Annotated in this window: 48 protein-coding genes and 2 tRNA genes (2 of these 50 cut by a window edge); 28 read left to right on the top strand and 22 right to left on the bottom strand. The window is 42.1% G+C overall.

Annotation, left to right across the window (positions count from 1 at the left end):
* The 4 genes from guaB to recJ all read left to right on the top strand — a co-directional run.
* Positions 1–1,290, top strand: partial view of an IMP dehydrogenase gene (guaB, locus tag FTU13_RS08845; protein WP_078190562.1) — the 3' portion only. 177 nt of this gene lie to the left of the window's left edge; only the last 1,290 of its 1,467 coding nucleotides appear in the window; its start codon lies beyond the left edge, outside the window; the stop codon is at positions 1,288–1,290.
* Between the two features lie 118 nt (positions 1,291–1,408).
* Positions 1,409–2,740, top strand: coding sequence for a phosphoglucosamine mutase (gene glmM, locus FTU13_RS08840; RefSeq protein WP_180127411.1), 1,332 nt, complete (start codon positions 1,409–1,411; stop codon positions 2,738–2,740).
* 18 nt (positions 2,741–2,758) lie between these two features.
* Positions 2,759–3,415 carry a pyridoxamine 5'-phosphate oxidase gene (gene pdxH, locus FTU13_RS08835; RefSeq protein WP_180127409.1) on the top strand — a complete coding sequence of 219 codons (657 nt, stop codon included), beginning with the start codon at positions 2,759–2,761 and terminating at the stop codon, positions 3,413–3,415.
* Positions 3,416–5,119: a single-stranded-DNA-specific exonuclease RecJ gene (recJ, locus tag FTU13_RS08830; protein ID WP_180127407.1), complete on the top strand. Its 1,704-nt coding sequence runs from the start codon at positions 3,416–3,418 to the stop codon at positions 5,117–5,119.
* Positions 5,120–5,191: 72 nt separating this feature from the next.
* On the opposite strand, the gene FTU13_RS08825 is transcribed toward recJ, so the two are convergent.
* Both FTU13_RS08825 and FTU13_RS08820 read right to left on the bottom strand, forming a co-directional pair.
* A complete protein-coding gene (locus tag FTU13_RS08825) occupies positions 5,192–5,977 on the bottom strand; it encodes a putative porin (protein ID WP_180024614.1) in 786 nt (261 codons plus the stop codon).
* 324 nt (positions 5,978–6,301) lie between these two features.
* Positions 6,302–7,120, bottom strand: a complete 819-nt coding sequence (locus FTU13_RS08820) for a putative porin (RefSeq protein WP_180127405.1) — start codon at positions 7,118–7,120, stop codon at positions 6,302–6,304.
* A 181-nt stretch (positions 7,121–7,301) separates the two neighbouring features.
* Here FTU13_RS08820 and prfB point away from each other — a divergent pair.
* The 5 genes from prfB (at position 7,302) to FTU13_RS08795 (ending at position 12,283) form a co-directional block, all read left to right on the top strand.
* Positions 7,302–8,397, top strand: a protein-coding gene (gene prfB / locus FTU13_RS08815; RefSeq protein ID WP_180127403.1) for a peptide chain release factor 2 whose coding sequence is annotated in 2 segments (ribosomal slippage) — positions 7,302–7,373 and positions 7,375–8,397 — 1,095 coding nt in all. Because the reading frame shifts where the segments join, the coding sequence is not laid out codon by codon here.
* Between the two features lie 154 nt (positions 8,398–8,551).
* Positions 8,552–8,851, top strand: a complete 300-nt coding sequence (locus tag FTU13_RS08810; RefSeq protein WP_078190555.1) for a helix-turn-helix transcriptional regulator — start codon at positions 8,552–8,554, stop codon at positions 8,849–8,851.
* 37 nt (positions 8,852–8,888) lie between these two features.
* Positions 8,889–9,977, top strand: coding sequence for an alkene reductase (locus FTU13_RS08805; protein ID WP_180084429.1), 1,089 nt, complete (start codon positions 8,889–8,891; stop codon positions 9,975–9,977).
* Positions 9,978–10,064: 87 nt separating this feature from the next.
* Positions 10,065–11,345, top strand: coding sequence for a 3-deoxy-D-manno-octulosonic acid transferase (locus FTU13_RS08800; RefSeq protein ID WP_180127401.1), 1,281 nt, complete (start codon positions 10,065–10,067; stop codon positions 11,343–11,345).
* 227 nt (positions 11,346–11,572) lie between these two features.
* Entirely contained in the window at positions 11,573–12,283 is a 711-nt protein-coding gene (locus FTU13_RS08795) for a 16S rRNA (uracil(1498)-N(3))-methyltransferase (protein ID WP_180127399.1), read from the top strand.
* Here the strand turns inward: FTU13_RS08795 and FTU13_RS08790 are convergent.
* Both FTU13_RS08790 and FTU13_RS08785 read right to left on the bottom strand, forming a co-directional pair.
* Positions 12,269–13,240 carry a mechanosensitive ion channel family protein gene (locus tag FTU13_RS08790; RefSeq protein ID WP_078193200.1) on the bottom strand — a complete coding sequence of 324 codons (972 nt, stop codon included), beginning with the start codon at positions 13,238–13,240 and terminating at the stop codon, positions 12,269–12,271. The two genes, FTU13_RS08795 and FTU13_RS08790, sit on opposite strands and share 15 nt — an antisense overlap.
* 123 nt (positions 13,241–13,363) lie before the next feature.
* Positions 13,364–13,942 (bottom strand): DUF805 domain-containing protein, encoded by a 579-nt coding sequence (locus FTU13_RS08785; RefSeq protein WP_180127397.1) that lies wholly within the window; start codon positions 13,940–13,942, stop codon positions 13,364–13,366.
* 284 nt (positions 13,943–14,226) lie between these two features.
* On the opposite strand from FTU13_RS08785, the gene acs reads away from it, so the two are divergent.
* Both acs and FTU13_RS08775 read left to right on the top strand, forming a co-directional pair.
* On the top strand, positions 14,227–16,170 hold the full coding sequence (acs, locus tag FTU13_RS08780) for an acetate--CoA ligase (protein ID WP_180127395.1): 1,944 nt from the start codon (positions 14,227–14,229) through the stop codon (positions 16,168–16,170).
* 305 nt (positions 16,171–16,475) lie between these two features.
* On the top strand, positions 16,476–17,654 hold the full coding sequence (locus FTU13_RS08775; RefSeq protein ID WP_180127393.1) for an acyl-CoA dehydrogenase family protein: 1,179 nt from the start codon (positions 16,476–16,478) through the stop codon (positions 17,652–17,654).
* Between the two features lie 71 nt (positions 17,655–17,725).
* Here the strand turns inward: FTU13_RS08775 and FTU13_RS08770 are convergent, their stop codons facing one another.
* From FTU13_RS08770 to msuE, 4 genes are all read right to left on the bottom strand, one after another.
* Positions 17,726–18,340 (bottom strand): riboflavin synthase subunit alpha, encoded by a 615-nt coding sequence (locus tag FTU13_RS08770; protein ID WP_180088755.1) that lies wholly within the window; start codon positions 18,338–18,340, stop codon positions 17,726–17,728.
* Positions 18,341–18,464: 124 nt separating this feature from the next.
* Complete coding sequence (locus FTU13_RS08765; protein ID WP_180127391.1) at positions 18,465–19,883, bottom strand: deoxyribodipyrimidine photo-lyase; 1,419 nt, start codon at positions 19,881–19,883, stop codon at positions 18,465–18,467.
* Between the two features lie 496 nt (positions 19,884–20,379).
* On the bottom strand, positions 20,380–21,486 hold the full coding sequence (sfnG, locus tag FTU13_RS08760) for a dimethylsulfone monooxygenase SfnG (RefSeq protein WP_180127389.1): 1,107 nt from the start codon (positions 21,484–21,486) through the stop codon (positions 20,380–20,382).
* Between the two features lie 39 nt (positions 21,487–21,525).
* Positions 21,526–22,257 carry an FMN reductase gene (msuE, locus tag FTU13_RS08755; RefSeq protein WP_078190544.1) on the bottom strand — a complete coding sequence of 244 codons (732 nt, stop codon included), beginning with the start codon at positions 22,255–22,257 and terminating at the stop codon, positions 21,526–21,528.
* Positions 22,258–22,631: 374 nt separating this feature from the next.
* Between msuE and FTU13_RS08750 the strand changes: the two genes are divergently transcribed.
* Positions 22,632–23,282, top strand: a complete 651-nt coding sequence (locus FTU13_RS08750) for a response regulator transcription factor (RefSeq protein ID WP_078190543.1) — start codon at positions 22,632–22,634, stop codon at positions 23,280–23,282.
* Positions 23,283–23,451: 169 nt separating this feature from the next.
* On the opposite strand, the gene FTU13_RS08745 is transcribed toward FTU13_RS08750, so the two are convergent.
* Together FTU13_RS08745 and FTU13_RS08740 are read right to left on the bottom strand one after the other, a co-directional pair.
* Positions 23,452–24,219 (bottom strand): hypothetical protein, encoded by a 768-nt coding sequence (locus FTU13_RS08745; protein WP_180127388.1) that lies wholly within the window; start codon positions 24,217–24,219, stop codon positions 23,452–23,454.
* Positions 24,220–24,648: 429 nt separating this feature from the next.
* Complete coding sequence (locus FTU13_RS08740) at positions 24,649–28,137, bottom strand: PAS domain-containing hybrid sensor histidine kinase/response regulator (protein WP_078193193.1); 3,489 nt, start codon at positions 28,135–28,137, stop codon at positions 24,649–24,651.
* A gap of 181 nt (positions 28,138–28,318) precedes the next feature.
* On the opposite strand from FTU13_RS08740, the gene FTU13_RS08735 reads away from it, so the two are divergent.
* Entirely contained in the window at positions 28,319–28,651 is a 333-nt protein-coding gene (locus tag FTU13_RS08735; protein ID WP_180127386.1) for a DUF485 domain-containing protein, read from the top strand.
* A gap of 1 nt (position 28,652) precedes the next feature.
* Entirely contained in the window at positions 28,653–30,368 is a 1,716-nt protein-coding gene (locus FTU13_RS08730; protein ID WP_180127384.1) for a cation acetate symporter, read from the top strand.
* 89 nt (positions 30,369–30,457) lie between these two features.
* Here the strand turns inward: FTU13_RS08730 and FTU13_RS08725 are convergent, their stop codons facing one another.
* Positions 30,458–30,832, bottom strand: coding sequence for a hypothetical protein (locus FTU13_RS08725; protein WP_180127382.1), 375 nt, complete (start codon positions 30,830–30,832; stop codon positions 30,458–30,460).
* Between the two features lie 251 nt (positions 30,833–31,083).
* Here FTU13_RS08725 and FTU13_RS08720 point away from each other — a divergent pair, with 251 nt between their 5' ends.
* Positions 31,084–31,779 carry an ion channel gene (locus FTU13_RS08720; protein ID WP_180008803.1) on the top strand — a complete coding sequence of 232 codons (696 nt, stop codon included), beginning with the start codon at positions 31,084–31,086 and terminating at the stop codon, positions 31,777–31,779.
* Between the two features lie 58 nt (positions 31,780–31,837).
* Here FTU13_RS08720 and omp33-36 read toward each other — a convergent pair whose 3' ends face one another.
* On the bottom strand, positions 31,838–32,740 hold the full coding sequence (gene omp33-36 / locus FTU13_RS08715; RefSeq protein ID WP_180127380.1) for a porin Omp33-36: 903 nt from the start codon (positions 32,738–32,740) through the stop codon (positions 31,838–31,840).
* A gap of 1,096 nt (positions 32,741–33,836) precedes the next feature.
* On the opposite strand from omp33-36, the gene FTU13_RS08710 reads away from it, so the two are divergent.
* On the top strand, positions 33,837–35,543 hold the full coding sequence (locus FTU13_RS08710; protein ID WP_180127378.1) for a GGDEF domain-containing protein: 1,707 nt from the start codon (positions 33,837–33,839) through the stop codon (positions 35,541–35,543).
* Positions 35,544–35,584: 41 nt separating this feature from the next.
* Here FTU13_RS08710 and FTU13_RS08705 read toward each other — a convergent pair whose 3' ends face one another.
* A complete protein-coding gene (locus FTU13_RS08705) occupies positions 35,585–36,394 on the bottom strand; it encodes a toxin-antitoxin system YwqK family antitoxin (protein WP_180127376.1) in 810 nt (269 codons plus the stop codon).
* 200 nt (positions 36,395–36,594) lie between these two features.
* On the opposite strand from FTU13_RS08705, the gene blaOXA reads away from it, so the two are divergent.
* A complete protein-coding gene (gene blaOXA, locus FTU13_RS08700) occupies positions 36,595–37,446 on the top strand; it encodes a class D beta-lactamase (protein WP_373423836.1) in 852 nt (283 codons plus the stop codon).
* Between the two features lie 413 nt (positions 37,447–37,859).
* Here blaOXA and FTU13_RS08695 read toward each other — a convergent pair whose 3' ends face one another.
* Both FTU13_RS08695 and uvrA read right to left on the bottom strand, forming a co-directional pair.
* A complete protein-coding gene (locus FTU13_RS08695; protein ID WP_180127374.1) occupies positions 37,860–38,399 on the bottom strand; it encodes a hypothetical protein in 540 nt (179 codons plus the stop codon).
* A 32-nt stretch (positions 38,400–38,431) separates the two neighbouring features.
* Complete coding sequence (gene uvrA, locus FTU13_RS08690) at positions 38,432–41,263, bottom strand: excinuclease ABC subunit UvrA (RefSeq protein WP_180088773.1); 2,832 nt, start codon at positions 41,261–41,263, stop codon at positions 38,432–38,434.
* 179 nt (positions 41,264–41,442) lie between these two features.
* Here uvrA and FTU13_RS08685 point away from each other — a divergent pair, with 179 nt between their 5' ends.
* The 3 genes from FTU13_RS08685 (at position 41,443) to FTU13_RS08675 (ending at position 43,211) form a co-directional block, all read left to right on the top strand.
* Complete coding sequence (locus FTU13_RS08685; protein WP_180127372.1) at positions 41,443–41,826, top strand: hypothetical protein; 384 nt, start codon at positions 41,443–41,445, stop codon at positions 41,824–41,826.
* Between the two features lie 134 nt (positions 41,827–41,960).
* Positions 41,961–42,299, top strand: coding sequence for a GlpM family protein (locus tag FTU13_RS08680; protein ID WP_180127370.1), 339 nt, complete (start codon positions 41,961–41,963; stop codon positions 42,297–42,299).
* 189 nt (positions 42,300–42,488) lie between these two features.
* Entirely contained in the window at positions 42,489–43,211 is a 723-nt protein-coding gene (locus tag FTU13_RS08675; protein WP_180127368.1) for a hypothetical protein, read from the top strand.
* Positions 43,212–43,322: 111 nt separating this feature from the next.
* On the opposite strand, the gene tenA is transcribed toward FTU13_RS08675, so the two are convergent.
* The gene (gene tenA, locus FTU13_RS08670; protein WP_180127366.1) at positions 43,323–43,988 is read right to left on the bottom strand and encodes a thiaminase II; all 666 of its coding nucleotides are present in this window, start codon (positions 43,986–43,988) and stop codon (positions 43,323–43,325) included.
* A 207-nt stretch (positions 43,989–44,195) separates the two neighbouring features.
* Between tenA and FTU13_RS08665 the strand changes: the two genes are divergently transcribed.
* The 4 genes from FTU13_RS08665 to ahpC all read left to right on the top strand — a co-directional run bounded on the left by FTU13_RS08665 (position 44,196) and on the right by ahpC (position 48,287).
* Positions 44,196–45,281 carry a DUF475 domain-containing protein gene (locus FTU13_RS08665; protein ID WP_078193178.1) on the top strand — a complete coding sequence of 362 codons (1,086 nt, stop codon included), beginning with the start codon at positions 44,196–44,198 and terminating at the stop codon, positions 45,279–45,281.
* A 155-nt stretch (positions 45,282–45,436) separates the two neighbouring features.
* Positions 45,437–46,801: an MFS transporter gene (locus FTU13_RS08660; protein WP_111884498.1), complete on the top strand. Its 1,365-nt coding sequence runs from the start codon at positions 45,437–45,439 to the stop codon at positions 46,799–46,801.
* A gap of 51 nt (positions 46,802–46,852) precedes the next feature.
* A complete protein-coding gene (gene ssb, locus FTU13_RS08655) occupies positions 46,853–47,440 on the top strand; it encodes a single-stranded DNA-binding protein (RefSeq protein WP_078193176.1) in 588 nt (195 codons plus the stop codon).
* Between the two features lie 283 nt (positions 47,441–47,723).
* Positions 47,724–48,287: an alkyl hydroperoxide reductase subunit C gene (ahpC, locus tag FTU13_RS08650; protein ID WP_078190520.1), complete on the top strand. Its 564-nt coding sequence runs from the start codon at positions 47,724–47,726 to the stop codon at positions 48,285–48,287.
* Between the two features lie 67 nt (positions 48,288–48,354).
* Here the strand turns inward: ahpC and FTU13_RS08645 are convergent, their stop codons facing one another.
* Both FTU13_RS08645 and ycaC read right to left on the bottom strand, forming a co-directional pair.
* On the bottom strand, positions 48,355–49,278 hold the full coding sequence (locus FTU13_RS08645; protein ID WP_180025069.1) for a LysR substrate-binding domain-containing protein: 924 nt from the start codon (positions 49,276–49,278) through the stop codon (positions 48,355–48,357).
* Positions 49,279–49,385: 107 nt separating this feature from the next.
* Entirely contained in the window at positions 49,386–50,012 is a 627-nt protein-coding gene (ycaC, locus tag FTU13_RS08640; RefSeq protein WP_078193174.1) for an isochorismate family cysteine hydrolase YcaC, read from the bottom strand.
* 328 nt (positions 50,013–50,340) lie between these two features.
* Between ycaC and FTU13_RS08635 the strand changes: the two genes are divergently transcribed.
* The 3 genes from FTU13_RS08635 to FTU13_RS08625 all read left to right on the top strand — a co-directional run bounded on the left by FTU13_RS08635 (position 50,341) and on the right by FTU13_RS08625 (position 53,777).
* Entirely contained in the window at positions 50,341–51,219 is an 879-nt protein-coding gene (locus FTU13_RS08635; RefSeq protein ID WP_078190517.1) for a pirin family protein, read from the top strand.
* Between the two features lie 430 nt (positions 51,220–51,649).
* The gene (locus FTU13_RS08630; protein ID WP_180025071.1) at positions 51,650–52,948 is read left to right on the top strand and encodes an FAD-dependent oxidoreductase; all 1,299 of its coding nucleotides are present in this window, start codon (positions 51,650–51,652) and stop codon (positions 52,946–52,948) included.
* 1 nt (position 52,949) lies between these two features.
* On the top strand, positions 52,950–53,777 hold the full coding sequence (locus FTU13_RS08625) for a cyclopropane-fatty-acyl-phospholipid synthase family protein (RefSeq protein WP_180127364.1): 828 nt from the start codon (positions 52,950–52,952) through the stop codon (positions 53,775–53,777).
* A gap of 51 nt (positions 53,778–53,828) precedes the next feature.
* On the opposite strand, the gene FTU13_RS08620 is transcribed toward FTU13_RS08625, so the two are convergent.
* The 3 genes from FTU13_RS08620 to FTU13_RS08610 form a co-directional block, all read right to left on the bottom strand.
* Positions 53,829–53,904: transfer RNA gene (locus tag FTU13_RS08620), tRNA-Thr, on the bottom strand.
* A gap of 189 nt (positions 53,905–54,093) precedes the next feature.
* Positions 54,094–54,321 carry a hypothetical protein gene (locus FTU13_RS08615; protein ID WP_078190515.1) on the bottom strand — a complete coding sequence of 76 codons (228 nt, stop codon included), beginning with the start codon at positions 54,319–54,321 and terminating at the stop codon, positions 54,094–54,096.
* A gap of 428 nt (positions 54,322–54,749) precedes the next feature.
* Positions 54,750–54,840 (bottom strand) — tRNA-Ser (locus FTU13_RS08610).
* Between the two features lie 122 nt (positions 54,841–54,962).
* On the opposite strand from FTU13_RS08610, the gene FTU13_RS08605 reads away from it, so the two are divergent.
* Positions 54,963–56,843: a potassium transporter Kup gene (locus FTU13_RS08605; protein WP_180161105.1), complete on the top strand. Its 1,881-nt coding sequence runs from the start codon at positions 54,963–54,965 to the stop codon at positions 56,841–56,843.
* 202 nt (positions 56,844–57,045) lie between these two features.
* Here the strand turns inward: FTU13_RS08605 and FTU13_RS08600 are convergent, their stop codons facing one another.
* Positions 57,046–57,671, bottom strand: the 3' portion of a protein-coding gene (locus tag FTU13_RS08600; RefSeq protein WP_180127345.1) for a hypothetical protein. 91 nt of this gene lie beyond the right edge of the window; the window shows 626 of its 717 coding nt (coding positions 92–717); its start codon lies beyond the right edge, outside the window — the gene reads right to left on this strand; the stop codon is at positions 57,046–57,048.

Raw genomic sequence — 57,671 nt, 5'->3', positions numbered from 1 at the left:
GCAATGGCGCAAAACGGTGGTATCGGTATCCTGCATAAAAACATGGATATTGCTGCACAAGCTGCAGAAGTTCGCCGCGTGAAAAAATTTGAAGCAGGTATGGTGAAAGACCCAATTACCGTTACACCAGAAACGACTGTACGTGAGCTGATTGCTTTAACTCAAGCAAATAACATCAGCGGTGTACCAGTGGTGAAAGACGGTCAAGTGGTGGGTATTGTTACTGGTCGTGACACTCGTTTTGAAACCAATCTTGAGCAACCTGTTAGTAACATCATGACAGGTCATGATCGTTTGGTGACTGTTCGTGAAAACGAATCAAAAGAAAACATCCAAGCATTACTTCAAAAGCACCGTATTGAAAAAGTCCTTGTTGTAAATGACAACAACGAACTGAAAGGTTTAATCACGGTTACTGATTTCCGTAAAGCTGAAAACTATCCAAACAGCTGCAAAGATGACTTAGGTCGTTTACGCGTTGGTGCTGCAGTTGGTACAGGTGCAGAAACACCAAGCCGTGTAGAAGCATTGGTGGAAGCGGGTGTTGATGCGATTGTTGTTGATACAGCACATGGTCACTCTGCAGGTGTAATTGAACGTGTACGTTGGGTAAAAGCCAACTATCCACAAGTTCAAGTGATTGGCGGTAACATCGCGACTGGTGATGCAGCACTTGCATTATTAGATGCTGGCGCAGATGCAGTGAAAGTGGGTATTGGCCCAGGTTCAATCTGTACTACACGTATTGTGGCTGGTATTGGTATGCCGCAAATCTCTGCGATTGACAGCGTTGCCAATGCACTAAAAGATCAAATTCCATTGATTGCAGACGGTGGTATCCGTTTCTCTGGTGATATGGCAAAAGCGATTGGTGCAGGCGCGAGTACCATTATGGTAGGTTCATTAATGGCTGGTACAGAAGAAGCACCGGGCGAAGTTGAATTCTTCCAAGGTCGTTACTACAAAGCGTATCGTGGTATGGGTTCATTGGGTGCGATGGCAGGTGCTACAGGTTCTGCTGACCGTTATTTCCAAGACTCAAAAGCAGGCGCTGAAAAACTTGTACCAGAAGGTATTGAGGGTCGCGTACCTTACAAAGGCCCAATGGGTAACATCGTTCATCAAATGATGGGTGGTTTACGTTCATCTATGGGGTATACCGGTTCTGCGGTGATCGATGACTTACGTAAAAATGCACAGTTTGTCAAAATTACTGCGGCAGGTATGTCTGAATCTCACGTACATGACGTGACTATTACTAAAGAAGCACCAAACTACCGTGTTGGTTGATATTTAGTAGCTTTTAGCCGAAAAGGCCGTCATTAATATGACGGCCTTTTTGTTTTTGGTGTAAAGTATTTGCAGTAAAAAGTGATGATTAAGATCACCATTAAGAAGTGAGTACAACATGAGTTATTTTGGTACAGATGGCATTCGTGGCAAATTCGGTGAATTGCCTATTACCCCTGAATTTGCATTAAAACTAGGATTTGCCGCAGGTAAAGTATTAAAACAATACAGTAAAAAAGCAAAGCCCATCGTTGTACTAGGTAAAGATACCCGATTATCGGGCTATATTTTAGAGTCAGCATTACAAGCCGGTTTAAACGCAGCAGGTGTTTATGTTCATTTGTTGGGTCCATTACCTACACCCGCAATTGCCCATTTAACCCGTGCATTACATGCCAGCTTAGGCATCGTGATCTCGGCGTCGCATAATCCGTATTTTGACAATGGTATTAAATTCTTCTCGAGCGAAGGTAAAAAATTGCCGGATGAAATTCAAGAAGCCATTAACAAAGAACTTGAAAATGACTTGGTGATTGAAGACCCTGCAAACTTAGGTAAAAGTGTGCGTGTAAAAGATGCCAATGGTCGTTATATCGAGTTTTGTAAATCAACCTTCCCGTACCATTTTGACCTGACAGGCTTAAAAATTGTGGTGGACTGTGCCAATGGTGCAGCCTATAGCGTCGGTCCGTCGGTATATCGTGAACTCGGTGCAAAAGTGATTGCACTGTTTAACGAACCGGATGGTTTAAACATCAATAAAGACTGTGGTTCGACACATCCTGAGTTTTTACAAAAAGCAGTGGTTGAACATCAGGCAGATTTAGGGATCGCTTTTGATGGTGATGCCGACCGCGTGATTATGGTCGATAAAAACGGTCAGCAAATTACTGGTGACCATATTCTCTATATTTTAGCCACTCAAGCGAGTCAAAAACCTGCGGGTATCGTGGGTACGGTAATGAGCAATATGGCGCTTGAAATTGCTTTAGATCAAGCCAAAGTGCCGTTGCTTCGTGCCAAAGTTGGTGACCGCTATGTTCTACAAGGCCTAGAAGAAAAAGGCTGGGTAACGGGCGGTGAACCATCAGGTCATATCTTGACTTTGGACAAGAGCACCACAGGTGATGCGATCATTGCTTCACTTCAGGTATTAACGGTGATGGTTGAGCAAGGTAAAGCTTTGCATGAATTGGTGGAAGGGTTTGAGTTATTACCAAATGTCTTGGTGAATGTTCGCTTGGCTGCGATGTTTGATCCCTACGCCGTACCTGCACTGGTGAACGAGTTTGAAAAAGCTGAAGCTCAGCTTAAAGGGCGTGGTCGCATCTTGATTCGTAAATCAGGCACAGAGCCGGTCATTCGTGTCATGGTTGAAGGTAATGACCTTGAAGAAGTCACCGCATTGGCAAATCATTTGGCCGATGCTGTTCGTGCCAATGCAGCTTAAATCAAGAGGGGAAATTGCATGAATGATGTGATTAAGGACTTAAGTGAACTGCGTTTAACTTATCAAAAAGGTGAGTTGCATGAAGATCAGGTGAACCGTGATCCACATGAGCAGTTTTTATTATGGTTTAACCATGCCTTAGAAGCACAATTGCATGAACCTTATGCTATGTCTTTGGCTACGGCAAATGCCCAATGTCGTCCGCACGTGCGGACGGTCTTGTTGCGCGGTGCGACCCATGCAGGTTATGACTTCTACACCAACTATGACAGTCAAAAAGGCAATGATCTGCTCGATAATCCTTATGCAGAATTATTGTTTTATTGGCAAGAGCAGGAACGTCAAATTCGGGTCAGTGGTCGTGTGGAAAAGATATCTCTCGAAGAATCGACGGATTATTACCATAAACGACCGCGTGACAGCCAAATCGCAGCACACATTAGCACTCCACAAAGTGGTGTTATCGCCAGTCGTGAAGAATTACAACAGCGATTCCAAAATTTGCATGATCAAGTGGAAAGCAAAGACGTATTGGCGAAACCTGAGTTTTGGGGTGGCTATCGTTTAGTTCCGGATTATTATGAATTTTGGCAAGGCCGTCCGAATCGTTTACATGACCGCTTGAGTTATAAACTACAGGATGGTCAATGGGTTTTACAGCGACTGATGCCATAAATGTCTAAACTTTTAATTCAACAAAGACCCCATTTGACGCGCCCTGAAGATATTCAGGGCGTTGCCCCGTTTATTGCTGATTTATTGGCACGTCGCGGGGTTTCTTCCGCACAAGAGCTGGAATTGAAGCTTAAGCACTTACATGCGCCAAACTTAAAGGGTTTAGAGCAAGCGATTGAAATAATCGATCAAGCAATTGATACTCAAAAGAAAATCGTCATTGTTGGTGATTATGATGCCGATGGTGCAACCAGTACTGCATTGATGGTCTTGGCACTGCGTGACATGGGCGCGGATGTTGAATATCTGGTTCCAGATCGTTTTAAGTATGGTTATGGCCTGACACCCGCCATTGCTGATTTGGCCTTCGTGAGCTTTACACCAGATGTGCTGATTACGGTCGATAATGGTATTTCGAGCCATGCTGGTGTAGCGCAGGCACAGGCACATGGTATGCAGGTGATCATTACCGATCATCACCTGACCACAAAGGAAACACCACTAGCAGAAGCGGTGGTAAATCCGAATCAGTTCGGATGTGAATTTCCAAGTAAAGCCTTGGCTGGTGTGGGTGTCGCATTTTATGTGTTGGCAAATTTGGCCAGTATGCGCAAAAAAAATGCTAAATCCACAGCCAACCTCAGCCAATATTTGGACTTGGTGGCTTTAGGCACTTATGCCGATGTTGCAAGTCTAGATCTGAATAATCGGATTTTGATCGATGCTGGTTTGAAGCGGATACAGCAAGGATTATGTCGTCCAGGGATCAGTGCATTATTGGATATCGCCGGCCGTGATCCCGCACAGTTAAAAGCACAGGACTTGGGCTTTGTGGTCGGCCCACGACTCAATGCAGCTGGGCGGATGGAGACCATGGATATTGGGATTGAGTGTTTGATTGCGGCGGATTTAAGTACGGCTTATCCGATTGCGCAGCAGTTGAATCAACTCAATATTGAAAGACGCCAAGTCGAAGGGCAGATTAAACAGGAAGCTCTGGCTGAGTTAGAACATATTCAGCTTGATCAGGATAACTTACCTGCAGCCTTGATCATGTTCGAACAGCATTGGCATCAAGGGGTGATTGGGATTGTTGCAGGGCGTTTGAAAGAACAATTCCATAGACCTGCAATCGTCTTTGCCGCAGATGAGGATGGCGTACATATTAAAGGCTCTGCGCGTTCTATTGAAGGTATTCATATTCGAGACAGTATTGAGCGTATTGCTGAATTACATCCGCATTTGGTGAGTCATTTTGGCGGGCATGCTGCTGCGGCAGGACTAACCATTCAAAAGCAGCATTTTTCTGAATTTAAAACCGCTTTTGAAGCACTCATCGCTGCGCAAGATGAAAATTTATTTCAGGCCACTATTTGGACAGATGGCGAATTGCCCGATTCGGCCATTAATGTCGAAACCGTCGATCTTTTGCAAAATTTAAGTCCATGGGGACAAAAATTCCCTGCACCGGTCTATGAAGGCCTATTTAAAGTTTTAGATTATCGTTGGTTGAAAGATGTGCATCTGAAATTAAAACTTGCTTTAGATAATGGCTTAATGGTGGACGCAATTGCATTTAATGCGGCAGAAAAATATGAATTTAATCCTATGCAAGATAAAATCCGCTTGGTCTACGAACTCGATAAAAATGAATTTAGAGGAAATGTCAGTGTTCAATTGAGAGTTCTACACTTGGCTCAATAAATTCTATTTTTACAGGCAAATAAAAAAAACCGCTCAGAAGAGCGGTTTTTTTATGTTTTTGACTTCAATGGATTAGAAGCGGTATTTCGCTGCTACACCAAATGAATTGTAGTCATTGTTGCCAACTTCACCGAAACCAACACGACCTTCAAGGCTCACTTGTTGGTTGAAGAATTTACGTGCATTGATCCCTACTTCGTTACGATCAGTGACATCGTTGTTGTAGTAGTCAGCACCAACACTGAATGTTTTGTCGATGAAGTAATCCGCTGCTAGATTGAATTCATCTAGATCACCGAATGCTGCACCCGCTTCAAGGTTGATGTCTTTACCATTGCTTAAAGTTGTTACGTATTTAGCACGTAAAGTTGGATCTACGCCGTCATCATCATCGTTATCCCAACCTTTCACACCAACTGCAACTAAGAAGCCTGGTGCTGGAAGATAACCGACTTCAGCGCCGTAGTAGGTTGTATCGTTGTCTACTGTGCCAAATGGAGTGTCAACTTCGACATTATTACGGCTTACATCACCAGATACATAGAAATCTGAGTTTGGTACGAAGTATTCGATACCAACGCCATAAGTATTGTCGTCAACATCGCCACGGTCAGCGAAAGTTGCATGTGCATTTACGTTACTTGCACGGTTTAAGAATGCAGCTTCTGCAAGAGGAGCGTTACGCGTTTGAACAGGGTTGAAGTAATAAGTACCGTTTACACCAAATTCACTGCCAGAGCTTCCATTATCTGGGTCGATGTAACCAGCTGAAGCGCCCACTTCTGCTTGATAAGCATGAGCTGTACCTGTAATAGCAAGTGCAGAAAGAAGTGCTGAAGCAATTGCGAGTTTTTTCATGGAAACTACCCCTCTAAATTGTTTGGCTAAATTTAATACATTTTTTGTTACAAGTTTTAGTCTAGAGAAATTTTAAAGATGGTCAATCGCTGCAAAGTTGTGGAACTGTGAATTCGGTAATTTTATGTAATTAAAATTATTTAAAATATTGAAAAGTATGTATTTATTTATAATGTTTTGTTTTATTAAAACTGTGTAGATAATATGAATTTGTGGGTTATTTGGTCAATAACTGGACTTTTTTTAAAGTAAATATTACATCGAAAAGAAAAAAGCACCTCAAAATAGAGGTGCTTTTTTAGCAAACTTCTAATTCAAACGAAATTAGAAACGGAAAGTTGCATTGATGTTGAACGCTTGAACGTCATCACCAAAACCAACTTGACCACCGATTGCTAGGTTCGGGTTAAGGAAATATTTTGAACGAATAGCGAAGTAATCCGTGTCTTCATCACCATCATCTTCGATGTTGTAAGATGCACCAATGCTAAAAGCTTGATCGAAGTAGTAGTCTGCGCCAATCGTAACAGAGTCTAAATCACCAAAAGCACCGTCTGCTTCAAGGTTGATGTATTGACCATTGTTCAACGGCGCAACATATTTTGCTTTAACAGCAAAACGGTTGTCTTCGTCTTCATCATTGTCGCCTTGATAGCCATCAATACCTGCAGCAAGTAAAAGGTTAGAAACAGGTAAATAACCCACTAATGCGCGGTAAGTAGTCACATCGTAGTCGTCATCATAAAGAGTTTGACCATATTCTGTTGCTTTAGCATTTTGTTGACCAAAACCAATTTCACCATTGAGGTAGAATTGATCGACAAAATATTCAATACCTGCGGTTAAGTGGTGAATATCAGATTCAGCTTTGAAACCAAAAACTTCATTGCTTTCCATAGTGTTATATGAATACCCAAGATAGGCATTGCTGTTATGACCTAGAAAAGCAGCTTCATTTAATGGACCATTACCAGTTTGTACTGAGTCAAAATACAAAGTACCTTTAAGATTGAATGTATTATCAGTATCAATAATATCATTGTCCCAATCTGTATAAGTAAAACCGCCATCAACTTGACCATCATAAGCAAAAGTTGATGAAGTGATAACAGCTAACCCTAGTGCAAGTAATGTCTTTTTCATAAAACCCTCGAAACATTATTGTTGTAAATAAAATGTAATAAATAGTAACGCGAGCGTATTGTTCATATTATGTGCATTGAAGTCAATGATTTGGATGATCAATCTGGCTGAATCTGTGCAAATTCTCTGTGATATAATAGGCGGCTATTTAAGCCAAATTTTTTGATTGAGAGTAATTCACGTGGAAATTAATCCGTATCTATTACAGCTAAAAGACTTAAACGACCGTGGTCAAACATTACGGGGGTATCTTTGACTACGATCTGAAAAAAGAGCGTTTAGAAGAGGTTCTACGTGAGCTGGAAGACCCAGCAATTTGGAATGATCAAAGCCGTGCACAAGCAATGGCAAAAGAAAAAGGTGAACTCGAAAACGTCATTAACGTGCTCGAAGGGCTTTCAACTAAACTAGAAGATGCCCAAGCGATGTTGGATCTTGCGGTTGAAGCAGAAGAAGAAAGCTTACTTGCAGATGTGCAAGCAGAGTTAACTTCAGCGGAAGCAGAACTTGCGAAATTAGAATTCCGTCGTATGTTCAGTAATCCGATGGACCCGAACCCATGCTATGTCGAAATTCAAGCGGGTTCTGGTGGTACTGAAGCACAGGATTGGGCATCCATGTTACTGCGTATGTATCTACGTTGGATTGAACGTCATGGCTTTAAAGCAGAAGTGATGGAAGAGTCTGATGGTGATGTGGCAGGGATCAAGTCTGCAACGATCCGTGTAGAAGGTGAGTATGCATATGGTTGGTTACGTACAGAATCTGGCGTACACCGTTTAGTCCGTAAGTCACCTTTTGACTCGGGTAATCGTCGCCATACTTCATTCTCAGCGGTTTTTGTATCGCCTGAAATTGATGACAATATTGAAATTGAAATCAATCCTGCTGATGTACGTACTGATACCTATCGTGCATCTGGTGCGGGTGGTCAGCACATTAACAAAACAGACTCTGCGGTACGTTTAACTCACGCTCCAACAGGGATTGTGGTGGCATGCCAGAACCAACGTTCACAGCACGCCAACCGTGACCATGCATGGAAACAGTTACGTGCAAAATTGTACGAACTTGAAATGCAAAAACGTAATGATGCGGCACAAGCGTTGGAAGACACCAAGTCAGATATCGGTTGGGGCAGCCAAATTCGTTCATACGTTTTAGATGACTCGCGTATTAAAGACTTACGTACCAGTGTAGAAAGTTCAAACACCGGTGCAGTGCTTGATGGTGATTTAGATAAGTTTATTGAAGCCAGCCTCAAACAAGGTTTGTAATTTAAATTTATATAGAAAACAAAGTTCTATCGGTTTTTGGTTAATATATCTATAAAAATCGATATAAAAATCGAAAAAATACGATATAGTATATTCAAGATGCTGAATAGAACTTTGTTGTCCAAATTTTTATTTAATTAAACCCGTTTAAATTATGGATATTGATTTAATTTTTAAAGCACTTGCCAATCCGACTCGACGTCAAATCTTGGAATGGTTAAAAACACCTGAACAATTTTTGTCAGAAGAACAATGTGGCGGCTTTAATCGTGGTGTATGCGCTGGCAATATCGAAAAACTCGGTAATGTTTCGCAGTCTACGATGTCTAATCATTTGTCTGTGTTACAACAGGCGGGCTTAATTCAAGCCGAGAAATATGGTCAATGGTCGTATTTTTCACGCAATGAAGAACTCATTCAGCAATATATTGATTATCTGCAGAACTCACTTTAAATCATTTTTCGCATTTGAAGTGTCAGGCGAGACATATATGGCTGAACTTAATACTCCTCTCATTTTGGGTGATTTACACCTCAAAAATCGCGTTGTAATGGCGCCACTAACCCGTAGTCGTGCAACCATTGACCGTGTTCCAACGCCGATGATGGCTGAATATTATGCACAGCGCGCAAGTGCTGGATTAATCATTTCAGAAGCAACAGTCATTTCAGAAGCAGCTAATGGCTATTTGCAGACGCCGGGTTTATTTACCGATGCTCAAGTTCAAGGCTGGAAACTGGTGACCCAAGCCGTACATGAACAGCAGGGTTTAATTGTGGCGCAATTGTGGCATGTCGGACGTGTCTCACATCCCGATCTTTTGGATGGTGATACACCGGTGTCTGCCAGTGCGGTACAACAGGCGGGTTATGTCAGTCTGCTTCGCCCAAAACGCGAATATGTCGTGCCACGTCCATTAGAGATTGCAGAAATCAAAAGCATTGTTGAGCAATACAAACAGTCAGCAATTAAAGCCAAAGAAGCCGGTTTTGATGGTGTGGAATTGCATGCGGCTAATGGTTATTTGATCGATCAATTCCTACAAAGCAAAACCAATCTACGTGAAGATGAGTATGGTGGTTCTGTCGAAAACCGCGCACGTTTATTGCTTGAAGTGGTGGATGCGCTGATCGAAGTGTGGGGTGCAGGTCGTGTAGGTGTGCATCTTGCGCCGCGTGGTGATGAACACGACATGGGTGATCATGATCCACGTGAAACCTTTGGCTATGCCTTAGAACAGTTGGGGCAGAGGAAGATTGCCTTCTTCTTTACCCGTGAATATCTGGCGGATGACAGTATTAGTGACTATCTGAAACAGCGCTCAAATGGTGTGCCGTACATTGCCAATATGCGTTTAAGCCGTGAAGATGCCGTTGATTTATTGGCCTCAGGTAAAGCCGATGCGGTGTCTTTTGGTAAAGCTTATATTGCCAATCCAGATTTGTTTGAACGTTTGCTAGCGAATGCTGCACTGAATGAATTGCAGTTGGAAAATATGATTGGGACAGATGTTGCCGAAGGCTATATTGATTATCCAAGCATGAAAAATAAATTTGGTTCAGGTCGTTCAACCTATTAATCGACACTTGAATACGCATTATCCATTAACATGTGGATAATGCTCTGATATATTCTGCCGATTCAAACCGTTTTTGAGCGTAATAATTTGACTACTCCTTTTTGGTATAACGCAGCTTTGGCGCTGATTAAGCCGCTATATCAATGGCGCATCAAAAAACGTGCTGAAGATCTCCAACTATATCAGCAAGAGTGTCTTGAGCGCTTTGGGCCATTTCAGCCGGTTAAAAACCGCAATGCAATTTGGTTTCATGTGGTTTCCGTCGGAGAAACCAACGCTGCGCAGCCGCTGATTGAACATTATCTCAAAGCAGGCCATCCAGTCTTAGTCACCAATACCACCAAAACCGGACAAGCGCGTGCGAAACAATTATTTTTAAAAGCACCGTATGAATCGCTATTTCAGGCCGTGTATCTGCCAGCAGATCAAAAAAAATTAGTCCGTCGTTTTATCGAAAAATATCAACCGAAAATGTTGGCTCTAGTCGAAACTGAACTCTGGCCAAATTTGATGATTGAAGCCGATCAGGCCAACGTTCCGTGTTTATTGATTAATGCCAGATTATCTGAAAAATCTGCGAAGGGTTATGGCAAAGTCCCGAGTTTGATGCAGCCGATGCTAAAGAGTTTGAAACAATTATTGGCGCAAGATCAGGCAACTTTAGCGCGATTTATTGAGTTGGGTGCAAACCCGCATACCAGTCAGGTCGTGGGAAGTATCAAATTTGATATTCATGCGCCAGATAGCTTTGTGCAACAAGCAGCGCAGTTGCGTCAAGATTGGGCTTTACAAGAGCGTAAAATCATCACCATTGCCAGTACGCATGCACCAGAAGAACAAAAACTGCTCGCGGCACTGCAGCCGATTTTGCAACAACAGCCTGAGCTGTTATGTATCGTCGTACCACGGCATCCTGAACGCTTTGATGAGGTTTTTTTAGAAGCGCAGAAACTGAATTTACGCACACAGCGCCGCAGCCTTAATCAGACCATTTTGCCTGATACACAAGTGTATTTAGCGGATAGTATGGGCGAATTATGGCTTTGGCTGGCACTGAGTCAGGCGTGTTTTGTGGGTGGATCGCTCAATGAACCTGGTGGTGGGCACAATATTTTAGAGCCCATTACGTTAAATGTGCCGACAGTTTTGGGTGAGAATTATTTTAATTTCCAGACCATTGTGGATGAGTTCGTTGCTGCTCAAGGCGTGAGAGTAGTGCAAGATGCAGAACAGGCTGCTCAGGTGTTGTTTGAGTTAATCGAAGATAAGCTTCAAGCTCAGTGTTTGAATGCTGCAGCGCAGCAGATTATGCAAAAGAATACTGGGTCGCTGCAAAAGCATATTCAGGTGATTGATCAGTACCTTTAAGTTTTAATTTTGCGATACATTAATTTTTATTAAGCAAGTTTTATCACGGCCTTATTTTATGGTGATCGTTGAACATCCTATTCGTAGGCATAATCTACTTTTAAAGGATTAAAAGTAGCAAAAATCCTCTGTACGCTGAAGGTACTTCCTGTACCTCAGCGCACAGGCGACATCCATGTCGCCTGTCCTCAATGACATATGCTTTGCGTGAATTGATATGGTTATTTATGAACATCGTCTTGCTTGATCCTCGTCAAACTGAATCTGAACTTTGGAGTATTAGCGCCAAACGTCAAATTGAGCATTTAAAAAACCATGTGAATATACAGGTGGGCGATACACTCAAAGTCGGGATTCGGGAAGGAAAGCGTTATTTAACCCAAATCATCAGTATCAGTGATGAGCGCATTCAACTTAAACCCTTACAAGAAGAAGAAGTACCTGCAAAGCATCCAGTGACTTTAATTGTGGCAATGCCTCGTCCGAAAGTGTTGCGCCGTCTGATCATGGATGCCGTCACCTTAGGTGTAGAAAAAATCATTTTGCTGCACAGTTATCGCGTGGATAAAAGCTATTGGCAGACACCATTTTTACAGCAGCTCGATCACTATGTGACGTTGGGTTTGGAGCAGGCAGGTGACACCATTGCGCCCAAAATTGAATTGTATAAACGCTTTAAACCCTTTGTGGAGGATGTTTTGCCGAGCATGATTTCATCGGACTATCCCGCTTATGTGGCGCACCCTTATGTCGAAGATGTGATGCCTGCAGGGATTCAACATAGATGTACGATCATTATTGGGCCTGAAGGTGGATTTATCCCTTATGAGGTCGATTTGCTCATAAAAAACGGTTGCCAAGCAGTCAGCTTAGGCAACCGAATTATCCGTACAGAAACTGTGATTCCGTACGTTTTAGGGCGATTATTTAGCTGTTGAAGCTTCTGTCTCAGCTTGATCACCACGGTAAACTTTCACTTCCTGTACAGGGTAAGGAATTGAAATACCATTTTGATTGAATGCTTGGATAACGTGTTCTTGCACTTCACTGATTGAGTTCGCAGTGGTGGTTTCTGTGGTATCTACCCACCAACGGACATTCAGATTGACTGAGAAATCAGCCAAAGCATTCACGTTTACGGTAAACGCAGGTTGGCTCAAGATGGTTGGGTCTTTGTCCAAAATAGCCAAAACAATATTTTTAGCTTTTTGAATGTCATCTTCATAACCAATACCCACCACAAATTCACAACGACGACGTTGATAAGCGGTATTCACCGTTACCGCACTGGTGTAAACCGTCGCGTTTGGAATCACGATACGACGACCATCTGGAGAACGTAGGAAGGTTGCACGGATCTGAATATCTTCAACCGTACCTTCCATGCCTGACACAATAATGTCGTCACCGATTTTGAATGGTTCACCGAGGAGAATCAAAATACCCGACAGTAAGTTCTGGAAAATATCTTTAAACGCGAAACCGATTGCGACCGAACCAATCCCCAATGCACTCATGAGCTGACCCGGTGTGAAACCTGGGATCGCAATGACCATTGCAATTAGGAAACCGAAGAACATAATGGCTGAGCTACCCACCCGGTTCAGGACCAAAACTAGATTTTGTTTTGAGTAAGAACGGTCAGTGAGCGCTTTACGAACAAAGAATCTAAAGAGTTTAGACAGTAGATAGAAGATCGTAAAAACAATTAATGCGATACAAATATATGGCAGGCGTTCCCAAAATCCATCGACAAATTTATCGATCGTTGAGTATGCGTCATTATATTTAGAGGTATGTTCCAGCACTGTTTGTGCGGTTTTTTCTGTTGCCTCTTGCAAAAGTTGAGTCGTGCCTTGAGTGACATCACTCAAGGCATTTTCTTTTTCAGCCACGAGTTTTCCAAATGTTCCGGTTTTTCGCTATTTTGCCTGAAATTAGTGGCGAAAATAACCCTCATTTACAGGCTTGCGAACAGATGTATCAAAATTCAGACAGGCTCAGATTCGGTCAGTGGCTTAGAAATATTCAGTGCCTTGTTGAATGATTTCTGTCGGCGATTCAATTTCACCGCTACCCATCATATACGAGGTGATGCTACCTGTAGCCAAGAGCGACAAGACACTGATTAAAATCATCAACCATGCCAGAATTTTTTCCCAAACGGCAGCAGGGCGTGGCGCGCCGTATTGATTTACGGTCGGTGTGCCTGAGGCCAATAATAAATACAGGATAAAGAATAGATTGATCACGGGGATAAATAAAAGTAGTAGCAACCAACCGGCTTTATTGAGGTCATGCAGTCGACGCACGATAAAGACACAATAAAAATAAATGTAAAGAATCATAATCGCCAAATAGGCGAGGCCAGATACCCCGGTGAATATGCCAACAAATTGCTCATTTAACGCCATGGTATTGATGTTGAAAATACCCACGGCAAGGCTTAAAGCGATTATGGCAAAAAAGCTGATGATATTGAGAAAGCCATACCAACCAATCATGCTCAGTCGACCAAAACGTCCATCAGGTTTTAGGGGATTATCCGATTTATTGGTCGTCTGACGGGAAAAGAAAGAAGAGTCATTGGTATTCATGCTTGGGTCAACTCAACGTATATGAAAGAATAAAAAAGCGAAGTGCTGAGTAAAATTACCTTTGCAGTATAGGTTTAATTGAACCGGTCAGATACTGAATTAAAACATGTTTTTGTTGAAATTTTGCTTATAGATGTGCTTTAAATGGGAAAGAATAATACGACCAAAGCATGATTGCTGCGATTAAAAAATAATCGTCATACTGCTGTGATGCAGGAATTATAAAAGTAGAAATGTGGCATGGCATCTCGTGATGAGATGAATCAGATCAAGGAAAATACAATATGAAAGAGATCTATCCAGTACCTGAAAGTTTCAAAAAAACCGCACGCATCAACGAGTCAGAGTACTTTGAGCGTTATCAAAAATCGATTGAACAACCAGATGAGTTTTGGGCGGAGCAAGCGCAAAAGATCGATTGGATCAAACCGTTTACCCAAGTTAAAAATACAAATTTTAAGCAAGATGATTTTAAGATCGAGTGGTTTGCTGATGGTGAACTGAATGTCAGTACCAACTGTCTCGATCGACATTTAAAAGAACATCCACATAAACCAGCCATTATTTGGGAAGGTGATCATCCTTCACGGCATAAAATTATTTCTTTTGAAGAACTGCATGATGAAACCTGCCGTTTTGCCAATGTGCTGAAAAAACATGGCGTGGGCAAAGGCGACCGTGTGGTGTTGTATATGCCAATGGTGCCCGAAGCGGCAATTGCGATGTTGGCCTGTACCCGAATTGGTGCAGTACATTGCGTGGTTTTTGGCGGTTTCTCACCAGACTCATTGGCAAGTCGTATCGATGATAGTCAGGCGAAAGTCGTGATTACTGCGGATTGTGGGATGCGTGGTGGCAAGCCCATTCCACTCAAAGAAAATGTCGATCTTGCACTCGACATTGACGGCACATCTTCGGTTCAAAATGTCATTGTGGTGCACCGTACAGGTAACCCGATCGAAATGAAAGCGGATCGTGACCTGTGGTATCACATGGAAATCATGTCGGTCAATGATATTTGTCCACCTGAACCTATGAATGCCGAGGACCCGCTATTTATTTTGTATACATCAGGTTCGACAGGAAAACCGAAAGGTGTATTGCATACTACAGGCGGCTATTTAACCTATGTGAATTGTACCTTCCGTGAAGTTTTTGACCTTAAACAAGATGATGTGTTTTGGTGTACTGCCGATGTTGGTTGGATTACGGGACATTCTTATGTGTTGTATGGGCCATTGTCGAATGGCACCACGACCGTGATGTTTGAAGGTGTACCACAATATCCAAGTTGGGCTCGGACCGGACATATTGTCGATAAACACAACGTCACTATTTTATATACGGCACCGACTGCAATCCGCGCCATGATGCGAGAAGGGGATGCCTTTGTCCGAGAAAGTGACCGCAGTAGTCTGCGTTTACTAGGTTCGGTGGGTGAACCCATTAACCCAGAGGCATGGAATTGGTACTACACCGTGGTAGGTGAAAGCCGCTGCCCAGTGGTGGATACATGGTGGCAAACAGAAACGGGTGGTTTCATGATTACGCCATTGCCTGGGGCAACTGATTTAAAACCAGGTTCGGCGACGCGCCCATTCTTTGGTGTACAACCTGCGATTGTCGATGCTGAAGGCAATGAGCTTGAAGGTGCCGTAGAAGGTAATTTAGTAATTAAGGATTCTTGGCCGGGACAAATGCGGACCATTTGGGGTGATCCTGAGCGCTTTATTGAGGCCTATTTCTCCACTTATCCGGGCACGTATTTTACAGGTGATGGCGCACGTCGTGACGAGTCTGGCTACTATTGGATTACGGGTCGTGTGGATGACGTTTTGAACGTTTCAGGACACCGATTGGGAACGGCTGAAATTGAAAGTGCGCTAGTTGCACATGATGCTGTGGCAGAGTCTGCGGTGGTGGGTATGCCGCATGATATTAAAGGGCAAGGGATTTGCGCCTTTGTGACCTTACAAGCAGGGACAGCAGAGACGGATGAGTTACGTCAGGAACTGGTGGCTTGGGTACGCAAAGTCCTTGGACCAGTGGCAACGCCAGATGCATTGCATTGGGCGCCGGCCTTACCGAAAACCCGTTCTGGTAAAATCATGCGCCGTATTTTAAGAAAAATTGCGGCAAATGAGCTGGACTCTTTAGGTGATACCTCGACCTTGGCAGAACCTCAAGTGGTTGAACATTTGATTACTACGGTTTATCCGAAGTCATAAGAACCATTTGAGCGTGAGTGATCACGTTCTGATGAAAGTTCACTATGGCTTATATGAAGGATTATTAAAGCAATAATGAACGTCCTTTCTCCTATAAAAGTTGATTAGGATGAAGGGACGTTCATGATGCATTTTATCCATCCTAAATACGACGTATAAAATGATCAAATTATAAGTCGCCTGAATTTAGGTGACTTAGATTTCATAAGATATAGATTTTACAGATATAGACTGCAGGCATTGAGATAAGCTGAATGCCTTTACTTTGTTAAGCTAAAACTGTAACAGAATAATCAGACAGACATATGAATGCTTCAACTCCATTGACTCAAGATCCGATCGATATTGCCAAAAAATTGGCGGCAGAATTTGCCACGACGGCTGCTCAGCGTGATAAGCAGGGGGGAAATCCCAAAGCTGAACGTGATTTGATTCGTCAAAGTGGTTTGCTTGCATTGTCCATTGGAAAACAATACGGTGGACAGGGGGCAGATTGGCTGATGATTTTTAAAACCATTCAAACCATTGCTCAAGTGGATAGCTCATTGGCGCATGTTTATGGTTTCCATCATTTATTGATTGCAACGGTACAGTTGTTCGCGCAGCCAGAGCAATATGGCCCGTGGTTTGAACAGACTGCACGTGAGCATTTATTTTGGGGCAACACCCTAAACCCTTTAGACCGCCGTACTACAGCGACGCAACTGTCTGAACATGAATATGTGTTTCATGGCGATAAAAGTTTTTGTTCGGGTTCCATGGATTCCGACATTTTGCTGTGTTCTGGCTTCAATGAAGATGGAAAATTATTGATCGGGGTGATTCCTACAGCACGTGAAGGCGTCAGTTTTCTCGGCGATTGGGACAATATGGGACAACGTCAAACCGACAGTGGAAGTAGCCATTTTGAACAAGTTAAAATTTCCAAAGATGAATTACTACTGAACCCGGGGCCTTTGAGTACACCGTATTCAAGCTTACGTCCTTTGATTGCACAGTTGATCTTTGTGCATATGTTTCTAGGGGTGGCAGAAGGGGCTTATGAAACAGCAAAAGAAACGGTACAAAGCCAAAAAGCATGGTCAAAATCTTTAGCTGAAAATGCTGTGAATGACCCATTTATTCAAAAGCATTTTGCTGAGTTTTATGTGCAATTAGAAAGTGTACGTTTATTGGCAGATAAAGCGGTTCAGCGTTTGCAATGGGCTTGGGAGATTGGTGAAGCTTTGACGGCGGAACAACGTGGAGAAGTCTCTATTGCGATTGCAACTGCCAAAATCGCAGCCACCAATAGCTCGCTATACATTACGCAAAATATTTTCCAAGTGATGGGCGCACGTGCCACAACTGCCAAACTAAATTTAGATCGCTTCTGGCGCAATGTACGTACCCAGACCTTACACGATCCGATTGATTATAAATATCAGGAGGTCGGTGAATGGGTGCTCACAGCCAAAGTGCCAGATCCAAGTTTTTATTCTTAAACGTATATTGCAAATGAGCCAATAAAAAGCCTCCGTTTTGGAGGCTTTTTTGCAATGTGCTGTCAGTCGATTTAACGCTGATGAATATTTTCTAAGGTATCAACTAAGGTTCGCGTTGTTTGATCAATCTCATAATTCACGGCATCACCGACTTGGACATCTTTCCATGTAGTGAGGCGCAGTGTTTCAGGAATAAGATCGATTGAAATTTCACTGCTAGCACGATCAACACGGTTCACAGTCAAACTACAACCATTGAGCCCAATAAAACCTTTGAGAAAGAAATATTTAATATTGCCTGCCGGAATGTGAATATCGAGATGAAAGGTTTCCCCGCGATGCTCTAAGTTTTTGATCGTGGCTGTGCCTTCGATATGACCATATAGATTGTGACCACCATTTTCTGCCCCAACTTTGGCTGAGCGTTCGACATTGACCTCATCACCAGCTTTGAGAGTTTTCAGCGTGGTGAGTTGATTGGTTAAATCAGAGACATCAAAATGCACTTGGTTGGCTGCCAAATCAATATGTGTGGCCGTTAAACACACGCCATTAATCGCCACACTTGCCCCGATAAAGACATCATGAAAAAAATTCTGATGATTTGAAATCACCAAGGTTGTGAAGCCATTACCTTGACGAATCTCTAAGACTTTTTCTAAACCTTGCACGATGCCTGTATACATGTGAGCGTCTCTAAAATGATTTGCGTTTTCTGTATTGTAGGGACAAAACGAACGCTCGGCTATGCTTTACAGTGACCATTTCAGTACAGTGTTTTGATCTCTAACAGTTCGATCTTGGCAATATCTACAATGCTCGGAATGTTTCAATTGCAGTTAAGCGAGACTGCTTTATATCGACGATCGGTTGAGGGTAATTCAATTCCAATTGAGGATTTTTGGCAAAGGGTTGGTGAATTTGTTTGGCATCCAAATCTGCGAGTTCAGGTAGCCATTGACGTAAATAATCCCCGTTCGGATCAAATTTCTGAGATTGGCTGATCGGGTTAAAAATCCGAAAATAAGGTACAGCATCTGTACCCGTCGAGGCGCACCATTGCCAACCGCCATTATTGGCTGCTAAGTCACCATCGACAAGGTGCTGCATAAACCATTGCTCCCCCAACCGCCAATCGATCAGTAGATTCTTACTGAGGAACATGGCACAAATCATCCGCACCCGATTATGCATCCAACCCGTAGCCAGTAGTTGACGCATCCCTGCATCGACGATCGGAATGCCCGTCTGGCCGTATTGCCACGCAGCAAAGTCTTGTGGTGCATGGCGCCATTTTATTTTTAAGGTTTTGGTTTGAAACGGCTGGTGCTGAGAAACTTGCGGGTAGTCAAATAAAATGTGCTGGTAAAATTCACGCCAAAGCAGCTCATCGAGCCAAGTTTGTTGTCCTCTGTGGTCGATCTGGAAATAGCCGCCTTGTTCACGAAACAGGGCTTGCAGACATTGGCGAATAGACAAGATGCCCAAGTTTAAATACATGCCAATTCGACTGGTTCCATTGAGCGCAGGAAAGTCCCGATCATCAGCATAACGATGCAGATGTTGTTCAATAAATTCATCTAAGCACTGTAGTGCGTGATCTTCTCCAATCGGCCAAAGCTCGATTTGAGTAGCTAACAGCGATGTGGGATAAAAAGGAGTTAAATCAAATTGATTTTGCCACAGCGGATGCGGTTCGAGAGCCGCTTGGGCTTCAATAGCGGGATAACAAGTAGGCAGACTGATGCTCAATTTTTCGTAGCAATTTTTCTTAAATGCACCGAAAACTTGATAAGGATGTCCAGATTGATTGCGAATACTGCCAACAGGAAACAGGGTGCGGTCATGGTACAGCTCAACAGAGATGTGCTGCTGTTCTAATAACTGTTGTACTTCGCGATCTCGTTTAAGCTCATTCACACCATGTTCAATATGTGCATGAACAGTGTGTATATTGAGCTGAGTACATAGGGTTAATAGCTCAGTGGCGATGTCTGACCAATGGGGAATATGCTGAATAATCAGTGGAATATTTAGCTCAGCCAATTGCTGTCGCAAAAGTTCCAGTTGGGCAAGATAGCGATGGATTTTAATGGGGGCATCGTCATGCCTTGCCCATTGTTCAGGAGAAAGCGCAATAAAGGCAATCGTTGGACCAGACTGTGTCGCCTGCCACAGTGCGCTATGGTCATGTCGTCTTAAATCTTGTCGAAACCAAACCAGTTGCATGTTTATTGCCTCGTTTGTGTTGGAAATATCACTGGAATTACGGGGGGTGTCAATTGGTGATAAAATCATCTAAAAAATATCGATTTTAATAAAAAACCATATAATATCTATCGTTTAACTTAACCGATTGCGCACAATTCTGTCAGCTTAAGCGTACAAGCAACGAAGTTTTTGACGCTAGGCGCACTTTTAAATTTTACCTAAGATGAACTCATACAGGAACAGGACGTTCCGGAACATAAAACAATAACAAAGTGTTCACCATCAGGACCGTGAAGCAAGACAGGAGTCATGCTTAAGTATCCATATAGAAAAAGCCCGACAGGATGTCGGGCTTTTTCTTTGTCTACAGGTCAGCTCATTTTCTAGAATCAGAGCATGTCTTTAAATGGTACTCGAGATAAAAAATCCCCTAAGCCGAGCCTTAGGGGAGGAAAGTGAAGTGAGCCAGTTGTGATTATTATGCTGATTACATGAGCTGTGACTGCATCAACAATTATGCTGATTTAGCCTGCACAACTTGCTGCTGTTGAGCTTCCAGTTCACGAACCAGTGGCAACACTTTTTCGCCAAAGTATTCCACTTCTTCAATGAAGTGGAGAAAACCTGAGAGAACCAAATCGACACCTACACTTTTGAGTTCCACAATGCGTTCGGCAATTTGTTGTGGCGTGCCAATCAGATTGGTTTTAAAGCCGTCGTTATATTGAACCAAATCTTCAAAAGTAGATTTTGCCCAGTTACCTTCGCCTTCTTTGGTGGATGCACCTGCTTCACGAGTTGCATCGCCAAAGGCATTGACCGCTTCAGTATTGGCATTGTCGATAATAGCTTGAAGCACCGCTTGGGCTTCTTCCTCCGTATCTCGGGCAATAATGAAGGCATTCACCCCGATTTTGACCTGATGGTTATTGGCCTTGGCTTTTTCACGGATATCATCGATCTGCTTTTTCAACTCAGCAGGGCTATTGCCGTTGGTGAAGTACCAATCGGAAACACGTGATGCCATGTCACGTGCTGCACGTGAACTGCCACCTTGGAAGATTTCAATATGCGGTTTTTGCACCGGTTTCGGAGATAGAGTGTAGTCTTTAAATTGATAGTATTTACCATCAAAACTAAAGTTATCCTGCGTCCAAACGCCTTTTAGGCTACGAATGAATTCTTCAGAACGCGCATAGCGTTGGTCATGCTCGGGCCATTCTTCTCCAATCGCATCAAACTCACCACGGAACCAACCACTCACGACATTAATCGCAATACGGCCATTGGTGAGATGATCGATGGTCGCCAATTGTTTCGCAGCCAGAGCTGGTTTCCAAGGGCCGGGTAAAATCGCTGCAATGACTTTGAGCTTTTCGGTTTTGGCCAAAATACCATGACTGAAACTCACCGACTCATGTTGATTTTCCGCGTTATAACCTGCGGTAAAACGAATTTGAGTCAGCGCATAATCAAAGCCACTTTTTTCTGCAGCTTGTGCCAAACGCACGTTATAGTCATAGCTCCAATCGGTACGCTGTTCAATATTACTGACCACCAAACCACCACTGACGTTTGGTACCCAATACGCAAATGTAATGTTTTTTTCTTGTACTGACATTTTGCAAACCCTCGGGATCGAATTGTTATGCTGTGGTGTTTAGGCCACTTGCGTTTTTGGCTTTTTACTATGCAGTCGAGCTTCAGCAGCATCCAAACTTGGAACGGCTGCAGAAGGAAGGACTTCTTCTTGCTCGATTTGCTTATTAATGCCCAAGTTTTGGTTGGCTTGTTGAGACTTGGCTTTCACCACTTCAGCACGCTGACCTTTGGCTGGAGCCCATTCCAAAATCGGCAGCGCACGTGCTACAGCTAAAGTAATGCGGTCACGGAGTAATTCACTATGAATGGTGTATTCAGGGGTGAAATCACGGTCTGTTGCATAGACCCCAATCGGCAATGTCTGCGCTTGGAAGAAGCTAAATAATGGACGCAGTTGATGTTCAAGCACTAAGGCATGGCGTTCAGAACCACCCGAAGCTGCAAGCAAGACAGGTACATCGACCAATGCAGTTTGTTCGACAAAGTCAAAGAAGTGTTTAAACAGACCTGTAAATGAAGCACGGTAAACGGGTGTTCCAACAATCAGTGCATCAGCAGCTTCAACAGCAGCAAGGTCATCTTGTACACGTTGTGGCAATTGGTTACGGTAAATCGCGCCACCTAATAAATTGCCAATTTCACTAAACTTAATAAAATGCACATTGATTGGAGTTGCATCACCGAGTTCATCAACAATGGCTTGTACCAAAGCTTCAGTTTTAGATGGATTGTTTAGACCACCTGACACAGCAACAATATTCAGGGGTTTTTGTAGATTAACTTGAGACATTTTTTAAACCTAAAAGTGTGGTTTCTCGGAATGCCTTTTATTAATCCCGATGGGTGGATCACTGTAAAATAACGAAAATCAGAAAAGTTATCTGATTTTTAGATATGTTGGAAAAACCAGAAGATTCGTGAAACTTCAAATTTTAAACTGTTGATATTTCAACATATAATGCTTAGATATAAGCATTTTTACTGTGTTGATAAAATTTATATGAAAATATGATTAGATTTAAAGATTTATAGAAAATGCGAAAAAAGACGCATTTTAGGTGAAAATCTACATTTTAAATGCAAAAAAATAAGTTCTTGCATATCCTTCACATAGCATGTGTGGTTAGAATAGGGTCATTGTGCACAAGATCTCTCACGTTGCTTATGAATATTTTAATCGTTGATGATCACCCGCTGTTTCGTCATGCTTTAATTCAGGCGGTTCGTTATAGTTTGCCTCAGGCGCAAATTCATGAGACTGCAGCAGTCAATGAATGCTATGAACGTCTTGAAAATGGCCCTGAGCCTGATCTTGTGTTATTGGATTTAAACTTGCCGGGTGCTTCAGGCTTTTCTGCCTTGGTGCATATTCGCGCACAATATCCATCGATTCCAATCATTGTGGTCTCTGCGCATGAAGAAGCGTCGATTATCCAACGGGCGATTGCACATGGCGCGATGGGTTATATTCCAAAATCTGCGCATCCAAGTCACATTGGTGAAGCGATTCGTCAAGTCTTAGAAGGCGAGATTTGGTTGCCACCAAATTTACCAGCCAATATGAACTTCGACCCACGTGCTGCAGATGAAACGGCATTGGCAGAACGTATTCAGTCTTTAACACCGCAACAATTCCGCGTGTTAATGATGGTGGCGGAAGGTTTGTTGAATAAACAAATTGCCTATGAGTTGGATGTGTCTGAAGCAACCATCAAAGCACATGTGACGGCGATTTTCCGTAAGTTGGGCGTACAAAACCGAACTCAAGCTGTTTTGGCAATTAATGCATTGAATATTGAAGAAAAGAAAATTTAAGGATTTTTTCAAAAAAAAAGACCTCCACGCTGGAGGTCTTTTTTTATGCTGTTTAAGCGCTAATGCTGGCGCTGGATCATTTCGGTGTAAATGCTGTTAGGTCTTTACATGCGGTTTAAAAGCAATAGAGTAATGCAACTTAACAATGACTTAAACAAACCACTTCAACTTAAGCAATATAGTCTTGCTTAGGCGTCAGATCGGTACAGTACAAAGGGTTGAGCGCACATTGCAATTCATCAATTTGTTCATCGGTCACATAGCCGCGCGCTTTGAGATAATCCGCGACACGGTCATCACGTAAACTCAAAAAGGCAGCGTCATAAACGCCCAAATCCACAAATAGGGCAGCAGTTTCTAAACTGTTAAAACGGTCCAGATAGACATCATTGTCATACATCAGGAAGATATGGTCTTGCTTGGAGTTGGCATCGACATTTAAACGTTGTGCCAATTCAAATGGCGCTGTTTTAATAAACAGTAAATCGGATAATTCATCAAACTGTGTTTTATCCAGCTGGTTTTTGTCGGTTTTGACTTTACCGAGCCACGCTTTGAACACCAATACCGCACCGCCGCGCAGTAGCATGCTCCAAATCTGATGACGGGTGTCCAAGCCTAAGCAATTGGATTCTGCTTCTAAATTTTGCAGCAGTAGGTCTTCTTGCTCTGCCAGTCGATCGAATAAGCCAAGACCTTGGGGTTTGTAGGCATTCGGCGCAAAGACATCAAAATTCAGTTCGTCAAACACCTGCAACGCGAGAGGAACGGCACTGCGATAGAGCGTTTCCAACGCTTCGACTTGCACATCACTTAATTTGCTGTGCTTAAATAATTGACGCCAATCGATCTCTGGCAAAATGGCATTGGCACCATACTGACGATGAAACTGTAGATTTTGATCAAAACCATGCGGCATTGTTTCTGAAATATTCACAAGATCACTCCTAATATGAGGGGGAGATCAGCTTCTCAAGTGTTGATTTATGACGCTTCTTGAATTGGCTTGAAACTGATCAACTTCTTATGAATATTTTTAAAACGAATGGCGGCAGCTAAATATAAGACTAAAGTTTTAGTTTTTATTTTTGGTTGTAAAAATCTTTTTTAAATCAAATATATTTTTAATTGTAACTAAGTGTACAAGTGTTCACTCATGCATTCGATATCTTTTGCCATAGGCAATCTAAATTTGATATTTATGGCTAATAAATAGACGAAATGTCGGGGCTATTTTGAATGATCTTGCCGCTGAGAAAAATTTTTTTGCCAGTTTGGTAAGTTTAAGTAAAAGCAAGGTAAACAAAAGCCCATTTCATGTGAATGAAATGGGCTACTTTTCACAGAGAGATGTCCTGTAACAGCGCTACTGATTTGAAATCTTCAAACCAGATAACCATGAACGGAGTGAAGCCGGTTTCAACGGTTTTTTCAGTAAGACGATGTTTAACTCTTTTAGACGTTGCGGTAATTCAGGATCAGAATCTGCGGTAATCAGCGCCACAGGGACATTTTCCTGACGGTTATCTAAAATAAAGTCGAGACCGATCTTATTATTATTTAAGTGTTGGTCAACCAACCAAACTTGAATATTTTCTTGTTGAATCAACTCCATGGCCTGTTCAGGTTCAGTGGCTTTAAAGACTTGATAGCCCCATTTGGTCAGTAAGGTCGACATCCCTTCCAAAATCGTTTCATCATTGTCTAAGCACAGAATCTTATAGGCTTTGGTTTTCAGCGGAACGGCTTGAGTCGGTGCAGCGACCACTTTTGGCGCAGCGACTACAGGGACTTCAATCATAAAGCATGAACCATGACCAAGTTCTGAGAACACATGTACTGGGTAGTCGAGTAAGCTGGTCATGCGTTGCACGATGGCTAAACCTAAGCCCAGACCCTGTTCACCCCATGGAGAGGTGTGTCCACAGCGTTCGAACTCTTGGAACAACTTAATGCGCTGTTCTTCCGCGATCCCAGGACCTGTATCCCAAACGCCAATACGAATATGCCCCGGACGTGCTGAACGTAGCACACCCACCACAACACGACCACGTGCTGTATAGCGTAGGGCATTGCTGACGAAGTTTTGAATAATACGACGAATCCACTGTGGATCCGTGTCAATCCAGAACTGAGCATCGTGTACGGTCAGTTTGATATTACGCTGAGCTGCAATCGATTTAAATTGCAGTTCAAGATCACTGAGTAAGTCATGTAGTGGATAAGGCTGACGTTTCGGTTGAATGGTTCCACCTTCGAGTCGTGCAATGTCCAAGAGGGCAGAGAGCATACTTTCCGCACCATGCAGCGCACGATCAAGTTGCTGAAGCGTTTTACGATCATCATCATTTTGTACGCTTTGCTCGAGGGCGGTACTAAACAGACGCGCAGCATGCATCGGTTGCAATAAGTCATGGCTTGCAGCAGCAATAAAGCGGCTTTTCGACATATTGGCTTTATCGGCTTGCTCACGTGCCAATTGTTGTTCAGACAGGGCGTCTGCCAACTGTTGGGTACGGTCTTGTACACGCCCTTCAAGCAAGGCTTCATTTTCACGGAATGCGGTAATATCGGCAAAGGTCGTGACGAAACCACCGCCTTCGATTGGGTTCCCGCGCATCTGAATTACACGACCATCTTTACGAATTCGTTCAAATTCGTGTGCGCTGCCGACTTGCATCCAATGCATGCGTTTACGCACATGTTCTTCGACTGAACCGGGACCACATTCGCCGCGTTCAGCGTTATAACGAATCAAGTCTGAAATTGGGCAACCGACGTAGACAATGTCTTTTGGATAATCAAATAGTTTGAGGTATTGATTGTTCCATGCCACCAAACACATATTTTCATCAACCACGGACACACCTTGAGTCATATGGTCGATCATGGTCATGATCAGGTTTTGGTTAAAGCGCTGCCACTGTGAGGCTTGGTCAAGAATATTGGCGACCTGACCGAGTGCTAAACCATTATTAACCATGGCTGTGGTGAGTAAGGTACGGGCAGATGCCGCACCGATGGTGCCTGCAAGATACTGTTCGGTAAAACGCCACCACATGCCGTTGGCGCTGCTATTTTCATTCAAAACGACATTGTTTTGTGCGCAGAACTGGTTGAAGGCACGCATGGTTGGACCTTCACCGGTAATGCGTTTTGCCAAAGTAATCAGATCACCTACTTTTAAGCGCGCCACATCATGGTGAATATAACTGATGTCATTCGATGTACTTTGAGCAGGAAGGGGCTTGGTTTCATAATAAAAGAAACTTTCGGCCTGAATTTGCTCGGCAACACTTGGACGGAAGACGCGGGAAATCCAAATATAGAGGGTGATATTTAAACCGAGTGCCCAAACTACGCCATGGGTAAGTGGATCGAAAGATTCAAACCCTAACAGTGCTTCAGGACGTAACCAACTCAAGCCTAGCGGACCCTGACTTAAAAGATTTTCGGTAAATGTTTTAAATTGTTCAGGTAAGCTACGCAATACGGTTGGTAATAACAGGGTATAAGCCCACATGCCAAAACCGACCAACAGACCCGCATATACACCTTGCTTACTTCCGCCACGCCAATACAAACCACCAATTAGCGCCGGTGCAAACTGTGCCACAGCACTGAAGGCCAATAGGCCAAATACCGATAATTGGTCAATGTCATTGAAGAAATGGAAGAACAAGAAGCCCAATAACATGACTGCTAAAATACACACACGACGTGTGAATTTCAGTACGAGTGGTAGGCGTTTGTCATGACGTGACAATAAGCGTGTACGCCACAGTGCAGGCATGATCAAGTCATTACTGAGCATAATCGACAAGGCCACTGACGACACCAACAGCATACCTGTCGAAGCTGAAAAACCACCGAGAAATGCAAGTAAGGTCAACCAGTCTTGGTTATAACTTAAAGGCAGTGAGAGCACGGCAACATCGGGTATTGCCAAGTAAGCCGGTGCTGCATGCAGCGCCCAACTGGCAATCGGGATGATCGCGATAATGGTTAAAATCAGATAAATGGCGAACCAACGACGAGCACCACGGATATGCTTTTCATCACGTAGTTCAACTACCGCGACATGGAACTGACGTGGTAGACAAATAATTGCTAAAGCAGCCAATAATGTTTGAATCCAAAAGCTTTCTGGCACACCTTTGAGCTGGACATCTTTAAATGTACTGCTAATATCATGGCTGATTTGCGCCATGTTTTCAGGTGATTCAAAAACAAAGAAAAATGCGACTGCAAGTAGTGCAAACAGCTTGACGAAAGACTCAAATGCCACAGCCAACATTAAGCCGCCGTGCTGTTCAGTATTGGCAATCTGTCGTGTCCCAAACATCATCGCCAAAATCGCCAATACACCGGTCAAAAACAGCACACTATTGGTGGTACCTGTCAGACCAGCGGTCGGTTCTAAAATGACCGTTGCACTTAGGGCAATCGCACGTAGCTGCAAGGCTAAATAGGGAATAATGGCAATCACGGCAAGGATCGTGACCAGTGAAGCTAAGGGGCCACTTTTACCATATCGTGCTGCTACAAAGTCGGCAATCGATGAAATGGCATGATGCTGACGGACACGCCCTAAACGTCGCCAAATATCATAGCCGAGCGCAACAAATAGCAGCGGTCCCAGATATATTGGTAGGAAAATAATGCCCTCACGAACGGCGGCACCCGTTGCGCCATAAAATGTCCAAGATGAACAATACACCCCTAAAGTTAGACTAAAGAGAAGCATTCTGCCGCGAGTACTGAGCCTGCTGGCATGCTTTTCACCAAAGAATGCACATACAAAGAGTAATGCGATGTAAAGGGCCAATACCCCGACGATAAGCCAACTATTCATAGAGCCTGCAGCATATTAATTCTCGCTTAATGATAACGCATCCATAGGCTTAGGGAGGTTATTGCTCAAAATTTAACGACCAAAGTCTAAATTACAAGAGATAAGGAACATTGGTAAGTTTAGCTTCGAAATAATTCGAATTAGAAAATTGCGCGCCAAGGTTCGGCGTAAGGAGAATATTATGGATGAGAGACAGGTAGAACAAATTCTACAGAATCCAAAATTTAAGGAAATGGTCAGCCGTAAAAGTAAGTTGAGCTGGACTTTGACGATCATCATGTTGGTGGTCTATGTCGGCTTTATGCTCCTTGTGGGCTATAACAAAGAGTTCTTGATGCAATCCGTGAGTGGTGGTGTGACCACGATTGGTATGCCATTAGGTCTAAGCATTATCGTATTGTCATTCTTACTGTGTGGTGTTTATTCGTATATTGCAAACAACAAGTTGGATGCATTAAACGCAGAAGCAATGCGTGAAGTAGAAGCAATTACTCAAAAAAAAGGACCGCACTAAGATGAAATGGAATTCATTGAAAGCAACAGTATTAGCGGCTCCAGCTCTACTCATGTCGAGCATGGCAATGGCTGGACCAGATTTAGGTGAAGCACAGCAACAAGCAACCAACTGGCATGCGATTATCATGTTCGCAATTTTTGTTGGCTTGACTTTGTTTATTACCAAATGGGCAGCGAAGCAAACCACCAACACAGCTGACTTCTATACTGCCGGTGGTGGTATTTCGGGTTTCCAAAATGGTTTAGCGATTGCCGGTGACTATATGTCAGCAGCATCGTTCCTCGGTATTTCCGCAATGGTATTCAGTTCAGGCTTTGACGGCTTGCTGTATTCATTGGGCTTTATGGTGGGTTGGCCAATCGTATTGTTCTTGGTGGCTGAGCGTCTGCGTAACTTAGGTAAGTTCAACTTATCTGACGTGGTGTCATTCCGTCTAGCTGAGAAACCTGTCCGTACCCTTGCAGCAGTAAGCTCGCTTGTGGTTGTAGCGTTCTACCTGATTGCACAGATGGTGGGTGCAGGTCAGTTGATTAAACTGCTATTCGGTTTGAACTACAACATTGCGGTTGTGATCGTTGGTCTACTGATGATGGCTTATGTAATCTTCGGTGGTATGTTGGCAACAACTTGGGTACAGATCATTAAAGCAGTGATGCTACTTTCTGGCGCAAGCTTCATGGCATTCATGGTCATGAAAGGCGTGGGCTTCAGCTTCTCTGAAATGTTCACTCAATCGATCCAAGTTTTCTCTAAAGTACATGACGTATCTTTAGCTGAAGCTGCAAACATTATGGGGCCGGGTAAATTGGCAGCCAACCCAATTGATGCGATCTCTCTAGGTCTTGCATTGATGTTCGGTACAGCAGGTCTTCCACACATTTTGATGCGTTTCTTTACTGTAAAAGATGCCAAAGAAGCACGTAAATCTGTGGTTGTAGCAACAGGTTTCATTGGTTACTTCTACCTACTGACTTTCATCATTGGTTTTGGTGCGATCCTTTATGTATCGAACAACCCACAATTTCTTGATGTAGCGAAAATGGCGGTAACTGGCAAGTTAGAACTTGTTGGTGGTAACAACATGGCAGCGGTTCACTTGTCTGATGCATTGGGCGGTGACTTGTTCATGGGCTTTATTTCAGCGGTAGCATTCGCAACGATTCTTGCAGTAGTTGCAGGTCTAACATTGTCTGGTGCTTCAGCAATTTCACATGACTTGTATGCAAACGTATTCAAGAAAGGTCAAACTACACCTGAATCTGAACTTCGTATGTCTAAAATCGCGACTTTAGGTCTTGCGATCTTCGCAATGATTTTAGGTATCTTGTTCGAGAAACAAAACGTTGCATTCATGGTAGGTCTTGCATTCTCTGTAGCAGCGTGTGCAAACTTCCCAGTGCTTGTATTGTCGATGTTCTGGAAAGGTTTAACGACGCGTGGTGCGGTGATTGGTGGTGTGGTTGGTCTAGCAACTGCTGTGATTCTAATTGTATTGTCTAAAGCAGTTTGGGTAGATACATTCGCAATCTCTGAAACACCAATTAACCCATTCAATGGTCCTGCTATCTTTGCAATGCCATTGGCATTCATCTGCTGCTGGTTGTTCTCTATAACTGATAATTCAGCACAAGCACAAGCTGAGCGTAAAGCATTCGATGCACAGTATGTACGTTCACAAACTGGCATTGGTATCTCTGGTGCTTCAGATCACTAATCTGAATCGCCTAAAAAGCCCCTAATAAGGGGCTTTTTTTATATTTGAGTGAATGATATGAAACAGAGGTTTGTAGACAAATCTCTGTCCTATTTGCGTGTATAATTTTCTCCATTGATCGACATTTTCCAATGGCCTTGATCATCTTGATAAGGCGAGCGCTGAATGGTGAATTGTTGAGAGAAATTATCCTGACCGATGCTAAAGCTCTGATCACCAAAACTGCTCAAATGGGCTTTTATTCGCGACTGTTCAGCACCACTGAAGGTTTGGTTGGCAATACTTTTTTCAGTATGTTCTTGATGATGATACGTCACTTCGCCCGACGCTTTGATCACTAATTCACTGTGGTTGTTTTGCCAAGTCCCCACATAATTTTCATGGCCTTTGAGGAGCGGACTGTTTTGTGTACAGGCAGAGAGCATGAGCAGACAGAGGGGTGCAAATACGAGATGTTTTTTCATAATGAAATCTACCACGTAGGAGATTCCTTTGAATATGTGCCTGAAAACTGAAACTTACAGTAGGTTTTTTGAACCTCTTTGGTAATAAGAAACCCAGCTAGAACAGTGCTCATATGGATGCTTTTTCAGATTAAGATCAACAAATTTTTGCAATAAAAAAAACTCACTTCGTGCTAATTTAAAATCAATCAGTTGATGATGCTTCAGATCGATCATTTCAGCGCATGAAAAAAATATAGAGATTGAAAATAATGCAAGGTTTTGTAGATTTTTGGAAAAGCTTTAGACTTTTACCCTCAGCATGGCTGTTACTGGTGCAGTTTCTGATCTTGGTTTTAACCGCGATTACCCGAGAAAGTCTGTCTTTTCGTGCGCTAATTTGGGTACTTGGTGTGTCGGTACTATTGATCATTGCCAAAGTGATTCGCCAAACTCCAATGTTTACGATTCTAGGACTGAGTTTTGTTGGCTGCGCCGTATTGTTTTCTACTTTGATTATGCTCGGTGTAAATCATCCCAATATTCAAATTATTGCGCATGGTTTTGAAGCATGCGCATATTTTAGTGCAGCCTATGGCTTATTACGCTATATGTTTGCCGATCGTTATTTAACCAAAGACGAACTTTTTGCAGCCGGGGCAGTATTTACCCTCATCGCATGGGGTTTTGCTTTTCTCTATAGCATTTGTCAGCTGATTTATCCGGATAGTTTTGTAAATCCTGCAGAGCCGGGTATGCAGTCGTGGTTAGATTTACTATTTTTAAGTTTTAGTTTGCAGTCTGCCACGGGCTTGTCAGATCTCATGCCTGTGAGTGCGCCAGCACGGGTGTTGGCTATGCTTCAAATGTTTTGTGGAGTGATGTATTTGGCTCTCATCGTTTCACGTTTAATAGCATTGCAATATATTGCCCATTTACCGGAACGCCATGAGCCTAAAGACAAATAATGGCAGAATAAAAAAGGACGCAAATGCGTCCTTTTTGGTATTCAGTATCTAATATGAATTAGAAACGGAATTTAGCATTTACGCCAACAGTTTGAGTGTCGCCGATAAAGCTTGTTTCAGTCGCTTTAGCTGCTTCATAGTTAGCATTTACATAGCTAGCACCAACTGCAACAGCAGGAGTGATAAAGTAGTTTACGTTCGCGCCCCAAGCTGAGTCTGGAGTACCAGCAAAGCTAGATTCAGCGTAAGAAGCACCAACGCTTAATTTAGGAGTTACGAAAAGATCAGTTTTGAATTGGTAAGCAGTGTCATCACCGTAGATGATGCCTGATTCGAAACCAATTGCCATGTTAGTGTCGTCGATTGCGCCAACATATTTAGCACGTGCAGTGATTGCGTCTTGGTCTTGGCCAATAGTTGTAGCTTCAGCAACAGCTTTAGCAACACCGTTACCCATAACGTTGAACGCGTCAACAGCAGCTTGGTCAGCAACGCTAGTGTAACCAACAGCAACTAAGAAGTTTTGAGTTGGAAGCGCACCAACTTCTAATGCATAACGGTCGCCGTTGTCTTCTAATACTTTAGATGCTTGGTTTTTAGAATCTAAAATAGTGTGGCTGTAAGACGCGCTTGCATATACAGGAACAACTTTAGTTGGAACATAAGCTTCAGCTTTAGCACCAAAGTTATGAGCAATTACGTCAACACCTTGTGAACCAACTTCGCCGTAGTTGTAAGCAACAGCTACGTTAGAAGCTTGGTTTAAGAATGCAGCTTCTGCTAAAGGGCCTTTTGTAGAGTCAACATTTTTGAAGTAGTAAGTACCTTGAACACCGCCAATAAAATCTTTGTCATTTGTAGTTGTGTCGATGTATTCTGCTTGGCCTTGAACTTCAAATTGGTAAGCTTGAGCACCGGTCATGGCTAATAATAAAGCAGTGGCTAAACCGAGTTTTTTCATGATTTTCTACCAGTTGTTACAAATGGATTAAACATTGAGCATTGTATTGTAACAATATATTAAGTCAATGATCCTAAAGGTTATTATTCAGTCTCTGACTCAGATCTTTATTTCATAATAAGAAATTCAGTTTTTACTCTAACTAATAAGTCACTGAAAAAAAATCATTGAGAACAATTAAGTAAGTTTGATTAAATTCTTAATTAAAAAAATACACTTGAAAAAATACACAACTTTTCAATCTAAAATAACAATTATTATTGTTATTTTAATTCAAAATAACATTTATTGTAGTGGGTAAATTCTAACGCTTTTCACGCATTTGAGGTAATAAATCGGGACTTTGACTGTTGAATTGTTGGGCTAAAACCACTTATTTGTATATTAAATAGACATTTTTGTTTTAAGTTTGAGGGATATGTCACTTAAATATGTGTCTTTGTGATATTTTTAATATCCTAGTGAAATACTTGGCTTTACATCAGGTTTTATTTGATTCATAATTTGCCAATCGAGTCGTCACACGGTTTAAAAGTGTGACTTTGACCCTGATTCTCCATTATTGTTTTTTATTCGCCCAGCTTTCCCCAAGGTTGGGCTTTTTTTTATTCAAAAATGCAACTTTATATTAAAGATAAAATATAGAGCAAATATCTTGTAGAAATAAATGCACTTTTATGGTGCGTTAATAATTCTATTTATCTTTCAATTAAAGTGATATAGACAAAAAAAATCCTGATTTTCAAGGAAAATCAGGATTTTTTAGCCAAAATTTTCGGGAAACTAAAATATTCTGCTGAGGAAGAAATCTAGTGTGCCCTAATACGGTGCATTCTGCACCAATTTATTGCAATTGTAAATATTTATTTAAACAAGTTAATAAAAAATATTTCGCTTTGAAATATGATGCTGTTTTTTAGCAAATTATCTCGTTCTAAAGTGATAAAAATGTGACAGATTAAGCACATTTATATAGAATTTAGAGCTATAAATGTTCACTTTACAAATTAATAAATTATTGGTCATTAATTTAAATATTCCCGCGTTTAGTTGAGAAGTGGGTTGGGGTATGCAACAAGTGTGGGGCATAAAATAGATGGAAACATTACGAACAGAGCATATTAGTAAGCGCTTGCAACTTGCGATGCTAGTAATCGTCTTGTCTATCGTATTTATCAGTGTTCCATTGATTGTGAGCAGCAATCAACATTACCTCAAAAGTGCCGAAGCGCTGAAAGAAATTCAGATGCTGAAAATGGTGGCAGATTTAACCAACCAAATTTCCCGTGAACGTGCGCCAGCTAACAGTGCAATGTCGAGTCAAGGTGAACAGCGCGAGCAAAAAATTATTGAGTTGGCTGAATATCGTCAAGGCGTTGATCGGCAATATCAAGATACACTGAAAGTTTTAAAAGAAACGGGCTTTGCACCGATCGCCCAGCAGTTAGAGTCCAATTTATATCCATATTTGTTACAGGGTCGCAAAACGGTCGATCAATATATTGCGCTGCCGACACAACAACGTGAAGCTAAAAAATTGGATCATGCCATTTTGGCGATGTTCCAAGCTTGGGATCAAAGCTATATTGCCATGCAGAAATTGGTCAATTATTCTCATGGTAAAGATACTCGTGTATCGAATTATTACACGCTGATTTTATTACTGGCAGAATTACGTGATCAGGCGGGACGAGTCGCATCAAATATTATGGCTGCGGTATCATTTCAACAGGAAATTCCAGAGCAAAATTTAGCGCGGAGTTTACAAACCCAGCGTCAAACACGCTATCTATGGGAATTGATCAATGTCGTGCAGTCTGAACATGACAAAACTCCCGAGTTTAAACAGTTACATCATGCGGTAAGGACGGAATTTTTAGATAAAGGTTTGCCAATTATTGATGGTTTGACTCAAAAAAGTCTTCAACATCAGCGTTATCACATGGATGGCACCCAGCTCACTGATGCAATGGTCAATAAATTTGTCACAGTGGTGGAATTGCAAAGTTATATTTTAGATTACAGTCTCAAAGTAGCTGCGGATGAACAACGTGAAGCGCGAAATAAATTGATTTTCACGCTTTTTGTCTCGCTCGTGTCATTACTGACTGCATTATTAACGATGTTCTATGCCAAGAAATGGGTGTTTGAACCTTTAATTCGTGCTCGTAATCAGTTATTTAAACTGGCTCGGCACCGACAAATGGATCAAGGCGTGATTGAACCTGCCAAAGTAGGTTATCTCAGTTTATTTGATGCCATTCAGCATATTGAAAACATGTTGGAACAGCGTGATGCCTTTGAATTTCAGCTTAAACATATTGCCAATACTGACTCACTCACCAATGTCGCCAATCGTTTTGCCTTAGATGAATATATTAAATTTCGCGACAGCCAAAATTCAGGCTTTTTACATACAGCACTGATCGTGATTGATATTGATCACTTTAAACAGGTGAATGACCGCTATGGGCATATTGTCGGTGATTTGGTGATTCAACATGTTGCCAATCAATTACGCCAACATATTCGTTCATACGACTTGGTGGTGCGATATGGTGGAGATGAATTTTTAGTCCTGATCGAGGGGATTGATATGCTCAAAGCTCAGCACATTGCCGAAACCATACGGCATGATATTCAGCATGTGAATTTCAATTTGGTAGAAGACGAAACCGATCTCATCGTGACGGTGAGTATTGGAGTGGCAGTGGGGGCCAAAAGCTGGATCGATTTATTAGAGCGAGCAGACCAAGCATTGTTTAAAGCCAAAGCTGCGGGGCGTGATCGTGTTTCAGTCTAAATGCAGCTTGGCAGATTCATAAAGTTAGCTAGACAAATGAATTAATCTTCATCTTTATATAATTTATTGCAGGCTTGTTGGTTCATTTGACTACCATCTTCATTCCAACACTGGGCTTGGGTAATTTTGCCTAAATCGTACTGAAGCACCGCTTCAGGTTGCCCATTGTCATACCAAATTTTATAACTGTTATGACGAACACCATTACGATAATAACCTTGGCGTTCTAGTTTGCCGTTTTCAAACCACATTTTCAGCTCGCCAATCAGTTTATTGTTTTGAAAATTGGCATAGGTCCACGGTTTACCATTACTGTACCAGCGTTGGCGCAGGCCATGCTCGATACCATTTTTATAATTTTGAGAAAAAGCCAGTTGCCCATTTGGATGCCAAATTTTGTAATCCCCCTGCGACTCACCATTGATGATGCTACTTTCTTGCTCTTTTATCCCATTGGCAAACCAAAACTCAAGTTTGCCCTCGTACTCCCCATTTTTATAAGCAATGCGGCTACGGGGTTTGCCGTTGGGGAAGAAACTTTCAAATACGCCTGAGCCTTGAATACCATCTGGAAAGTGAATGAGATGTTCACATTCACCATTTTTAATTTTGCTGTTGCTCAGAAAGATGGTGGTTAGGGCATTGCCATTGGCATAGACATATTGATTTTCAAAGATCCCTTTGTGTTGAGTCGGGGTACTGAGGGCTTTACACTGCGGCTTATCTTTCCATGGGCTAAGATCGGGGTCTTCTTGTGAGACAAATAGCACCATGTATTCGTTTAGATAGCCATCGGCAAAGCTATATATTGGACATAATAAGAGGCTGAAACTTAAGATAAATTTATTCATTGTTAGTATGCTTTTATATTATAAAATTAAAAATTATTGGTTGTTGAGTCCACGATAGGCGTCATCATAAGGATGTTTTGTTTAAAAATAAATAGTCGATATGCTGAGTTTTCGACAGATTGAAGACTGTTGAAAAGTAAACAATTCAGGTTTGAACTTCATCTTATACTATGGACTTTAAACACCATAAAAATAGTGCAATGAAAAAAATATATCTATCGTTGATGACGGTCTTGAGTTTGACTGCATGTACAGCTAATGAAGGCATGTTGGATTCATCTCAACACTTAAAACAAACCACTCAAGCCAATTTAGAAAATTCACGGGTGAGTGAGATTCCGTCTTTATTTAATCAAGCACAAACACAGGCAGTATTTGTCACATTTGATGGTCAGCGTTTAAGTCATTATGGCAATGACTTACAGCGCGCCCACACTGAATACATTCCTGCATCTACCTTTAAAATGTTAAATGCTTTAATTGGTTTGCAGCATCAGAAGGCGACAGCCAATGAAGTTTTTAAATGGAAAGGTGAAAAACGTGCTTTCCCCTCATGGGAAAAAGACCTGACTTTGGGTGAAGCCATGCAAGCATCTGCAGTTCCTGTATATCAGGAACTGGCAAGGCGAATAGGTTTGGCGTTAATGCAACAAGAAGTCAAACGGGTCGGTTTTGGCAATGCCAATATTGGCAAACAGGTGGATAATTTTTGGTTGGTCGGGCCGTTAAAGATTACACCTGAACAAGAAGCTCAATTTGCGTATCAGCTTGCGACAGAGAAATTACCGTTTGATGTCGCGGTACAAAAGCAAGTCAAAGATATGCTTTATATTGAAAGCCGTGGGGATGCGAAGTTATATGCCAAGAGTGGTTGGGGTATGGATGTGGAACCTCAAGTCGGTTGGTATACCGGTTGGGTGGATGATGGTCATGGCAAGATCACGGCGTTTAGTTTGAATTTGCAGATGGCTGCAGGGGATGATGTGGCGGAGCGTAAGCAGTTGACGTTGGATGTGTTGGATAAGTTGGGTGTGTTTCATTATTTACGTTAATTTTTTGAATTTTGAATTTTGAATTTTGAATTTTGAATTGGCACGTCCTCGCTTTGCATTAGGTTTTAGCTTCCATTGCGTAGGATTTATCTTACTTTTGAAAGCACAAAAGTAAGCAAAATGCTTTTGTTTGGTTGAAGGTAAGTCCGAACAGTTCCAGTTGAATGTATAAAATATTGGTGCGAATTTTGTTGATGGATTTAGTTAAGGTTATTTTCAAAAAAATATGCTTTTCTAAACGTCCTCGCTTTGCATTGGGTTTGAGTTTCCATTGCGTAGGAGATTCCTACTTTTGAAAGCACAAAAGTAGGCAAAATGCTTTTGTTTGACTGAGGGCACATCCGTGCTGCCCCAGTCAAACAGGCGACATCCATGTCGCCGTCATGTGGTTGAATGTTGTGAAGAACAAGAATTTATTTAGAAATGGCTTTGTTTAAGCTCGTATAAAGTGATTTTCTAGCTTCTAAAATTTCAAATCTATATTGAGCAGTTGTTTCAACATTGATAGCTCCATTTTTAAAAAGTGTATAAGCGTTAAATTTTCCGAGTAATTCGCCATAAATTCTTAGCTTTTCTTGTTGTTCAATATATCCATGTAAAAGAAGTAAACCTTCATTTTTGCTAAGCAAATTAAAGTCATTAAAAAGTGTGTGTCTTAGAGGTTTAAGTCTATCTGAAATCTCATTAAGAGCTGGTTGAGATTGTTTTGTTTCAAATTCAAAAATTGCCCAAATTTTTAAAACGAGATGATTTATTTCCTCGAGATCTTTGGAAATATTGGTCAATAAATTACGATTATATAGAAGGTTATCTTTTGCTACTGATGCTGAAATATTTGCCTTTTGATTTAAGTAGGTAATTACGCCAGTTATCAGTGCTCCTAAACCAATTTTTACGGCTGTATCAATTATCTCCAATAAAGTCATATAAATAAAAAACGGTGAATGAATCACCGTTTTATCATGCACTTAAAGGCAAGTGAATCTTATTTCAACATCGGCTTTAAGAACTTCGCTGTATGCGACACTTTATTCTTCGCAACAACTTCAGGTGTACCTTCGGCAATAATCATACCGCCACCTGCACCACCTTCAGGGCCTAAGTCCACAATCCAATCGGCGGTTTTAATCACATCCAAGTTATGCTCAATCACCACAATGGTATTGCCCTTATTACGTAGCTCATGCAGGATGTCGAGCAATTTGGCAATATCATGGAAGTGTAGACCAGTTGTTGGTTCATCAAGCACATACAAGGTTTTGCCTGTATCGCGCTTCGCCAACTCACGAGCCAATTTGACACGCTGCGCTTCACCACCTGAAAGTGTGGTTGCAGACTGACCCAAACGGATATAGCCCAAGCCCACTTGGTTCAAGGTTTCCAAACGACGGTGAATCACAGGAATAGCGTCGAAGAAATGCATCGCATCTTCCACTGTCATTTCTAACACATCTGAAATATTACGACCTTTATAGCCAACTTCTAAAGTTTCACGGTTATAGCGCTTGCCGTGGCAGGCATCACACGGTACGTACATATCAGGTAAGAAATGCATTGCGACTTTAATCATGCCGTCACCTTCGCAGGCTTCACAGCGACCACCTTTCACATTAAATGAGAAACGACCCGCCGCATAACCACGTGCTTTAGCTTCAGGGGTTTGCGCAAACAGTTCACGAATAGGGGTGAACAAACCAGTGTAAGTTGCGGGGTTTGAACGTGGTGTACGACCAATTGGGCTTTGGTCAATATCGACGACTTTATCGAGGAACTGTAAGCCGTCAATCGAGTCAAATTTTTCCGCAGTCAGTGTGGTTGCACCGTTCAATTGAGTTGCTGCAAGCGGCAATAATGTCCGGTTAATCAGGGTCGATTTGCCTGAACCTGATACACCTGTCACACATGTCATCACACCTAAAGGAATAGTCAAATCGACATTTTTCAGGTTATGACCCGCAGCGCCCATTAACTTAATTTGCTCTTCAGGTTTTGGCGGTTGTGTGCGTGTTTTCGGCACATCAATACTGAGCTTTCCTGATAGATATTGACCAGTTAATGAATCTGGATTTGCCAAAATTTCGTCATACGTCCCTTCGGCAATCACATGACCGCCATGCACACCTGCACCGGGGCCAATATCAATAATATGGTCGGCGGCACGGATCGCATCTTCATCATGTTCTACAACTAATACGGTATTACCTAAGTCACGCAAACGTACTAGGGTTTCCAATAGGCGGTCATTATCACGCTGATGCAAACCAATAGAGGGTTCATCCAGCACGTACATTACGCCCATCAGGCCCGCGCCAATTTGCGAAGCCAAACGAATACGCTGAGCTTCACCACCCGACAGTGTTTCTGCCGAACGCGATAAACTTAAATAGTTCAAACCGACAGAGACTAGGAAGTGCAAACGTTCACGAATCTCTTTGAAAATCTTGTCAGCAATTTCGCCTTTGGCACCGCTTAAGTTGAGGTCTTGATAATAGCTTTCAGCATCGCCAATCGACATCTTGGTGATTTGCGCGATGGTTTTATCTTTAACTCGGACATGGCGTGAAATTTCATTGAGACGTGAGCCACCGCAAGCATCACATGCGGCATTTGATAAATACTGTGCTAAATCCTCACGCACATAGTTCGACTCCGTTTCACGATAGCGACGCTCTAGGTGAGGTAGAATCCCTTCAAAGGCTTGCACACGTTTGTGCGAACGACCACGCTCATCAATATAGCTGAGGTCAACTTTTTCCTTGCCTGTACCATAAAGGAATTTCTTTTTGGTGTCGGCATCGAGTTCATTCCACGGTGTGTCTAAAGAATAACCAAAATGATCTGCCACTTTTTGGATCATGCTATAGTAATACGGACGTTGACGGTCCCAACCGCGAATCGCCCCTTGGCTAATCGAAACTTCATTATTGGGAATCAATTTGTCAGCACTAAAATGGCTGCGTGTGCCTAAACCATCACAAACAGGGCATGCACCGAATGGATTGTTGAAGGAAAATAGCCGTGGTTCAAGTTCACCAACGGCACGTTCACATTCAGGGCAAGAGTGCTTAGCAGAAAATACGCGATCTTCTTGTTCGCCTTTCATCCACGACAAAATGGCAATATCGCCGCCCATGCGTAAAGCCGTTTCAAAGCTTTCTGCAATCCGGTTACCGAGGTCATCACGAACTTTAAAACGGTCAACAACGACTTCGATGGTGTGCTTTTTCTTTTTGTCTAATTCGGGTGGTGTGTCGATATCAATAACTTCACCATCGACACGGGCACGGACAAAACCCTGACCTTGTAATTGTTCAAATAAGTTGGTGTATTCACCCTTACGGTCACGGACCACAGGGGCAAGCAACATAAGCGCCGTACCTTCTTCTAGACCTTTGACGGTATCAACCATTTCAGACACAGTCTGAGCCACCATCGGGAGGTCATGTTCAGGACAATACGGCGTGCCGACACGGGCATAGAGTAGACGTAAATAGTCGTAAATTTCGGTGATTGTTCCCACTGTTGAGCGTGGGTTGTGGCTCGTTGATTTTTGTTCGATGGCAATCGCAGGACTCAAGCCTTCAATCGAGTCAACTTCGGGCTTTTCCATTTGCGAAAGGAATTGGCGTGCATAGGCAGATAAGGACTCAACATAGCGACGTTGACCTTCAGCATACAAGGTATCAAAAGCCAAAGAGGACTTCCCTGAACCAGAAAGACCCGTAATGACCACAAACTTGTCGCGTGGAATATCGAGTGACACATTTTTTAAGTTATGGGTACGTGCGCCTCGAATACGGATATGGCTTTGGCTCATGCAAGGGGTCCTAAAATATTCATCGAAAAACCTATATATGATAGCGCATGAAAAATGTTCAAGTGTAATTTAAACCTAGATTTATGCGTGACTTTGTGAGAAAAAAGGCCGAATCAAAATATAGCTGTCTGTGCCGATGCCCTAAAACATCCGCAAATCAGCAATCTAGGACTTTTAACATGAAATGGCAACTTCATCTCAATCCAACATTAGGTGTGATGGGTTTATTGATGTGTAGTGTGTTTTTGAGTGCATGTACCCCGAACCACACACCGAAAGCGCAAAAATATGACAGCTTAGAACAAGCAACTTTGGCGCTGAATACCGAAAGTGAAAAAATTGATCTGTATATTGCGAAATTAGGTCAAGCCAAAACAGAAGCTGAAAAAAAGCAGCTGGCTTGCGAAAAAATTCCTCAACAGTTTGATTTGGTTTTGGCAATTGTTGAAAACAATCAACATTTGATGAGTGCTGAAGATTTAAAAGTTCAAGCGCAGTTTAAGCAAATGGCTGAGCAACAAAAGGCGCGCTTTACATCTAGCCTGTGGTGTAAAGGTGCATAAATATAAAAGCGCTGTGACTGTTTTGAGTTCATCGTTTAAATCTCCTGTGTCATGCGCATAACAATCCATTGGAAAATCTCAGGACTATCGCAGAAAAGGCGTAAAATGCAGTTTTCTCGAAACTATAGAATGCCATGTTGTCCTTATTTCTCAAAAGCTTAATGGGTGCCTTTGTTGTGGTATTAATCGCTTTGCTGTCTAAAAGTAAGGCGTTTTATATTGCAGGTTTGGTTCCATTGTTTCCGACTTTTGCGTTGATTGCTCATGTAATTGTGGCAAATGATCAGGGTGCAGCCGCATTACAAAAAACAGCACTGTTTGGACTCTGGTCTCTCATCCCATATTTCATTTATTTATTGATGGTGTATCTGCTCGCAACACGTATGAACTTAACGGCATGTTTGAGTGTAGCAACGTTGAGTTGGGTGCTTGCTGCGGCTGTTTTGATTTATGCATGGCAGAGTTTTCAGTAAGCATCGAACGCCTATATCGATGCTGATTCAGATCAATTTTTTATGGGTTCTAGATCATTTATAAAACTATAGATTTGGCTAAAATTATGATGAATTTCCAATCGTTAAATGTGTGATTTTAAATGTAAGTATTTGAATAATTAATTATAATTCTGACAGAACAGCAAATAATCATGATAAGAGCAAATAATGTTAAAACAATTTTGGGTGATCATCTGCCTCATGTTTTCAAGCCAAATCCTGTGGGCTGAAGACAGTCAAATCCTCGCGTTTGAACAGTTTATTGACCCTGCAGCCGAGCAGCGTTATAGCGTGAGCGTGCCTGCGGTCGGGCAAAATGAACAGCTATGGTCTGTGGTATATATGGTGCTACAAACCAACCAAGTTCCTGACAATACTGTTCTGGACTTTAAAGTCGTTCCCCAAGGTTTATTATCGAAAAATAATCCTGCACAAAAAATACAAGAGTATGCTTTTGATGGTGTACAGTTGGCACAGAAAAAAGACTATGTACTGTCCCAATTCTCCGATTTGAGTGAACAACTGGAAGATCAAACGGGCAAGAAAGTGCAGGATGCATCGCTCTTTGATACCAGTCGTGCCCATGTATATGCTCGCGTCGAAGATTGGGTGCCTGACTATAATGCACAAGCAACTCAACTGAATATTGAACTGGGTAAACTGAATGAAATGCAGGTGAAAGGGCTGTATTTGATTTTAGGTAAAGGCGAGAAACCTAAGGATCTATTGGCCATTGCTCAACTAGATCCGATGATCAAATCACAATTTCATTCAGAAGAAATGCAGGAACGCAAAGCAGCGCGCAGTGAATTGCGTGAAGCACGTTTGGCGATTTTTTTGGTGATTATCGCGATGGGGATTTTCCTCGGATGGTATCGTTTTAAACGCTAATGCCTGAAATGATCGTGCAAGGTCATTCTAAAAACCGAATCTAACCATATTAAAAAAGGATCTAAAAGCAATTTTAGATCCTTAAATTTTTATACAGCTTAAATCACAGGTTTATTCAACGGGCCATGTGCGCTGTTGATACGCGCTGTCCCAGAACATCCATTCTAATTTTGCTCCGTTTGTGTAAGCGGCATGCATCTTTTCAAGCGTATCTGCATCGCAGCGGGCTGCCACTCGATCAATGGTTTGAATCACGTTTTGCACAGCAGTATTGAAGTCTTCACCTGAGTAGGTGTCGATCCATGCTTGGTAAGGGTTATTAGGCACAGATTGGCTGACAATGGCTTTGCCGACTTCAGCATAGATCCAAAAGCAAGGCAGGAGTGAGGCAAGGACCACAGGGTAACTTTCTGACCATGCTGTCGCTGTTAGAAACGAAGTGTAATGATGGCAGGCAAGGGTCAGTGGAGTATTTTCAAACTGTTCTTTGCTGATGTTAAAACCTTGCATAAAGTCATTGTGCAGACTGCGTTCCACCACGATGGCAATTTTTGCTGCTTCAGAAAACTGAATCACATCGTCGGCATCAAACGCCTTGGCTGCACACACTGCAAGCGCACGACCATAGGCCAATAAATAATGGGCATCCTGAATGACATAGTGGCAAAAGGCATCGCGGCTTAAATTGCCCTGAGCCAATTCCTGATTAAAAGGTAGATGGAGTATCTGCTGATATAACGCAGTATTACGTTGCCAAACTTCTTCAGAAAAACGCATTGAACATTCCTGTCGTTAAAAATGAAAGACGGGTCTACACCATGATGCGATGTAATTGAGAGCCTCCATCTTAGAGCGTTTATTCAAAATGTAACGAATAATTTTTGGTTTCAATCCTGAAAAGCGGCATAATTGCGCCATAAACTTAGCTTCAAACTGGGTATTCCCTCATTTTGAAATCTTATTGAATGAATAGGTCGATCTATCATGATGAAACATTTTGGTTTCTCAATCGTCTTTACGATCGTGTGTCTTGCCATTTCTGCATATTGGGGTCTGAATCATGGCCCAAATGCAGGTGTGCAAGCCATGCTGACAGCACTGACCATCACTGCCATTTTAGCGGTGATGGAAGTGTCTTTGTCTTTTGACAATGCCGTTGTCAATGCATCTGTACTCCGTGGTTGGGATCATTTTTGGAAAATGATTTTCTTAACCGTCGGGATCGTGATTGCTGTATTCGGTATGCGTCTGATTTTCCCAATTGTGATCGTGGCTGTTACTGCAGACATGGGCGCTATGGAAGTGGTGCAATTGGCATTGAATAATCCAATTGAATACTCTGCAAAATTGATGGCACATCATGCAGAAATTGCGGCCTTTGGTGGTGCTTTCTTATTGTTGGTGTTCCTGAACTTCTTCTTAGATGAAGGGAAAGATACCCATTGGTTCCGTTGGTTAGAGCGCCGTTTGGCCAATCTTGCGAACGTTCCTGCGATGTCCGTGTTTATTGCCCTAATTGCGTTATTGATAATGGCAGCAAACGTGGCCGAAGCCTCTCGTCTAGCGGTAGTGATGGCGGGTATCTGGGGGATCGTGGTGTATATCGGTGTCCAAGTACTGAGTCATTTATTGGGTGGTGAACCTGAAGTTGATGAAAACGGTAATGCGGTTGGACATGACGCAAATGGCGTACCGACGGGCGTGATCAAAGCAGGTTTTGGTGGTTTCCTTTACCTTGAAGTACTCGATGCCTCATTCAGTTTTGATGGTGTGATTGGTGCATTTGCGATTACCTCTGATGTGGTAATCATTATGCTCGGTCTTGCTATTGGTGCTATGTTCGTGCGTTCAATGACCATTTACTTAGTGGATAAAGGCACCTTAGATGCTTATATCTTCCTTGAACATGGTGCGCATTATGCGATTGGTGCTTTGGCCTTCATTATGTTGGCGAGTGGCACAGGTCTTCATGTCCCTGAAGTGGTAACGGGTCTAATTGGTGTGGCATTTATTGTTTGGGCTGTGATTGCCTCAATTCAATATAAAAAGCGTCAAGAAAATCTAGGCTAATTTAAATTTGCCTAAAATCTCCCAAAAAGCGCAGCGTCAGCTGCGCTTTTTATTTGTCCAATCATCAGGATATTTAAAATCAATAAAAATCCTGCTTCGCTTTAAGCTGAATGTCCTATAATCCCATTCCAAGATTAATGAATTTTTAACCAGCTATGATGAATGCTCTTGAACGACGCTCAACTTTTGCTTTGAGTAGTATTTTCGCCTTACGTATGCTGGGGCTGTTCATGATTATTCCTGTTTTCTCTGTGGCAGGTCAGCAATATGCAGGGGCAACACCGGCACTCATTGGTTTAGCGGTGGGTGTCTATGGGTTGACCCAAGCGATTTTACAGATTCCGTTTAGTTTGATTGCAGACCGTTATAGCCGTAAACCGTTGGTGGTGATCGGGCTGCTGTTGTTTGCTTTAGGCGGTGCAATTGCGGCGATGTCCGATAGCATCTATGGCGTAATTATCGGGCGTGCGATTGCCGGTGGTGGTGCTGTATCTGCCGTAGTGATGGCTTTGTTAGCCGATGTCACACGTGAAGAACAACGTACTAAAGCCATGGCCATGATGGGGATGAGTATCGGTTTGTCCTTTGTGGTCGCGTTCAGCCTTGGGCCTTGGCTCACAGGTTTAGTCGGCATCTCGGGTTTATTTTGGGTGACCACCATCATGGGACTTGCCGCGATTGCGATGTTGCTATTGGTACCGAAAGTAACGCGTCATCATAAAAATTTTCAACAAGGTTATCTGACGCAGTTAAAGCAAGTACTGAAAATGCCTGATCTAAATCGTTTACATGTTTCAGTCTTTTCATTGCATTTACTGCTCACAGCGATGTTTATCTATGTGCCTTCTCAGTTGATTGACTTTGCCAATATTCCATTACATTCACATGGTCTGGTGTATTTGCCGCTTTTGGTCGTGAGCCTGTTTTTTGCCTTTCCAAGTATTATTTTGGCGGAAAAATATCGCAAAATGCGCGGCATTTTCTTGACCGCCATTGGTGGCATTATTTTAGGATTGGGCATCTTAATTTTTGGTTTCGAATCAAAATATATTTTGCTGACAGGCTTAGGTTTATTCTTTATCGCATTTAATGTGATGGAGGCATTATTACCGTCATGGTTATCGAAAGCAGCTCCAATTCAATCCAAAGCGACTGCCATGGGGGTGAACGCCAGCAGTCAGTTTCTGGGGGCATTTTTTGGTGGTATGATTGGTGGGCAACTTCTATTGCTAAATGATACGGCAATGGGATGGGGCATCCTGACAGGGCTAGCCATTTTATGGTTGATCATTAGTTTTGGGTTGGCTCAGCCGCGTTATTTATCGTCTATGGTGTTTAGTTTGCCTGAAGATAAAGAAACGGATGAATGGACTTCTCAGCTTTTAGCAATTCGTGGTATTGAAGAAGTTGTGGTGATGTCTGACCAGCAAGTGGCTTATGTAAAAGTGGATAAGCAGCAGATGGATGAATCTGCGCGACAACATTTAACGCACTTGTTAGGGAAAGAGGTAGCCATTTAAGCATAACTCTTATAAAGTAAATAATAGAAACAAATAGGAAGAATACGTCTGATGCGTGGTGTAAATAAGGTCATTTTAGTTGGTACTTTGGGTCGTGACCCTGAAACAAAAACTTTCCCAAATGGTGGTTCTCTCACTCAGTTTTCAATTGCAACGAGTGATTCATGGACAGATAAAAATACAGGTGAACGTAAAGAGCAAACAGAATGGCACCGTATTGTGTTACATAACCGCTTAGGTGAAATTGCACAGCAATATTTGCGCAAAGGTTCTAAAGTGTATATTGAAGGTTCATTACGTACTCGTCAGTGGACAGATCAAGGCGGTCAAGAGCGTTACACGACTGAAATTCGTGGTGAACAAATGCAAATGCTTGACAATAATCGCCAACAAGGCGAACAAGGTCAAGGCGGTGATTTTGGTCAGCCTCGTTTTAATAATCAACAAGGTGGTTATAACAATAACCAAAACCAAGGTGGCTACGGTAATAGCTCAAACCAAGGCGGTTATGGCAATAACCAACCGGCTCAAGGCAATAGCTATGGCAATAACAACCCAGGTGGTTTTGCGCCAAAACAACAGCCTGCACCGACACCGGCTCCTGCAGCAGCAGATTTAGATGACGACTTACCGTTTTAATGAACCTTAAACACAGCGTTTAAAACGGTAGACCATCATCAAAAAAAGCCCTCAATCTTGAGGGTTTTTTTATGTGTATCTAAATGTTTGCCAGTACTGTGTTCAGCATTGAGCGAATAGATTATTGATTGGTAGCGTCGATTAAAATCTAATATTAATATAAATAATAAATCTAAAAATCCGATAGTTTTTATAAAAAAGTTCGGTTTTACCTATGATTTGATAAGTTGTATTCTAGCTTCAACAGATAAGCAATCCCTGAAATGAGTTAGAGGAATATCAAATGAGTTTAATTAATACTGAAGTAAAACCATTTAACGCTACCGCTTACCAAGACGGTCAATTTATTGAAGTTTCAGAAAAAGACTTCTACGGTAAATGGTCTGTGGTGTTTTTCTATCCTGCTGACTTTACTTTTGTATGTCCAACAGAATTAGGCGATCTTGCTGATCACTATGCTGAATTCAAAAAAATGGGCGTAGAAATTTATTCAGTATCTACTGATACACACTTCACGCATAAAGCTTGGCACGATTCTTCTGAAGAAATTAAGAAAATCGAATACCCAATGGTTGGCGATCCAACTTGGACACTTGCGAAAAACTTTGATGTTTTAATTGAAGCGGATGGTCTTGCTGACCGTGGTACTTTCGTAATTGACCCTGAAGGTAAAATCCAAATCGTTGAAATCAATGCAGGTGGTATTGGTCGTGATGCTTCTGAATTGATGCGTAAAGTAAAAGCTGCTCAATATGTACATGCACACCCAGGTGAAGTATGTCCTGCAAAATGGAAAGAAGGTGAAGCGACGCTTGCACCATCGATCGACCTAGTGGGTAAAATCTAATTTGGTGATCCAACCGTAGATTTAAAAAAGCCAGAACTCAGTTCTGGCTTTTTTGTGGTTTAGATCATTAGACTAAATAGCCATCATGTTCTGGAGCATAGCCACGAACTCCATCGACTAAATAGTCAATTAATCTTTCCATGACTAGGCGTTGACCTTTGCGCGAAGCATATACCAATTGCACCGTACCGACATTTGAGCACCATTCGGGGAAGAGGTGAATTAAACGACCTGCCTCAATATCTGCTTGCACGGTTAAATAGGGTAAGTCTGCAATGCCTAAACCATCGAGTGCTGCATAATAAGTACCGGCTAAGTCATTGCTTTTAATCCGAGGCTGTAAGGCAATTTCAATCTGTTCTTGCTGTCCCGTATGATGCAAATGCCATTGATAGCGGTTTTTCTGTGTGCCCAAAACGATACTCGGAAATTCTGTCAATTCGGTAATATGCTTTAACTCGCGTCCTTGTAAAAGTTCAGGACTAATCACTAAGCAATGCACGGTTTTAATCACGTCACGTACAATAATACTCGAGTCTTCATTCTTACTAAAATTGGTGCGAATCGCCAAATCAATGTCGTCATGTAAGACATCCACACGGCGGCTAGACAGCTCGAGTTCGACCTGAACTTTGGGATGATCTTTTAAAAACTGATTTAACAAGGGGCGAATTTGATGTTCCATCATGACTGGTGGACAGCTAATTTTAACCAAGCCTTCAAGTTCACTTTTTTGCTTCAAGAGCACCTGATGCGCACATTCGACTTGTTCGATCACTTTTATGCATTCTTCATACAATTCTTGGCCTAATGTCGTGACCTTAAAGTGTCGGGTAGAACGCTGAATAAGGGTGACATTATATTTGGCTTCAAGATCTAAAATGCGTCGGCTTAATTTTGATTTTGTAATATTCGATGCTTCACTTGCAGCGCTAAAACCGCCATGTTTCACCACCAAGTAAAAGTAGTAATAGTCATCAAATGAATGCATGGATCACCTTATGCAGTGAAAAATTATTTCAATTCCAATTATCATACGTCAATTTATACATCAGGTATAAAAAAAGCGGCTCGAAGCCGCTTTTTACTACTGGAGGATTATTTCTTTTCAGTATTTTGCGTATAGCTGTTGATGAGGTTACGGTAGTCTGGAATATGGTTGCCGAAAAGCGCACCTAAACCTTCAATATCATTACGCCAGTCACGGTGTAATTCACACGCGGTACCAAACCACGTCATGAGCTGTGCACCCGCTTGCGTCATACGTTCCCACGCTGAGTCGCGGGTTAAATGGTTGAAAGTACCTGAAGCATCGGTCACCACAAAGACGTCAAAGTCTTCTTCTAAAGCAGACAAGGTTGGGAATGCCACACAAACCTCAGTCACTACACCGGCAATAATCAATTGTTTTTTGCCGGTTGCTTTGACTGCTTTCACAAAATCTTCATTATCCCAAGCATTAATTTGACCTGGTCGTGCAATATAAGGTGCGTCAGGGAACATTTCTTTGAGTTCTGGAACCAATGGCCCGTTTGGACCTTGTTCAAAACTGGTGGTGAGAATTGTTGGAAGATTAAAATATTTCGCGGCTGCAGCAAGTGCGAGCACATTATTTTTAAATTTATCTGGATCAATATCGCGAACCAATGAAAGTAGACCTGTTTGATGGTCAACTAAAAGTACCGCGGCATTGTCTTTGTCTAAACGAACGTAAGGTTTGCCCATTTTATTGTCCTCTTTCCTGTTTGCAAGTACGCAGGATCAGATGAAGTCTGCGTGTTAACTCGATTTAGCATAGCTATAAAAATGGGATAATGGAATGGGTTTAAATGAGAAAAACAATCATAAAATTGGGATAATTTATTGTTGAATATGACTTAAACCCCTATATTTTCCAAATCAATGCTTGTTTTTGAGTAAATTTTAGATTGTATTACTGATTATTGTTCTATATTTGAGATATATAATGCTATTTGGATGATGGTCAGCAAGTATTTCAAAGCTTAAAATAAGCGCTATGTTCATCCTATCGTATGAATATAGGAGCTAAGAAATGAAAAAAGTAATTGGTGTTTATCGTAATCAGCAAATGCATTGGGTGGGTGATGGTTTTCCAGTCAAAAGCTTATTCTCCTATGATCGTCTAGGTCAGGCCATTAGCCCATTTTTGCTTTTGGATTATGCGGCACCTTATCAGTTCGATCCCACCACTGCACAGCATGGCGTGGGTTCACATCCACATCGTGGTTTTGAAACCGTGACTATCGCCTACAGCGGTGAAGTGACTCATAAAGACTCAAGTGGTGGTGGCGGCACAATTCAAACGGGCGATGTGCAATGGATGACCGCAGGTTCGGGTTTGGTACATGAAGAATTTCATTCGCCTGAATTTGCTCAAGCAGGTGGTCTTTTTGAGATGGTTCAATTGTGGGTGAATTTACCGGCAAAAGACAAAATGACTCAGCCTCGTTATCAAGCGATCACGCGCCAAGATATTCCACGCATAGACATGGATGAAGGTGCAGGCCATATTCGGGTGATTGCCGGTGAAATGGGTGGTCACCTTGGGCCAGCACAGACCTTTAGTCCAGTGAATGTCTGGGATGGTGAGTTGAAAGCTCAATATGAAACCACCTTACATGTACCTGAAGGGCATAACACCATTTTGGTGGTCTTGAAGGGTGAGGTTGTGGTGAATGAAAGCCATAAAGTGCAAGACAGTTCGATGGTCATGTTTGCCAAAGACGATATCGCCATTCAGCTACAAGCGTTGCAGGACACACAATTTTTGTTGCTTAGCGGTGAGCCACTAAATGAGCCGATTCAAGGTTATGGCCCATTTGTGATGAATAGCAAAGCTGAAATCATTCAAGCCTTTGATGATTTCAATAACGGAAAATTTGGTGAAATTGCGCTGGCGCATGAAGCTTAAGCGAAATTCATGACATTGAAATAGCCGAAAAAAAAGCCTCTGAACAGTCAGAGGCTTTTTTATTGAGCGCTGTAGTATTTATTGTTGTCATGATTTAAATATCATTTTACTTTTTATAAATTGTGATGAATTTATCACTTTCTTATGTGGCGCATCTTAGCGGTACTTGGCTTTAAAGTAAACCAAAAGTTATAAAAATGGTTAATTTAATTGTTTGGTTTTATAGGGTAATTAAAATTTTAAAGAAAAATATGTTTAAAAAACAAAGCTTAAATTGTGTGCTTTTTGACTGTAAATATTTGTAAATTTAACTTAAAAACCGCTGTACTGAAATCCATACAAAAAATGCGAATCTGGTATTTTTTAATAGCTATTTTTAAGTTCTGATCAGTCATACTTTTAAACTGTGTTTTATAGATGGAAAAGAAAATTGGAAATTGCAGTCATCGGTAGTGGCATGGCTGGGCTGGCTACCGCAAGAATTCTTAAAGACGCAGGGCATAACATTACAATTTTCGAAGCTCTGCCTGGTCGTGGTATGGATAGCCACAGCACTGAGTTTGAAGGTGGCTTGATCGATGCCCCTTTGCGTGTGATGAATCCACACCTCTGGAAAAATACCTTAAGTTTGGCGACCCATTTAGGGATTAAAACTTTCCCCGTCCGTACCTATATGGCATGCAGTTGGCTATTTGAAGATCGTACAGAAACGTGGTTGACCACTAGTCGTAGCCGTATTGGTAATTTCCCAATTATTAATAACCGTAAAGGCTTACAACAATATGGCTGGCGTTTAGTCAAAGGAATGTTGCAACTTAAAGCCGCGATCACTCGATTTTTTAAATCAAAAAATCAGGACATCACGCTTGCCGAGTTCATTAATAAAAATGAAATTGAAGAAGTATTTTGGCATGGTGCGGTCATGCCTGTGTTGTATACCATTTGCACCTGTAACCCGAAAACGATTGGGGAATGGCCTGCGAAACCGTTGTTGATTTTCTTGCGTCAATTGACCAATGGCGATGCCTTGTTGCGTATCCAAGGTGGTACACCTGCGTTGGTTGATAAGCTGATTGAAGGTTTAAATATTCAAAGTGGTACGGCAATTACCAAAGTGCACGAGCAAAACGATAAGGTCTTGGTGGAAACTGAGGCCGGAGCACATCATCTATTCGATCGTGTGGTTGTTGCGACACCAACCACCAAAACGGAAGAATTTTTAGATCCAACCCAGTTTGCTGATGATATTGAGCTCTTAAAGAAATTTAAATTTGAGCAAGGTCAGTTGGTGATTCACACCGATCAAACCGTGATGCCGCCGAAGCGCAAAGATTGGTCTGTACTAAGTTATATGATGGATCGTAAATTTACCCGTCAGCAATTTACCGTGTGGCTGAACTCAATCGAGCCGAGCTTGGTGGGTAAAACTCCAGTGTTCCAAACTTGGCAGCCAGTGACACCGATTGATCCTAAAAAAGTGATCTCTTCGGTTAGTTTGACACGCGCAGTGGTGGATTCTCATACCGTGGCGCTGAATAAAGAGTTACAGCAACGACATTTATCGCCTGAGCGTAAAGTCTTCTTCTGTGGCTCATGGTCTTGTGACGGTCTGCCGATTTTAGAGTCTGCGGTAACGTCTGCTATGCACATTGCAGAAATTTTTGGTGCACCATTGCCGTTTGTGGGTTTAAAACCTAAAGTGGAGGTTGCCCCTCAACTCGGTTACTAACATGAAATGGCTTCAAGCAATTCGTCAGCACATCCCTAGCCATAAATATGCGATTAACAGTCGACTACTCGGAGATGATGCGGAACTTGCTTGGAGTAATTTGGGCTATTGGGATGATGCAAAATCATCCTATCCTGCAGCCTGTCAAAAACTCGCTTTCCATCTTGCCGAATCCATTCAATTAAAATCTACAGATCGTGTTTTAGACCTTGGTTGTGGGCAGGGCGCGAGCTTGGTTTTTTGGATGGAACATTTTCAAATTCAAAACTTATCCGCAGTCGAATTGCAAACCGAATGTGTGGAAAAAATCCAAAAAAATTTAAATTCAAAAATCGAAATACAACAAGATTCATTTTTGAATTTAAAAAATATTTATCCACAAAACTGTATGGATGCGGTGCTGTGTATTGATGCTGCGTATCATAGTGATTTGAATTTATTGCTTTTATCAGTTGTTAATGTTTTGAATTCAAAAGGGCGCTTTGCTTTTCACTATTTAATGTTGTCTGATGCGTTTTTGAATTTAAATTCATTGCAACGATTGAAATATCAAAGTCTGTTGAAAGCAGCAGATGTGAATTTGAAAAATTTAAATTCAAAACAAAATTTACAACACCAAGTGCAACAGGCAGGTTTCGAAAATATCCAGATTGAAGATATCAGCGAATTCGTATTTCAGGGTTTTGCAGATTATATTCAAGAACAAAAAAGTCAGATGAGCCTGAGTCATGTGGATCAATTCAAAATCAAGATGACGGCAAAATTGTGCGAAAAGTTGTATCGAGACGGGCTGATTCGTTATGTGCAGATTAGCGCGAGGAAGCCATAAAAGAGCGGCTCTAAAAACATCAAAGCCTCACTAAAAAGCGAGGCTAAGAAATGGTGCCGGCACACGGATTCGAACTGTGGACCTACTGATTACAAGTCAGTTGCTCTACCAACTGAGCTATGCCGGCGTTGTGGAATGCATTCTACAGATTTTTTGAAGTGGTGCAAGTTAAAAAAACAGCAAATCGAATGTAATTTATACGTTTGATTTATTCAGCATTCAACCGATGTTTGGCTCTAAAACCAGAGAAATAAAATTAGGCAATGTTTCGCCCACAAGATGTGGGCGAAAAAATAGGATGGATGAACGTTGAGTGCTATTTCATTCTTAAAATTTGGTCTAGATCCTGTGCGCATTCTTCAAGTGTATATGCCATCTCCAGTTGCATTTGGGGGCGGAGTTCATTGGCGAGCTTTCGCCATTCGTCAATCAGACGCTGTGCTTTTTGAATTTTATGTTTATTGATGTCTTTGGCAAGGGTTGGGGTATAGCCACCACGTTTGGCGTTCTTGATCTGCTTAACATAGTTCTGGCTGTTATTCATGTTCTCTCCGGAATAGCAGTGATATATGAAAGGTGTTTTTTAAGTTTTTCGTTGATCAAGTTAAAAGTACCGCAATCGCGTTTCAGTTCTATGATGTTTAAATTAATGAATAATTTTTTGAATAGTGCCTATATTGAGAGGATGATTAATTTTTAGCATAGGCTTAAGTAATTGTCTTTAGAATATAAAATTTGTATTTGTAAATAAACGTGTCTTTCTTACTGCTAATAAAAAATCCATAAGTCGTGCATTAGGAAAAAAACGTGTGATTTAAATCCATCAATCAGGACTTAAATACTGTGAAGTTATTGAGCTAAACAAATAGAAGATCAATTAGGGGAATATTTAATATTGAGAACAATAAAATTAAAAAAGGCCTAAATTTTATCAATTTAGACCTTCATTCTGCTTGGCATTGCAGTTTATTCTGGCGGTGAAAGAGGGATTCGAACCCTCGAAACGCTATAAACGTTTACACACTTTCCAGGCGTGCTCCTTCAGCCACTCGGACACTTCACCTTTTGCGCGGTGGATAATAGCGAAAAAAATATATTCTGCCAAGAGAAACAATTGAATTAGACAAAAACATCTTGAGCGGTGCTATGATTCGCAAAAATCCTGTCTAAATTGAAGACAATTATATGCAAAGTACTGCACAAAAAGCCGCATTGCCTGCCATCACCTTGGCAGCTTTGGGCGTAGTATTCGGAGACATTGGGACGAGCCCGTTATATGCGCTGCGCCAATGTTTCCTCACAGCACACTTGGCGATTAGCGAAGCGTCTGTGCTGGGTATTCTGTCCCTGATTTTCTGGTGCATCATGCTGACGATTAGTTTTAAATACGTCAGCATCATCATGCGCGCAGATAACAATGGCGAGGGCGGTATTATGTCGCTGTTGGCCTTGAATCTACGAACCACACGAATTGCCGAAAACAAAAAAATCTACCTGATTGCCCTTGGCTTTATTGGGGCATCTTTGTTCTTTGGTGATGGGATCATTACCCCCGCAATCTCCGTGTTATCTGCGATTGAAGGTTTAAGTATTGCGACGCCGATGTTTAACCAATGGCTGCAACCCTTATCGATTGGTATTTTGGCGGGGCTATTTTTAGTGCAACGCCATGGCACAGGCACGATGGGTAAATTCTTTGGTCCATTGACGCTCATGTGGTTTTTATCCATTGGCGGATTTGGATTATGGAGTATTTCGCAAACGCCATTTGTGTTGACCATGATCAGTCCGCATTGGGCTTTTAATTTTGTGGTACAGCAGCCCTATGTTGCATTCTTGACCATGGGTGCGGTCATCTTGACGATGACAGGTGGTGAGGCAATCTATGCCGATATGGGGCATTTTGGCCGACTCCCAATCCGCTTGGCATGGTTTATTGTGGTCATGCCGTGCTTGCTGTTGAACTATGCAGGCCAAGGTGCCTTGCTACTGCGTAATCCTGAAGCTTTAGCCAATCCATTTTATATGCTGATCCCTGAATGGGCATTGTATCCAATGATTGCTTTGGCGACAGCGGCCGCGGTGATTGCCTCTCAAGCGGTGATCACAGGGGTATTCTCTATGGTCAATCAGGCGATTCAATTGCGTTATTTGCCGCGTTTGACAGTGAAACATACCTCTGAAGTTGAACGTGGTCAGATTTATTTGCCATTTATTAACTGGGCATTGTTTATCTCGGTGCTGATCTTGATCTTGCTGTTTGAAAACAGTGCGAATTTGGCCAGTGCGTATGGCGTAGCTGTGACCATGACCATGCTCTGCGGTACGATTTTGATCTCAGTTTTAGCTTATGGTTTATGGCGTTGGCCGGTTTGGAAAGTGGCGATTTTTGCAGTGCCATTTTTATTGATTGATTTGATCTTTGTTGCATCGACATCATTAAAAATTGCAGCGGGCGGTTGGGTTCCAATCCTGATTGGTGCGGTATTGTTTACGATTTTAATGACGTGGAAAGATGGTCGGGCATTGGTGCTCAATCGACTCGGTAAAGATGCTTTGCCTATTGACCTGTTTATTCGCAGTGTCAGCATGGGTAGTGAAACCAAGTTTGTTCCAGGTGATGCCGTATTCTTGACAGGAACGCCTGAGATCGTGCCTCATGCCATGTTGCATAATATTAAGCACAACAAAGTTCTGCATGAACGCAATATTATGGTTACGGTCAACACCCGAGATGTGCCATTTGTACCCGAAAATGAGCGGGTGATCACGGAAAAACTAGATGATCGATTCTATCGAATCACGATGTTTTATGGGTTTAAAGATCAGCCGAATATTCCTGCCGCTTTGGAGCATGCGTATCGTGAATTGCGCTTTGAATTTGATCTAATGCAAATCAGTTTCTTTATTTCCAGAGACCGTATTATTCATACCTTGGGTGAAGGCATGGCACCTTGGCGAGAAAAGCTGTTTATCTCTATGCAGCGAAATACCAGTCCAGTCAGCGATTTTTATCAAATTCCAACCAACCGTGTGGTTGAGTTGGGCAGTCAGATTGAAATTTAAGACGTAGATTGAACTTTTAGGCATAGATTTAAAAGTTAGACACGAAAAAGCCAGATCAATTCTGGCTTTTTTTATCTGTAATAATTAAACTTTTTTAGTCCAAAGACATAGAGATCATTCTGTTGCTTTTTCCTGGGAGGAGTATGCGAGCAAAACAACAGAATGAAGATGTTGCGTTATTTCATCCTAGAAAATACGCTGATTAGTTGATTGTCGCGTCTACATCTGCAGAGGCTTCAGGCGCAGCTTGGATGGCTTCGTCAGCAACAGGTGCTTCTGGGTTGGCTTGAATTGATGCATCTGCAGGATTTACACTTTGAGTCTCAGGTGCTGCCATAAAAGCATCTTGTTGTCCTTGAGGAGCTTCAGGCAATGCAGCCGATGCGCTATCGGCATTCACTGGCGCTTCTGCAGAAGAGGCAATGACGGGTGCAGCGTTGTTATCCGCTGATACGGCTTCAGGTGCTTGCTGTGCTGTTTCCACAGGTGCTTCAGTTACCGCGGCTTCAGGTGTATTGGCCACTGCTGTTTGTTCAGTTGGAACGGACTGCTCTGTAGGTGCAGCAGCTACACTTTGTTGTTCATTTGCGAGTGCATTTTCCGCTTCAGTCACGGCTTGTTCAGCATTTACAGGGATTGCAGGGGCATTCGGATCGATTTGGTTTGCCTGAGCCTGTTCAGGGTTTAAGGGCTGTTCTGTTGCAGCGGCATTGACTTGTCCGGCAGGAGCTTCAACCAATTGAACTTGGCCACTAGAAACTAAGTCCTGAATGGAACCAGGTTGACCATTCACGGTGGTCACAATTTTGACTTTAGATAAGCTTTCTA

Source organism: Acinetobacter sp. YH12064, assembly GCF_013419735.1.
In the GTDB taxonomy this organism is placed as follows: Bacteria; Pseudomonadota; Gammaproteobacteria; order Pseudomonadales; family Moraxellaceae; genus Acinetobacter; species Acinetobacter amyesii.
The sequence above is the reverse complement of the archived record's forward strand: the minus strand, read 5'-3'. Positions and strand labels throughout refer to the sequence as shown.

Coding starts and splice junctions, on each gene's coding strand:
- FTU13_RS08785 (WP_180127397.1), bottom strand. CDS start 13,942: ATGAATACCAATGACTCTTCTTTCTTTTCCCGTCAGACGACCAATAAA.
- FTU13_RS08685 (WP_180127372.1), top strand. CDS start 41,443: ATGAAATGGCAACTTCATCTCAATCCAACATTAGGTGTGATGGGTTTA.
- FTU13_RS08770 (WP_180088755.1), bottom strand. CDS start 18,340: ATGTATACAGGCATCGTGCAAGGTTTAGAAAAAGTCTTAGAGATTCGT.
- FTU13_RS08765 (WP_180127391.1), bottom strand. CDS start 19,883: ATGCAACTGGTTTGGTTTCGACAAGATTTAAGACGACATGACCATAGC.
- pdxH (WP_180127409.1), top strand. CDS start 2,759: ATGAATGATGTGATTAAGGACTTAAGTGAACTGCGTTTAACTTATCAA.
- FTU13_RS08725 (WP_180127382.1), bottom strand. CDS start 30,832: ATGAAAAAACATCTCGTATTTGCACCCCTCTGTCTGCTCATGCTCTCT.
- ycaC (WP_078193174.1), bottom strand. CDS start 50,012: ATGGGCAAACCTTACGTTCGTTTAGACAAAGACAATGCCGCGGTACTT.
- tenA (WP_180127366.1), bottom strand. CDS start 43,988: ATGCGTTTTTCTGAAGAAGTTTGGCAACGTAATACTGCGTTATATCAG.
- FTU13_RS08680 (WP_180127370.1), top strand. CDS start 41,961: ATGTTGTCCTTATTTCTCAAAAGCTTAATGGGTGCCTTTGTTGTGGTA.
- FTU13_RS08775 (WP_180127393.1), top strand. CDS start 16,476: ATGAATGCTTCAACTCCATTGACTCAAGATCCGATCGATATTGCCAAA.
- FTU13_RS08825 (WP_180024614.1), bottom strand. CDS start 5,977: ATGAAAAAACTCGCAATTGCTTCAGCACTTCTTTCTGCACTTGCTATT.
- recJ (WP_180127407.1), top strand. CDS start 3,416: ATGTCTAAACTTTTAATTCAACAAAGACCCCATTTGACGCGCCCTGAA.
- FTU13_RS08795 (WP_180127399.1), top strand. CDS start 11,573: ATGAACATCGTCTTGCTTGATCCTCGTCAAACTGAATCTGAACTTTGG.
- FTU13_RS08730 (WP_180127384.1), top strand. CDS start 28,653: ATGAAATGGAATTCATTGAAAGCAACAGTATTAGCGGCTCCAGCTCTA.
- FTU13_RS08675 (WP_180127368.1), top strand. CDS start 42,489: ATGTTAAAACAATTTTGGGTGATCATCTGCCTCATGTTTTCAAGCCAA.
- sfnG (WP_180127389.1), bottom strand. CDS start 21,486: ATGTCAGTACAAGAAAAAAACATTACATTTGCGTATTGGGTACCAAAC.
- FTU13_RS08810 (WP_078190555.1), top strand. CDS start 8,552: ATGGATATTGATTTAATTTTTAAAGCACTTGCCAATCCGACTCGACGT.
- FTU13_RS08735 (WP_180127386.1), top strand. CDS start 28,319: ATGGATGAGAGACAGGTAGAACAAATTCTACAGAATCCAAAATTTAAG.
- FTU13_RS08635 (WP_078190517.1), top strand. CDS start 50,341: ATGAAAAAAGTAATTGGTGTTTATCGTAATCAGCAAATGCATTGGGTG.
- FTU13_RS08625 (WP_180127364.1), top strand. CDS start 52,950: ATGAAATGGCTTCAAGCAATTCGTCAGCACATCCCTAGCCATAAATAT.
- ahpC (WP_078190520.1), top strand. CDS start 47,724: ATGAGTTTAATTAATACTGAAGTAAAACCATTTAACGCTACCGCTTAC.
- acs (WP_180127395.1), top strand. CDS start 14,227: ATGAAAGAGATCTATCCAGTACCTGAAAGTTTCAAAAAAACCGCACGC.
- FTU13_RS08740 (WP_078193193.1), bottom strand. CDS start 28,137: ATGAATAGTTGGCTTATCGTCGGGGTATTGGCCCTTTACATCGCATTA.
- ssb (WP_078193176.1), top strand. CDS start 46,853: ATGCGTGGTGTAAATAAGGTCATTTTAGTTGGTACTTTGGGTCGTGAC.
- FTU13_RS08660 (WP_111884498.1), top strand. CDS start 45,437: ATGATGAATGCTCTTGAACGACGCTCAACTTTTGCTTTGAGTAGTATT.
- uvrA (WP_180088773.1), bottom strand. CDS start 41,263: ATGAGCCAAAGCCATATCCGTATTCGAGGCGCACGTACCCATAACTTA.
- FTU13_RS08820 (WP_180127405.1), bottom strand. CDS start 7,120: ATGAAAAAGACATTACTTGCACTAGGGTTAGCTGTTATCACTTCATCA.
- FTU13_RS08705 (WP_180127376.1), bottom strand. CDS start 36,394: ATGAATAAATTTATCTTAAGTTTCAGCCTCTTATTATGTCCAATATAT.
- msuE (WP_078190544.1), bottom strand. CDS start 22,257: ATGTCTCAAGTTAATCTACAAAAACCCCTGAATATTGTTGCTGTGTCA.
- FTU13_RS08805 (WP_180084429.1), top strand. CDS start 8,889: ATGGCTGAACTTAATACTCCTCTCATTTTGGGTGATTTACACCTCAAA.
- FTU13_RS08665 (WP_078193178.1), top strand. CDS start 44,196: ATGATGAAACATTTTGGTTTCTCAATCGTCTTTACGATCGTGTGTCTT.
- blaOXA (WP_373423836.1), top strand. CDS start 36,595: ATGAAAAAAATATATCTATCGTTGATGACGGTCTTGAGTTTGACTGCA.
- FTU13_RS08645 (WP_180025069.1), bottom strand. CDS start 49,278: ATGCATTCATTTGATGACTATTACTACTTTTACTTGGTGGTGAAACAT.
- FTU13_RS08710 (WP_180127378.1), top strand. CDS start 33,837: ATGGAAACATTACGAACAGAGCATATTAGTAAGCGCTTGCAACTTGCG.
- FTU13_RS08750 (WP_078190543.1), top strand. CDS start 22,632: ATGAATATTTTAATCGTTGATGATCACCCGCTGTTTCGTCATGCTTTA.
- glmM (WP_180127411.1), top strand. CDS start 1,409: ATGAGTTATTTTGGTACAGATGGCATTCGTGGCAAATTCGGTGAATTG.
- omp33-36 (WP_180127380.1), bottom strand. CDS start 32,740: ATGAAAAAACTCGGTTTAGCCACTGCTTTATTATTAGCCATGACCGGT.
- FTU13_RS08615 (WP_078190515.1), bottom strand. CDS start 54,321: ATGAATAACAGCCAGAACTATGTTAAGCAGATCAAGAACGCCAAACGT.
- FTU13_RS08720 (WP_180008803.1), top strand. CDS start 31,084: ATGCAAGGTTTTGTAGATTTTTGGAAAAGCTTTAGACTTTTACCCTCA.
- FTU13_RS08605 (WP_180161105.1), top strand. CDS start 54,963: ATGCAAAGTACTGCACAAAAAGCCGCATTGCCTGCCATCACCTTGGCA.